We start from the raw sequence: 56,253 nt of genomic DNA, 5'->3' as shown, positions 1-56,253 counted from the left end.
AGCGCCAGCACGTCATCGCGCCAGTCGGCCAGGCCCTGGTCGTCGAACTTGCCGCCGCTGGCGCCGCACCCGGCATAATCGAAGCGCAGCATCGCCAGCCCCTGGCGTTCGGCCCAGCCATCGAGCGCCAGCGCCTTGGTGCCGGTCATGTCGCTGGCATAGCCGGGCAGGAAGACCAGGGTGGGTGTAACCGCGGCTGCCGTGACGGCGCGGCGGTGGTGGTAGACGAGCCGCGGCCGATCGGCGCGGTCGAGGAAGCTGGTGTTGTGGTTCATGGCGAGCGGCTTAGCGGACCGGACGGAGCTAGACCAGAGCGGGCGTCTGGCATTCGCCCGGTCCCCTGCGCAGGCAGGGGCCCATCATCGGACCGTCGCCAGTCCAGCCAAGGGTGCATCAGACGCGCGACCAGAAGATGGGCCCCTGCCTGCGCAGGGGACCGGGCAAGGGCAGTGGGGATCCAAAGACGAATGCTAACACGTCGCCTTTCCCTTGATGCGACTGGGCTATGGAGGCTGAGTCTCTCAATCCCGCAGGAATATCGCCTCGATCGGCAGCTCGAACAGATCGGCGATGCGGAAGGCGAGCGGGAGCGAGGGGTCGTATTTGCCGGTCTCGATCGCGTTGATGCTCTGGCGCGAGATCGCCAGGGCATCGGCCAGATCGCCCTGCGTCCAGTCGCGCTCGGCGCGCAGCACTTTCAGCCGATTCTTCATCAGCACGTGCCCCGGTCACCAAAAGCGAACCGGTTGACCAGTTGGCCCAGCGCCAGGCCGATGCACCAGATCGGGAAGACAAAGAACACCGCCAGCTTCGGCACCTCTGGCGAATAAAGCTCGAGCACCCCCCAGACGCTGGTGATGGCCAGCGTGGCCCCCGTAGCAACCAGGAACTTGCGAACTTCGAGCATCCGCAGATATTCGTCGTCGAGCTCGATCAGCAGCCGCCCCATCGCCCACAACCAACCCAGCGCGGCGATGCCAGGCAGCAGCGCCAGCCCGATGGTCAGCGCGCTCGCAGGAGCATTGTCCGGCACCATCGCGGTGGCAAGCGCAATGGTGGCGATATAGGCAAACGTAATCGGGATGATGCGCTTCGTGTAGCGCCGCATCGCCGGATGGTTGTTGGCGCGCATCGGTCAGGCAGCCCCGCGTCGGGCGCAGCGGCCCTTGGCGCTGATCGAGATCACCGCGAGGATCGGCAGCGTGGTGAACATCGCCTGCGCGGTGCCATCGGAGATGACCTCGAAGACGTTGAGCACCGCCAGTCCCATGATGGCAAGCGCCCAGCACATTGCTTGAAGATAGGTATTCATAGTCAAGCTCCCTTGATTCGGTGTAAAGGAACATTGTCTTTTTGGCGGTCGGATGTCAAGCGTCCTTGATAAAACGTTTGGGGTGCTTGTCGTCCATTCGATCGCACCCATCAGGCAGGATGGCTCGTAACTTTGCCGGTCCCCTGCGCAGGCAGGGGCCCATCACCGGACCGTTGGCAATCGAGCCAAGGGCTCATCAGACGTGCGACCAGAAGATGGGCCCCTGCCTGCGCAGGGGACCGGGCCGGAACTGCGTCGCTCTAAAGATGGGTACGCTGCGCCTTTTCCCTAGCTGCAGGGAGACGCGGGGTCGACGCTTGCCCGCTAGTGACTCCTTCACCATTCATCGCTATATCGCTGGTCATGGCGAGCATCCGCATCACCCTCACGACTAGCACCACTCCGGGCGACCGGGGGCGGACCGTCGCGGCCTGACAGCTGCGACGTGCCAGCTACCCCGGTGCGGGTGGCTCTGGCGTCGGCTTCTCGCATTCCTTCCGTCCCAGACGCTGAAACTTGGCCCCTTTTGGGCTGCGCCGGATTGTGCCATGGCGCGAGCAACGAGCGACAAGAAAGACAGATGATATGTCCCAGCTTTTGAAGATCAGCCTGCCCGATGGTTCGGTGCGCGAAATGCCCGAGGGTTCGACCCCGGCGGATGTCGCTGCGGCGATCGGTCCGGGCCTGGCCAAGGCGGCGATCGCCGCGCGGGTCGATGGCGAATTGCGCGACATCATGCGGCCGTTCGAGGGCGACGCGCAGCTCGCTTTGGTCACCGCGCGCGACGAGGCCGATGCGCTCGAGCTGGCGCGGCATGACTTTGCCCACATCCTCGCCGAAGCGGTGCAGAGCCTGTTTCCGGGAACGCAGATCACCTTCGGCCCTTCCACCGACGATGGCTTCTATTACGACTTCGCGCCAGCAGAGCGCCCGTTCACCGACGAGGACCTGCCCGCGATCGAGGCCGAGATGCGCCGCATCATCGCCGCCGACCTTCCGCTGGTGCGCGAGGTGTGGAGCCGCAGCGACCTGATCGAACGCTGGCAGGCGGCGGGCGAAAGCTTCAAGGCCGAATGGGCCGCCGAGCTTCCCGATGACGAGGAGCTGACGGTCTATTGGTCGGGCGAGCCCGGTCGCCCCGGCGCGTGGATGGACATGTGCCGCGGCCCGCATCTCGCCTCGACCGGCAAGCTCGACCCCAGTGCGTTCAAGCTGACGCGGGTTTCGGGTGCCTATTGGCGCGGCGACCAGCGCAACCCGCAACTGTCGCGGATCTACGGCACCGGCTGGCTCAACAAGAAGCAGCTCGATGCGCATCTGGTGCGGCTCGAGGAAGCGGCCAAGCGCGACCACCGCAAGATCGGCGCGGAGATGGACCTGTTCCACCTCCAGGCCGAAGCGCACGGATCGGTGTTCTGGCACCCGCGCGGCTTCGTGATCTACCGCGCGCTCGAAGCTTACATGCGCCGCCGTCTCGACGCCGCAGGCTATCTCGAGGTCAAGACGCCGCAGGTGATGGACGCGCGCCAGTGGGAGCAGTCGGGCCATTGGGGCAAGTATCGCGAGAACATGTTCGTCATCCCCGATGAGGTGCCGAACACCGAAGACGAGGGGCCGGTGGTGTCGAACGACGCCGCGTGGATGGCGTTGAAGCCGATGAACTGCCCCGCGCACGTGCTGATCTTCCGCCAGGGGATCAAGAGCTATCGCGACCTGCCGCTGCGGCTCGCCGAGATGGGCTGCTGCCACCGCAACGAGCCGCACGGCGCGCTGCACGGGCTGATGCGGGTGCGGCAGTTCACCCAGGACGATGCGCACATCTTCTGCCGCGAGGACCAGCTGGTCGACGAGATCAGCAAGTTCTGCGACCTGCTCGATGTGGTCTACAAGGACCTGGGCTTTGGCGATTATGCCATCAAGCTCGCGCTGCGCCCCGAAAAGCGCTTTGGCACCGACGAAATGTGGGACTGGTCCGAACAGTCGATGCGCGATGCCGTCGCCGCGACGGGCCGCAATACGCCCGAGTGGGGCTGGGAGGAACTGCCGGGCGAAGGCGCGTTCTACGCGCCCAAGCTCGAGTTCCACCTCACCGACGCGATCGGGCGTACCTGGCAGGTCGGTACGATCCAGACCGACACCGTGCTGCCCGAGCGGCTCGATGCGAGCTACATCGCCGAGGACGGCAATCGCCACCGCCCGATCATGCTCCACCGCGCGATCCTGGGGAGCTATGAGCGCTTCATCGGCATCCTGATCGAGCATTATGCGGGCAAGTTCCCGCTGTGGCTCGCGCCGGTGCAGGCGGTGGTCGCGACCATCGTCTCGGACGCCGACGACTATGCGCATGAAGTGGTCGCGGCGCTGCAGGCGGCGGGCATCCGCGTCGAATCCGATACGCGCAACGAGAAGATCAACTACAAGGTGCGCGAGCATTCGGTCGGGCGCGTGCCCAACATCCTGGTGGTCGGCAAGCAGGAGGCCGAAAAGCGCACCGTCGCGCTGCGCCGTCTTGGCGAGCAGCAGCAGCAGTTCCTGTCGCTCGACGAGGCGGTGGCGATGCTGAAGGCCGAGGCGCTGGCACCCGATCTAAAGGGCTGACCGCCCTCATCATCTGGCAGACAAGGCCCCCTGTTCCAGCATCCGAACAGGGGGCTTTTTTGTGGGTGCACCCCCCGGCCAGCGCAAAGAAAAAGGGCGCGATGGTCGAAACCACCGCGCCCCGTTCCTCTCCCCTTGAAGGGAATGCGATCAGAAGGTTACGCGAACCCCGAAGCGAACCGACCACAGCGAACCGCGCAGATCGACGGCTTCGGCAGGCGCCTGGAAGCTCGTTCCGGTGCGGTTGGCGTACTGGTACTGCGCGCAGCTGTTGGTGCCCTGCGCGACGCAGGTCACGTTCACCAGCGTGCCGTAGTAAGGGAAGCCAACCTGACGGATGGTGCCCCAGTCGGAGTCGAGCAGGTTGAGGACGTTTTCGACGTCGGCCAGCAGTTCCACCTTGGTACCCAGCACGAACGGCACTTCCTGACGCAGCGACAGGTCGAGCTTGTTGTAGCGCGGGCTCTTGCCGATGTTCTTCGGTGCGATCCGACCCTGATGCTTGTTCAGCGGAGAATTCTGAACAAAGTTCTGGAAGCCGGCAAAGTCGAAACCAGGCGCATAGCTGACCAGCGGATCGGCCGTCTGCGATGCGACATTGGGGACATACATCGTGTAGCGCTGGTTGTTGCCAGTCACACCGAAGACGTTCGAACGCAGGTTGCCCGATGCCTGGTCGGCAAAGGTGTAGCTGTAACGCTGGCCCGAAAGCGAGTTGAAGAACAGTTCGAACCGGGTGGTGTTCTCACCGAACAGCTGTGCGTCATAGCCCATCACGAGGCGGAAGGCGTCGTCACGCTGATAGTTGGACGTGCCGAACGCCGAGAAGTTGGGATCTTCCGCTGCCGAGTTGGTGTAGTTCGAGAACGCCACCGACGAGGTGCCGGGGTTGAGGTCCTTGGCACGCTGGTAGGTATAGGCACCACCGAGGCGGAAACCGTTTTCCCAGCGCTTGTCAAACCGAGCGACCACGTTCCAGCTGTAACCCTGGTCACGGTTGGTGAGCAGGATATCGGTGTTGGTCGTGGTGCCCTGGCCGGGCAGTGCGCTGTAACGCGGACGGCCATCGGGCAGAACGCCAGTCACCACCGAGCGCAGATCGGTCCATTCGAGTGCATCCTTCACCCTTGAATAGACCACATCGACGCCGAAGTTCCAGTTGTCACCCAGGAAGCCGAGGTCTGCATTGTAGTCGACGGTTCCCGACGCACGCCACTGCGAAGGCACCTTGAAGTTGGGGTCCAATGCGTTGGTCGGTGCCTGCGCGGTACCGGTGCCGCCAACCGCGTCGATCAGCGCCTGCGGAATTCCGGTGCCGCCCGAAACGTTGTTCAGCGTGGCCGCACCGAGTGCCTGAACCTGCGCACTGGTCAGGCCGGTGACGCCCGCGATGGTGAAGGTGTCGGGAGCGCCGCCCACACCGGGGAGACGACGAACCTGGACGCTGCCCAGCGTCGGGCCGGGGTTCGAATAGCTGTTCGAAATCCACACATTCGGGTTGCCGCCGCCGAACAGACCGGCCGAACCGCGAACGGTCAGACGATCGGTCGGCTTCCAGTTCAGGCCGAAGCGCGGCTGGAACAGCTGACGACCGTTGAGGCTCGATGCGTTGGTGAAGCCGTAACGGTTGAAAAAATCGTTGTTCACGAACGGACGGCTGGGCGTGTCGAACAGGTCCCAGCGGAAACCGGCGGTGACCACCAGGGTGTCGGTGACATCGATGGTATCCTGCAGACCGAAGGTCCAGCTGTTGTTCTCGAACTCGGCGGTCACGGTGTCGATACCGCCGCGCAGGGGAACGGCGAAGTTCAGCTCGTTGGCACGGCGCGCCTGAAGATCCGAAACCGAGTCGAAGTACCAGGCGCCCGAAACGCGCTGGGCGAACAGGTTGCGGATATCCTGCTGGCGGCGTTCGGCGATCAGCTTCAGCGTGTGGTTGTTGAGCTGCAGCGTGGCCTGGAACTCGATGTTCAGCGACTGAGCGTCGAGCTCGTTGGCCTGGCGGCTGATGTCCGGGCCGAAGGTAAGCTGGCGGGTATTGGGCGAGCAAGCCAGCGCAGCTTGGGTGGCGTTTTGACCAGCAGCCGGAGCCGTTGCAGCCGGGTCGAGACAGGTGCGGAATTCACCGAACGAAGGTTCACCGAACGGCTGCTGCAGACGGACATAATCGGCATAGGACGCACGGATCTGCGTCGAGAAGCTGTCGGTCCACTGGTTGTTGAACTGGACGATCCCGAAATGGTTGACCGCGCCCTGGTTGTAGTTGTTCGAGCGAAGCGCGAAGTTCGGGTTCGGCGCGGTCAATGCGCCGATACCGGTCTGGCCGGCGGTCACATTGCCTTCGTTATAGATATAGGTGAAGGTTGCGCGGTGGCCGTCGGCGATGTTCCAGTCGACCTTGGCGACAACCTTGTCGTCCTTTTCGGGGATCGAGCTGGCAACACCCTGGGTGTCGAAGTTGTAGGCGCTCTGCGCGATCTGCGAAATCTGGTCGACCTGCGCAGCGGAGATGCCGAGCGCATCGGGCGCGATCGGAGCGGGCACGACGTCGCGCAGCCGCTCATAGGTCAAGGCGAAGAACAGCTTGTCTTCGATGATCGGGCCGGTGACCTGTGCGGTGTAGATCTTCGATTCGAAGGCGCCGGTGCGGGCCACGCCACGGGCCTTGTCGCCGCGCAGGCTGTCATCGGCGTAATAGAAACCGGCGATGCCGCTGAAGCGGTTCGAACCCGACTTCAACTGCGCGTTGATCGCGCCGCCCTGGAAGAAGCCCTGCTGGATGTCGACAGGCGCGATTTCGACCGAGAATTCGCCGATCGCATCGAGCGGAACCGGGCCGCGGGCCGACACCAGGCCGCCGGCTTCCAGACCGAAGGGATCGCCAAACGCGACGCCGTCGACGGTGAAGCGGTTGAAGCGGTTGTTCTGTCCTGCGATCGAGATGGCGCCGCCATTGGTCGGATCGAGGTTCACGCGCGGATCGCGTGCGGCAAGGTTGCGGATGTCGCGGTTGACGTTCGATACGCCTGCGATGTCACGCGCGGTCAGCACGGTGCCAGCGCCCGATTCCAGCGAGGTCGATGCAGCGATCGACGAGGCGGTAACGACGATCACGGCCTGCGACTGCAGTTCGATCGGAACGCGGAACGGCTGGCCGGCCTGCAGGAAGATGTCGGTGACCGAGGACTGCTCAAAGCCCGGAGCGTTCACTTCGATGGTGAACGGGCCGCCGAGGCGCAGGCCGGACGCGCTGAACGTGCCGGTCGAGTCGGTCACGGTCGAGGCCACGGTACCCGACGGGGTGTGGATCACGCGGACTTCTGCGCCAGCGAGCGGGGTGCCGTCACCGGTGACGGAACCACGGACCGACGAAGTCGTTTCCTGTGCGTGAGCAGGGGCCGCCATAACGGTGGCCAGCGATAGCGCCGCAGCGCTCGCTGCGAGATAATACCGAATTTGCATGTGTCTTTTCCCCGTTTCTTGCCGCCCTGTAGACACCGGCGGCGATGAAAGCGCTCTCACAATCAAGAGATGAGCGGCGCACTAGTCGGCGCTAAGGACATAAAAGCGAAAACCATGTGAAAGATATGTGACAGTTTTAAGTCGCAATGTGACAGGCCGCCGGGATCGGCGGTTTTCAGAACGTAAGTGCCTGGAAAATATAAGGTTATCGAGAATGCAGCCCGTCTGTCGGCCTGTGCTGGGCCGACCCTAATCAAGACATTTCGCTGATTTGTTCGCAACTGCGGCATAAATGACACGCCCTGCAACTGTCATATTCAGCGCGCGATGCCGCAGACGGGTCGCTGTCCGACTCGCGCATCAACGAAAAAGGGCGCGGGGGTTAGCCCGCGCCCTCTTTGTAGCGATGGGTATCGATGGAGCCGCTCAGGCGGCGTCGCCTGCGCCCACCTTGTCCTTGGCGGCAAACACCTGGATCGGGTCCTTGCGGCCCTCGACCACGTCCTTGTCGACCACGATCTCGGCGACGCCCTTCATTCCGGGCAGCTCGAACATGGTGTCGAGCAGCATCGCCTCGACGATCGAGCGCAGGCCGCGCGCGCCGGTCTTGCGTTCGATGGCCTTCTTGGCGATCGCCTCGAGCGCGTCCTCGGTGAAGCTCAGCTCGACGTCCTCGAGTTCGAACAGCTTCTGATACTGCTTGATCAGCGCGTTCTTGGGTTCCTTCAGGATCTGCACCAGGGCGCCGATGTCGAGATCCTCGAGAGTCGCGATCACCGGCAGACGGCCGACGAACTCGGGGATCAGGCCGAACTTGAGCAGATCCTCCGGCTCGGTCTTGGTCAGCATCTCGCCGGTCTTGCGCTCCTCGGGCGCGGCGACATGCGCGCCGAAGCCGATCGACTTGCCCTGCAGACGGTCACCGATGATCTTTTCCAGACCCGCAAACGCCCCGCCGCAGATGAACAGGATGTTGGTGGTGTCGACCTGCAGGAACTCCTGCTGCGGATGCTTGCGCCCGCCCTGCGGCGGAACGCTGGCGGTGGTGCCTTCCATCAGCTTGAGCAAAGCCTGCTGCACGCCTTCGCCCGATACATCGCGCGTGATCGACGGGTTTTCGGCCTTGCGGCTGATCTTGTCGATCTCGTCGATATAGACGATGCCGCGCTGCGCCTTCTCGACATTGTAGTCGGAGGCCTGGAGCAGCTTGAGGATGATGTTCTCGACATCCTCGCCGACATAGCCGGCTTCGGTCAGTGTCGTCGCATCGGCCATGGTGAACGGCACGTCGAAGGTCTTGGCGAGAGTCTGCGCGAGCAGCGTCTTGCCGCAGCCGGTGGGGCCGACGAGCAGGATGTTCGACTTGGCGAGTTCGACCTCGCCGCCGCCCTTGCCCGAGTGGTTCAGGCGTTTGTAGTGGTTGTGCACCGCGACCGACAGCACCCGCTTGGCGCGGTTCTGGCCGATGACATAATCGTTCAGCACGTCGCAGATTTCCTGCGGGGTGGGCACGCCGCCATCCTTCTTGCCGGCGAGACCGGCCTTGGATTCCTCACGGATGATGTCGTTGCACAGCTCCACGCATTCATCGCAGATGAACACGGTGGGGCCGGCAATCAGCTTGCGCACTTCATGCTGCGATTTTCCGCAGAAAGAGCAATATAGAGTGCTCTTCGAATCGGAACCGCTCAGCTTGGTCATAGCTCTTCCTTCTGTTCCGGCGCGCCTGTGCCCGGAACGTGACGTTTCAGCCTAGTGCCAAAAACGCAGAATTCAACACGCAACACCCTATCGTCGGGCCGGCTGTAGGCCGGTGTTGCGCCTGAACCTGGCCACGCACAGGCGCATCGTCCCCCTGATATAGGGGGCCAAACCTGTTAATTCCCTGAATCGTCGGACGGGCTGGGCCGCTTTTCCATCACATGGTCGACCAGCCCGAATTCCTTGGCTTCGTGCGCTTCCAGGAAGGTGTCGCGGTCCATCGCCTTTTCGATGGTCGCAAGATCCTTGCCGGTGAACTGCACGTAAAGGTCGTTCATGCGCTTGCGGATTCGCAGAATCTCGCGCGCCTGGATCTCGATGTCGGATGCCATGCCGCGCGCGCCGCCCGAAGGCTGGTGCACCATGATCCGCGCGTTCGACAGCGCGGTGCGCATTCCGGGTTCACCCGCAGCGAGCAGGAAGCTGCCCATCGATGCGGCCTGGCCGATGCACACCGTCGCCACGCGCGGGCGGATGTACTGCATGGTATCGTAGATCGCCATGCCCGCGGTCACCACGCCACCGGGCGAGTTGATGTACATCGAGATATCCTTTTTGGGATTCTCCGATTCGAGGAACAGCAGCTGCGCCACGATCAGCGAGGCCATGTTGTCCTCGACCTCACCGGTGACGAAAACGATACGCTCACGCAGCAGCCGCGAGAAGATGTCAAAGCTGCGCTCTCCGCGGTTCGACTGCTCGATGACAATCGGAACCAAAGCATCGCGGACGGTATCGTACATAAACGGGCCTTCTTTCTGCTCTTGTATATCAGCCGTCTAAATCGGCCTGTTTGTGCAAGAGTTCAAGCCCCGATGGCGGCGCGGTGGAATAATGAGGAGGCGGCGCTGCAATCTCCCCTCCCGCTTGCGGGAGGGGTGGACGCGCCGCAGGCAAGGCCGGGGTGGGCCTGAGCCCGAGGTGGCGCCCTCAGGCCCACCTGCGGTCCGGCAAGCCGGACCTGCCCCTCCCGCAAGCGGGAGGGGAGAGGCGAAAGCGATCAGGCCTTCTTGGCAGCCGCCTTTTTCGGAGCGGCCTTCTTGGCAGCAGGCTTGGCTTCGGCGGTTTCAGCCGCAGGCTCTTCGGTCTTGGCGGCCGCCGCCTTCTTGGCGGGAGCCTTTTTCGCGGGCTTTTCAGCCGCATCGGCTTCCGGAGCCGCTTCGGCGTCCGCGTCCTTCTTCACCGCAGCCTTTTTGGGTGCGGCCTTCTTGGCCTTGGGCTTTTCGTCATGCGCGTGATCGTGGTCATGATCGCAATCGGGACCATGGACATGGCCACCGCTGGCGCCGACGGTGCCGTCTTCTTCGGCTTCGATCGCAGCTTCCAGCTCTTCGCGGGTCACGGTGCGCTCGGTGATCGTCGCCTTGTCGAACAGGAAGTCGACGACCTTGTCCTCATACAGCGGCGCGCGCAGCTGGGCTGCGGCCATCGGGTCCTTCTGGATGTACTCGGCAAACCGCTGGCGGTCTTCCTGGCGATACTGCTGCGCGGCCTGTGCCACCAGCATGTTCATTTCCTGCTGCGAGACTTCCACGCCATTGGCCTGGCCGATTTCGGAGAGCAGCAGGCCCAGACGCACGCGGCGCACCGCGATCGAGCGATATTCTTCGCGATCCTTTTCCATCTCGGCCTTGGCGGCTTCGACGTCTTCTTCCTGCGAAGCTTCCTGCTGAAGCTGCGCCCAGATCTGCTCGAACTCGGCTTCCACCATCGAGGGCGGAACTTCGAAGTCGTGGCTCGCTGCAAGCTGGTCAAGCAGGCGGCGCTTCATGTGCGTGCGCGTCAGGCCACCGAGCTCCTGTTCGAGCTGGCCCTTGATCAGACCGGTGAGCTGCTCGAGGCTTTCGAGGCCCAGCGACTTGGCAAAGTCGTCGTCGAGCTTGGTTTCGCCGGGCTTCTTCACTTCGCCGACGACGATGTCGAAGGTCGCATCCTTGCCGGCGAGGTCCTTGGCGCCGTATTCGGCGGGGAAGGTCACCTTGATGACGGCTTCGTCATTGGCCTTGAGGCCGACAAGCTGGTCTTCGAAGCCGGGGATGAGCTGGCCCGAACCGATGACGACGGCCATGCCTTCGCCCTTGCCGCCTTCGAACGGAACGCCATCGACCTTGCCTTCGAAGTCGATCAGGACCTGATCGCCGTCCTTGGCCTTGTAGCTCTTGGCGGCGGTTTCATAGCTCTTCTGGCCGTCGGCGATGCGCTGCAGCGCTTCGGTCACGGCGGCTTCGCCGGGCTCGACGGTTAGGCGTTCGAGCGTGATCTGGTCGATCGACGGGGCGGGGACCTGCGGCAGCACTTCGAGCGAGAGCTTGATCTCGGCGTCCTTGCCGGCGGCGTAGCCCTCGTCGAGGTCAACCGAAGGCTGGATCGCGGGACGCAGGTTGTTCTCGCGAATCGCCTTGTCGACGCTCTCCTGGATCGTCGAGTTCAGCGCGTCGGCGTGAATCGATTCGCCGTGCATCTTGCGAATCAGATTGGCGGGCACCTTGCCGGGGCGGAAGCCGGGCATGCGCACCTGCGGGGCGATCTTTTTCACTTCTGCGTCCACCCGCGCTTCCAGATCCTTGGCAGCGATGGTGATGGTATAGGCCCGCTTGAGGCCTTCGTTCAGCGTCTCGACAATCTGCATCGGCTTAAACTCTTGTCTTTCCATGTTTAGAAAGGGCGATCTTTCCCTTTCCCGTCCATCGGAACGATGGTGCGGGCGAAGGGACTTGAACCCCCACATCTTTCGATACCAGAACCTAAATCTGGCGCGTCTACCAGTTTCGCCACGCCCGCGTCGCGGTAATCAAGCGCGTGCGTCTAAAGAAGGTTGCTGCAAAGGGCAAGGGGGGCAAAGCTGCCGCATTCAGGCGGGTATGATCACCTTGGCACACCATGGGCCGCAACCGCGTGCCCACACGGGCGTATCTGGCATGAGGAAAGGAACCTTGAACATGGCCACACGTCCTGACGATCCAGCGATCCCCCCACCCGACCGCATCGAACCGCAAACCCCCACGGAGCTTCCGGTCAACGATCCACCGATGGAAGACCCGGTGCGCGAGCCGCCCGAGATGGACCCGGTGCAGCCCGATATCATCGAGCCCAGCCGCGGCCCCGACGAACTGCCAATGCAGCCGTCCTGATCGGGCGCAATCTGCAAACCGGCACTCTGCACACCGATAGACCGCAAAACGCCCCGGCAGGATATCCCGCCGGGGCGTTTTGTCGTCTGGCATGGGCTAGAGCTGGCTTCAGCGTCCTGCAGGTGCGGGGGCCTCCTCGGGCAGCACCACGAACGACCACGCCTTGTCTTTCAGCAGGTACTTGGCGGCCAGCGCCTGCATCCTTTCGGGCGTGGTCACGGTATAGTCGGGCAGGATCGTGCGCAGCGCCGAGATCCGCCGTGGATCGCGGCTCGCGCCCTGCAGCTGATTGAGCCAGAAATTGTTGCCGGTGCTGGCCCGCGAGACCAACTGGCGCAACGGCTCGGTGGCCCGCGACAGCTCGTCGGCACTCACCGGGGTTGCGGCGAGGTCGGCGGCGATCGAATTGGCGATCTCGAAGAACTTGCCGACATTTTCGGGCGCCAGCTGTCCGATCACGCCGACATAGCCGCCCTGGTCGAACGCGATCGGCCAGTTGTTGAGCACCTGCGGAGCATAGCTGGCTCCCGCCTGCGCGCGCAGCTGGTCGAACAGGCGGCTGTTGAAGATCGCGGTGAGGATCTCGAGCTGACGGCTCTCCTGCACATTGGTGATGCCACCGCCGGTGGGCCATCCCATGAACGCAGCGGCCTGGTCCGGCGCGCCCTGGTGCCGCACCACCACCGGTTCGGCGGTGGGCGCGGGGAAGGTCATCGTGCTGGGCCCTGCCACCACGGGCACCGCTTGGCGCGGCGGCAGCGCACCCAGGGTCTTTTCAAGCGCGGCGAGCGCCTCAGCCTTGTCGAAATCGCCGAACAGCAGCACCTCGATCGGTCCCTGCGCGAGCAGGGGCTCCCAGGTCGCGCGGAACGCCTCGGGGGTCAGCGCGGCGGCATCCTCGGGGCTGGGCACCTTCCAGCGCGGATCGCGATTGCGGGTGAGATAGCTCAGGTCGCGTTCGAGCACGGTCTGCGGCGACATCGAAAAGCTGCGATAGGCAAGCTCGGTTCCCGCCCTGGCGCGGCGCACCGGGTTGGGGTCCCAGCGCGGCTCGGCGAGCTTGGCGGCAAACAGCTTGAGCTGGTCGACCAGATCGCTGCGCCGCGTATCGGCCGAGAAGGTGAAAGCGTCGTTTTCGATCTCGAAGCCGAAGCCGATGCGGCGCCCGGTGGTCAGCCGGTCGAGCCCTTCCTGGCCGATCTCGCCAATGCCGCTTGCGACCAAGGCCGCCTGGCCTGCCCAGGCGAGGGATGGCGTGTCTGCCGGGAAGGCCTGATAGCCGTTGCCGAAGCGCACCTTGACCATGATCTTGGAGACCTCGGCGTCGTTGGCGTAAAGGATCGCCTTCACGCCGTTCGACAGTTCGACCATCTCGATGCCCAGAAGCCTCAGATCGGTCACCGAGCTCACCGTTCCCGGGGCGCCCAGATCGGGAAGGTCATCGAAGGTCACGGCCGCAGCGGCCAGCCGTGCGCTGGCATCGGCGGTCACGTCCTTGGTCAATGTGCTGGCAAGCAGGGTTTCGGCGTCGGGCACCGGTTCGGGCGAAACCAGGATCGCACGGGTGGTGACCCCGCCGAACAGCCGCTGCGTCGATTCGAGCAGCCTTGCGGGCGTGTACATGTCCTTCATCCCGCGAAACACGTCGAGCGCGGTCTGCGGCGCGGCAATCGTTTCGCGGATATCGACCGCTCCGATGATGTCGTCGGCCTGTTTGGAGCCTGCCTCGGTGTCGGCACTTTCCACGCGGACGGCGAGCGCGGCATCGAACTCCGCCATCTCGCGGGCGATCTCTTCCTCGGTCGGGGCGGTGGTGGTGGCATCGGCAATCACGCCGCGCACATCGGCAAGCGCCGCCTGCCAGTCATCGCCGATCGGCACGATCGACACGAAGGTGCCGTCGACCGAGCGGCTGACGTCTTCGGCATTGACCTGCGCCTGCAGGAAGCTGCCACCGCCGCGCGCGCGGCCCTCCAGCCGCCGGTTGATGAGCTGGGTCGCGACCAGATCGATCAGCAACTGCTGGTTATAGGTGATGGTGTCGTTGACCGGCTTCCACGGCCGCAGGATGCCCAGGCTCACCAGATAAGGAAACCCCGGTTCGACCATCGCCTTGGCGACCGGCTGTTCGGGATCGGGCGCGCCGAAGCCGGGATAGGGGGCCTGTTTGCCCTTGACCTTCCAGTCGCCATAATAGGTCTTGACCAGCGCCTCGAGCGTTGCCGGTTCGACATCGCCAGCGATGACGATCACGGTGTTCTCGGGCCGGTACCAGCGCTGGTGGAAGGCGCGCACGGCCTCGGATGTCGCCGCGTTCAGGGTATCGACCTTGCCGATCGGCGAGCGTTCGGCGAGCTTCTGCCCGGCGAAGAACAGTTGGCGGGTCGCGTCACCGACGCGCACCTGCGCGCCGGAGCGTTCGCGCAGTTCGGCCATCACCACCGGCACCTCGGCGGTCACCGCCTCTGCCGTCAGCCCGGGCTCGCGGATCATGCCCGACAGGATCTTCATGCTCTCGTCGAGCCCGGCGGGAGTCGCTGCAGGCAGATCGAGCTTGTAGACGGTGTGCGTCGGCGTCGTCTCGGCATTGCTGTCGCTGCCGAAGCTCGCGCCCAGCCGCTGCCAGATGCGGATCGCCTCGCCATCGGGGACATATTTGGAGCCGCGGAAGGTGAGGTGCTCGAGCAAATGGGCAAAGCCCTGTTCGGGGTCGGCTTCCATCATCGATCCGGCATCGATCCGCACCCGGATCGAGACCTGGCCCGGCGGCACGCCGTTGCGGCGCACGGCATAGCGCACGCCATTGCTCAGTTCGCCAAATGTCCAGGCCTTGTCGACCGGAACGTTGCTGCCCTTGTACAGCCAAGGGGTGGGCTCGCCTGCTTCCAGATTGGGCGGGCGCAGCGGCTGGCCGTTTTCGTCCTTGCCGCTGGCCACGGGTTCGCCCGGAAGATGTGCCAGCGTCGGCGCGGTGAGAACCAGGGAGAATGCCGCGAGGGCAGCGGCTACGCCTGCGGGGCGCATCAGGGGAAAGGTCATGGCGCAATCTATAGGCAGCGCAAATCTGACTGGCCAGTGAATATGCGGCAGCCGCTGCGCGCATTCCCGCCGAATGGAGTACCTCTGGCGGCCCGGCTGAAAGAAAAACTGCCTTGCGAAGGCGCCGCCGCCGCCCCAAATACCGGACCATGCTGATAGAAACCGAAACCACGCCGAACCCCGCCACGCTGAAGTTCCTTCCGGGCCGCAAGGTCATGGATATGGGCACGCGCGATTTCGCTTCGCCCGAGGAGGCCGAGGCTTCGCCGCTTGCCGAGGCGCTGTTCGGTCTGGGCGACGTCACCGGCGTGTTCTTCGGGCACAACTTCATTTCGGTCACCGCAGGGCCGGGCACCGACTGGTCGGGCCTCAAACCCGATGTGCTTTCGGTGCTGCTCGATCATTTCTCGGCCGATATGCCGCTGTTCCGCGCGGCGAGCGCTGCCGGCATCGCGGTTCCAGCCGAAGATTCCGACTGGCCGAGCAACCCCGAGGACGAGGACATCGTCGCGCAGATCAAGGAACTGATCGAAACCCGCGTCCGCCCGGCGGTCGCCAATGACGGCGGCGATATCCTCTATCGCGGCTTCGACAAGGGCGTGGTCTATCTGCAGATGCAGGGCGCCTGCTCGGGTTGCCCGTCGTCGAGCGCGACGCTCAAGCACGGCATCGAATCGCTGCTCAAGCATTATGTCCCCGAAGTGACCGAGGTCCGCGCCGCCTGATCGCGCGGCCAACCCCATCTGCTCCCTTCGACAAGGAACCGCTCTTTATATGACCGCACCGCTCGATACTGCCGCGCTCGACCAGCTCTTCCGCACCGCACGAACCTATAACGGCTATACCGACCAGCCCGTCTCGACCCAGCAGCTGCATGCGATCTGGGACCTGATGAAGATGGGGCCGACCTCGGCCAACATGCTGCCCTCGCGGCTGGTGTGGTGCGTGTCGGACGAGGCCAAGCGCAAGCTGGCCGATGGCTGCATGGAAGCCAATGCCAAGAAGATCCTGGCAGCGCCGGTGTCGGTGGTGATCGGCATGGACCTCGAGTTTCACGAGCTGTTGCCCGAGCTGTTTCCGCACACCGATGCGCGCAGCTGGTTCACCGGCGACGACAAGGCCGAGTTCCGCCGGGTGTCGGCGCTGCGCAACTCCTCGCTGCAGGGGGCCTATTTTATCATGGCGGCGCGCGCGCTGGGGCTCGATACCGGACCGATGTCGGGCTTCGACAACGCCGCGGTCGATGCGGCCTTCTTTGCCGACCAGCCCAATGTGCGGTCCAACTTCATCTCGACATTGGGCTATGGCGATCCGGAGACGATTTTCGAGCGCAGCCCTCGCCCCGGTTTTGACCGCTTCAACACAATCAGCTAGCGGTTCGCGGGTATGACGCCCGACCCCGATACCCTGCTCGTGATAGACACCGCCACCGAGGCGTGTTCGGTCGCGCTGTTCGCGGGCACGGTGCTGATCGCCAGCGACCACGCCGTGATGGGCCGCGGCCATGCCGAGCGGCTGGTGCCGATGATCGCGGGCCTGCCCGGCCATGGCCGGGCCGACGCCATATTGGTCAATTGCGGCCCGGGCAGCTTTACCGGCGTGCGCGTCGGGCTGGCGGCCGCGCGCGCGTTGGCCATGGCATGGAACGCCCAGGTCAGCGGCTATTCGACCCATTCCCTGGTCGCGGCGATGGCGTTGGGCGACATCGCCGATCCCGGCGGGGTCGATGTGGTGATGACCGGCGGCCATGGCGAGTATTTCGTGCAGGGGTTCGATCGCCATGGCACCGCGAGCGGAGCGCTGGCTTCGCTCTCCCCCGAGGCCGCCGCCGCTGCCTCGGCGCGCACCCATGTTGCAGGCTCGATGGCCGAGGCGCTGGTCGCCGCGCGCGGTTCTGGTGTGGCGATGCCGTTGCTGCCCGATGCGCGCGCCGCGCTGCTGCTGGCAGCCGATGCCCGCAATTTGCCGGTCGAACCGGTTTATGGCCGCGGCGCCGATGCTACCCCGATGGCGGCCCGTCCGCCCGCAAAAGCCGTTACCCCAGGCTGACTGCTATGACCGGCGCCCGCGATCCTTCCTGCGATCCGCCGGTCATCCGGCTGGTGTCCGGCATGGCCGCCGAGGAGGCGCTCGGCCCGATCATGCAGGTGATGCAGGCGGCGTTCGACCCGGTCTATGGCGAGGCCTGGAACCACAGCCAGGCGCGCTCGATGCTCGCCATGCCACTGACGCACACGATCATCGCCGAAATTCCCGCGATTGCAGAGCGGTCCTTCGGGCGGACGTCGGAGCAGTCAGGCGATCATGCAGGGCCCGGTCAGCCGATCGGTTTTTCTATGTCACGACGCACCGGCGACGAAGAAGAACTGCTCTTGATTGCAGTTACGCCACAATGGCGTCATTTTGGGGCGGGTTCTTCGCTGCTCACCCAAGTCATCGACAATGCGCAAGATGCGGGAGTCGAACGAATTTTTCTGGAAATGCGCAGCAATAATCCAGCCAGTCATCTTTACCACAAATTCGGCTTCCGACAGGTCGGTATCCGCAAGAATTACTACAAGGGCGTCGATTCTCAACTGTATGATGCATTGACATTGGCGCTGACATTATAAGCATTTGCGTGCGCAAATGCCCTGTTGTTATGTTACAATTCCAATTCCGGTACTGCACGTCAGTCATATTGACATTGACGATGGCAGTCTGTTCTTGCATACCGCCCGCGTCCGGGCAAAGTTCCGGATTAAGGGTCGTTAATCAAAAGATAGAAACGGGATCATTCATCATGGCGGACACCGACTTTGAAATGCACGAAACGCTGATCACGCTGACAGCCGATATTGTGGCAGCGCATGTCAGCAACAACAGCGTTGCCGTGGCAGACATTCCCACCCTTATCGAGAACGTCCATCGTGCGCTCAATGGCCTGTCGCCATCTGAAGTGGTGGCCGAAGTCGAGCGTCCCGAACCTGCAGTTTCGGTGCGGGCTTCGATCAAGCCCGACTATATCGTCTGCCTCGAAGACGGCAAAAAGCTCAAGATGCTCAAGCGCCATCTGATGACGCACTACAACATGACACCCGACGACTATCGCGCGCGCTGGAACTTGCCCGCCGATTATCCGATGGTCGCCCCGAATTATGCCGCCACCCGGCGCGAACTGGCCAAGAAGATCGGCCTGGGTCGCAAGCCGGGCAAGCGCCCCGTAAAATAACCGTCACCGCCGGCTGTTCACGGCTGGCGGTTGCAATTGTAGCGATGCACGATAAATTGGCTGGCAGACGCGGGTTCTGTCCGTGTCGGCCAGCCACCGTGCTGCATCCGTGCGCAGCGGGCCTGGCATGAACCAGCAACGGCAATCAAAGGGGCAGCATGCGCCAGAAAATCGACTTGGAGGCGCTGTGCGCCGATCGCGGGCTGCGGATCACGGATCAGCGGCGTGTGATCGCCCGCGTCCTTTCCGAAGCCGATGATCATCCTGATGTCGAGCGGCTGCACGAACGTGCCTCCGCGATCGACCCGCGCATTTCGATCGCCACCGTCTATCGCACGGTGCGGCTGTTCGAAGAGGCCGGAATTCTCGACCGGCATGATTTCGGCGATGGCCGCGCGCGCTACGAAGCCGCGCCCGAGGCGCATCATGACCATCTGATCGATGTCGAGACCGGCAAGGTGATCGAATTCGTCGATCCCGAGCTCGAAGCGCTGCAGAAGCTGATCGCCGAGCGGCTCGGCTACAAGCTGGTGGATCACCGCATGGAGCTTTACGGCGTCTCGATCGACCGCAAAGACTGACCGCGGATGAGCGAGGCTCTCGCGGCGCCAGCGCCTCCGCCGCCGCTTTATCCTGACACGCCCGACATGGCCCATCTGCACTGGTGCGATCCAGGGCTGATCGGCCGTGTTCGCCTGGCGTCGCGGGCGGCGCTGATTGTCCTGGCGCTGATCGTCTGCGTGCCGCTGTATTACACCTGGCGGGTGCTCAGGCTTTCCAATCCCTGGCCCAAATTGTTCCTGCGGCTGGTCGGCCGCGCCTGCGGCGCGCGCGTGAGCATCGTCGGCACACCGCTCAAGCGTAACGTCTTCTACATCTCCAACCACTTGAGCTGGCTGGATATTCCGGTGATCGCCGGGCGCAACGGCAGCGCCTTTGTCGCACAGGACGGGATCAAGAGCTGGCCGGTTGTCGGCTGGCTGTGCAAGCTCAACGACACCGTGTTCGTATCGCGCGGCAACCGCATGGGCATTGCCGGGCAGATCAACGAGCTGCGCGATGCCTTGAGCGAGACCTGGGCGATCACCATCTTTCCCGAAGGCACCACCACCGACGGGACCAGCTTGCTGCCGTTCAAGTCGCCGCTGCTGCAGGTGCTCGATCCGCCACCGCCCGAGGTGATGGTGCAGCCGATGTATCTCGACTACGGCGCGCAGGCCCGCGACATCGCCTGGGTGGGCGAAGAGACGGCCCCCAACAATGCGCTGCGGCTGTTCACCCGCAAGGGCAGCTTCCCGGTGACGCTGCATTTTCTCGAACCGTTCAGCCCGGCGGATTTTCCCGGGCGCAAGGCGATCGCCGCCGAGGCGCGGGTGCGGATCGAGTCGGCGCTTTGTGCTTCCGTAGGGCGCGATCCGGCTGTATAGCCGGTAACATCCATGAACCAATCCACCGATACACTCGCGCCGCTCTCTTCCGCTCCCGAAGCGGAGGACGGGCCCAGCCGCTATTTCGTCACCTCGTTCGGCTGTCAGATGAATGTCTATGACGGCGAGCGGATGGGCGAGATGCTGGCCGCGCAGGGCATGCAGGCCGCAGCCAGCCGCGAGGACGCCGACCTGGTCATCCTCAACACCTGCCACATCCGCGAAAAGGCGGTGGCGCGGGTCTATTCGGACATCGGCCGTCTGAAGCGCGACGACGGATCGAAGCCGATGATCGCGGTCGCCGGCTGCGTTGCGCAGGCCGAGGGCGAGGAAATCGCCCGGCGCGCGCCCAGCGTCGATATCGTGGTCGGGCCCCAGGCCTATCACCGGCTGCCCCAGCTGATCGAGCAGGCGCGCCACAACACCCTTGCGGGATCGAAAAAGGCCGCGATCGATACCGACATGCCCGCGGTCACCAAGTTCGCTGCACTGCCGGTGCGCGCCAAGCAGCCGCGTCCATCCGCCTTCCTCACCGTGCAGGAAGGCTGCGACAAGTTCTGCACCTATTGCGTGGTGCCCTATACCCGCGGCGCCGAGATCAGCCGCCCATTCGCCGATCTGGTCGACGAGGCCAAGGCGCTGGTCGATGGCGGGGTGAAGGAAATCACGCTGCTCGGCCAGAACGTCAACGCGTGGACAGGCACGGATGCCAAGGGCCGTCATCAGGGTCTCGAAGGGCTGATCGAGCAGCTCGCCGAGATGCCCGGGCTCGCGCGCATCCGCTACACCACCAGCCACCCCAACGACATGACCGACGGGCTGATCGCGGCGCACCGCGATATCGCCAAGCTGATGCCGTATCTGCATCTGCCGGTGCAATCGGGCAGCGACCGGATTCTCAAGGCGATGAACCGCAGCCACACGGCGGCGAGCTATCTGGCGATCATCGACAAGGTGCGCCGCAGCCGCCCCGATATCGCGCTGTCGGGTGATTTCATCGTCGGCTTTCCCGGCGAGACCGAGGCGGATTTCGAGGCGACGCTCGATATCGTGCGCGCTGCCAACTACGCGCAGGCCTATAGTTTCAAGTATTCACCGCGCCCCGGCACGCCCGCTGCCGATATGGAGGATCAGATCAGCCCCGAAATCATGGACGAGCGGCTGCAGCGCCTGCAGGACCTGCTCAACACGCAGCAACAGGCCTTCAACCAGACCACCGTCGGCGAGCGCACCCAGGTGCTGCTCGAGCGGCAGGGCCGCAAACCCGGCCAGCTGGTCGGCAAGTCGCCCTGGCTGCAATCGGTGCATGTGATGGCGGATGGTGCCAGGATCGGTGACCTGATCGATGTCGAACTCGTGTCCGCGGGGCCCAACAGCCTCGAGGGCCGCGCGCTCACGCTGGTGAACGCCTGATGGCGCGCAAGCAGGGCGGCGGCAGCAGCAGCGGCGATCGGCGCGGCGGCGATGGCGGCAAGTTTCGCGGCAAGCCCGAGCCGCAGAGCGCCAAGCTGTCCCCGGTCTATGGCACCGACTTTCCGTTCAACCGGCCTGAACCCGCCAACAAGGCGCGGATCGGGGTGGAGTTCGACGAGCCGACATTGCTCGGTCCGCTGTTCGGCCAGTTCGACAAGAACCTGGTCGCAATCGAGAACCGGCTGGGGGTATATATCGCCGCGCGCGGCAACCGCATCCAGATCGAAGGCGAGGCCGAAAGTGCGGCGCGCGCCCGCGACGTGCTGGTCGGGCTGCACAAAAGGATCGAACAGGGTCTGGATATCGATGAAGGCGCGGTCGAGGCGTTGATCAGCATGTCGGCCGAGCCCACGCTCGAAGGCATCGTGCGCAGCGATGTCGCCCAGCCCCCCGGTATCATGATCCGCACGCGCAAGAAGACCATCGTGCCGCGCTCTGCCACGCAGACCGAGTATATGGGCTCGCTGGTCCGCGACGACATCATCTTCGCCTTGGGCCCGGCGGGCACCGGCAAGACCTATCTGGCGGTGGCGCAGGCGGTCAGCCAGCTGATCACCGGCAGCGTCAACCGGCTGATCCTGTCGCGCCCCGCGGTCGAGGCGGGCGAGCGGCTGGGCTTCCTGCCCGGCGACATGAAGGAAAAGGTCGATCCGTATCTGCGCCCGCTTTACGACGCGCTGTACGACACCTTGCCCGCCGAACAGGTCGAGCGCCGCATCGCCAGCGGCGAGATCGAGATTGCCCCGCTCGCCTTCATGCGCGGACGCACCCTGGCCGACAGCTTCATCATCCTGGACGAGGCGCAGAACACCACGCCTGCGCAGATGAAGATGTTCCTGACCCGCTTCGGCATGAACAGCCGGATGGTGATCTGCGGCGACCCCAAGCAGGTCGACCTTCCCGGCGGCGTAGGGGCTTCGGGCCTGGCCGATGCGGTCACCAAGCTCGAGGGTGTGCAGGGCATCGGCACCGTGCGCTTCACCGCCGCCGACGTGGTCCGCCACCCGATCGTCGGCCGGATCGTGGAGGCCTATGAGGGCAAGGATGCGTGAGGCCTTCGCGCCTCACACGTGCAACATTTCCGAGTTCCCGAGCGAAGTCGAGGGACGTATGCGCGACAGTAGCGCGCGCGTCCCTCGACTTCGCTCGGGAATGCGGGAGAGGTTAGATCGAATGCGTGACATGACATGATCGAAACCGAAACCTCCACAGACCCGCTGTGGCCCACGGACACCGACTGGGAATCGCTCGCCAGCCGCGCGGTCGCCGCTGCGCTTGCCGTCAGTCCTTATGGCAGCCTTGCCGATGCCCGCTTCACCGTCTCGGTCAGCGTCCATTTCGGCTCGGACGACGAGGTCCACGCGCTCAACCGTGATTATCGCGGCAAGGACAGGCCCACCAACGTGCTGTCCTTCCCGATGGTCGAGCCCGACATGATCGATGCTCTGGCCAACACCGATGACGGCGAGGTCTTGCTCGGCGACATCATGCTCGCGTTCCAGACCTGCGCTGCCGAGGCTGCGGAGAAGGGGGTTTCGATCGAAGCCCATGCGACCCATCTGGTCGCGCATGGCGCGCTGCATCTGGTCGGCTATGACCATATCGAGGAGGCCGATGCGGTGCACATGGAAGAGCTTGAAGTGAAAGCGCTTGCCAATTTAGGGTTGGACAATCCATATTGACGCGGCGTAATGCACGCGTGAGTTTCCCAAGACAACCAAGAGCGGGGTTAAGATACAGCCAGTCATGGCAGACGCAGACAGTAATGGCGGCGGTAAAGCGTCCGCAAGCGACGAGGGAACGGGACGAATTTGGCGGGGTCTGAAGGCCCTGCTATTCGGAGAACACCACGATCAGTCACTGCGCGCCCAGCTCGAAGAGGCGATCGACGAGCATGAGGACGACGACGATGGCGATGGATCTTCCGCCAAGGGAGACCTCTCGCGCGTCGAGCGCGAGATGCTGCGCAACCTGCTGCACTTCAGCGAGCACGATGTCGACGACGTCGCCGTGCCGCGCAGCGACATCATCGCAATCGACAAGAACGCCAGCTTCGATGCGCTGGTGGAAATCTTCGCCGAACACGGCCACAGCCGCGTTCCGGTGTATGAAGGCTCGCTCGATCACATCGTCGGCATGGTCCACATCAAGGACGTCTTCCCGATCATCGCGACCGACGGTCCGCGCCCCGAGACCTGGGATGCGCTGATCCGCCAGCCGCGCTTTGTGCCCGAAACCATGGGCGTGCTCGATCTGCTCGCCGAAATGCGCCAGACCCGCACGCACCTTGCCATCGTCATCGACGAATATTCGGGCACCGAAGGGCTGGTGACGATCGAGGACCTGGTCGAGGAAATCGTCGGCGATATCGAGGACGAGCACGACGACGAGCCCGAGACTTTGGTGACGCTGAGCGAGGACGGAAGCTGGGACGCCGATGCCCGCGCCGAGCTCGAGGATGTCGCCAAGCTGATCCACGCCTCGCTGGGCGAGATCGACGAGGATGTCGATACGCTGGGCGGGCTGGCCTTCATCCTGGCGGGCGAGGTGCCGGCACCCGGACGGGTGCTGGATCACCCCGGCGGATGGCGGCTTGAGATCGTCGACGGCGACGAACGCCGCGTCACCCGCATCCGCCTGTTGCCACCCGCCGAAGCGATCGCCTTGCAGGCATGACCGGCCTTGCGCGCGCTCTGGCTTTTCGGAACGCGCGCGCCTAAGGCGTCGCGATCATGGATATATCCGACCTTCGCATTGCGCTGTTCAGCGGCAATTACAACTATGTGCGCGACGGTGCCAACCAGGCGCTGAACCGGCTGGTGGGCTGGCTGCTCGAGCATGGCGCGGCGGTGCGGGTCTATTCGCCCACCACCAAGACGCCGGCGTTCGAGCCGGCGGGCGATCTGGTCAGCCTGCCGTCGCTGCCGATCCCCGGGCGCAGCGAATATCGGGTGACCCATATCCTGCCGCCATCGGTGAAGAAGGACCTCAACCGCTTCGCGCCCAACATCGTGCATGTTTCCAGCCCCGACAGCGCGGGGCACAGCGCGGTGCGCTGGGCGCAGAAGCACAACCTGCCGGTGCTGGGATCGGTGCACACCCGGTTCGAGACCTATCCGCGCTATTACAACATGGCGTTTCTGGAGCCGCTGCTCGAGGCGTTCCTGCGCCGGCTGTACCGCAAGTGCGACGCCATCGTCGCGCCGTCCGATTCGATGGCGCAGGTGCTGCGCGAACAGCGGATGAGCTATGATGTCGGCATCTGGTCGCGCGGCGTCGACAAGCACATCTTCAATCCGCAGGTCCGCGACATGGACTGGCGGCGAGGCCTCGGCCTGGCCGACGACGTGCCCGTCATCGGCTTTCTCGGGCGGCTGGTGATGGAAAAGGGGCTCGACGTCTTTTCCGATTCGATCGACCGGCTGATCCGTCGCAACGTCAAGCATCAGGTGCTGGTGGTCGGCGAGGGGCCAGCGCGTGGCTGGTTCGAATCGCGGTTGCCCGGCGCGGTGTTCGCAGGCTTTCAGGGCGGGGCCGACCTCGGCCGCGCGGTCGCCAGCATGGACCTGTTCTTCAACCCGTCGATCACCGAGACCTTCGGCAACGTCACGCTCGAGGCGATGGCGTGCGGGCTGCCGGTGGTCGCCGCGCGCGCGACCGGCAGCGAAAGCCTGGTCGAGCACGGGGTGACCGGACAGCTCGTCCGCCCGGGTGCGACCGTGGAGTTCGCCGATGCGCTGCAGGCTTATTGCGGCGATGCCGCGCTGCGCCAGGCGCATGGCGAGGCGGGTATTCGGCGCAGCGAGAAGTACAGCTGGGACCGGATCAACGGCGGTCTGGCGCAGACCTATATCCGGCTGATCCGCCAGCGTCAGGCGGGCACCGGCGGCGTGCCCTACCGCGCCATCCGCTGAGCGTTATCCGGCCCCCGGACATGCCGAGGGCCGGACCGGATATCACACCGCTTCGAGCGCCTGCTCGAAATCGGCGATCAGATCGTCGGGGTCTTCGACGCCGATCGAGATCCGCACCAGATTGTCGGTGATGCCGAGCGCCGCCTTGCGCGCATCGGGCACCGACAGATGGGTCATCGCCGCCGGGTGGCTGGCGAGCGTCTCGGTGCCGCCCAGGCTGACCGCCAGCTTGGCGATCACCATCGAATCGAGGAAACGGAAGCTTTCGGCCTCGCCGCCCTTGATAAACAGCGAGAAGGTCGATCCCGCGCCGGTGCAGTGGCGATCGTAAATGTCCTTCTGGCGGGCATCCTGGATCATGCCGAGATAGCCCAGACCGTCGACCTTGGGGTGCTGCGCGAGGAATTCGCAGACCTTCGCCGCGTTCTCGCCGGCGCGGTTCATCCGCAGTTCGACCGTCTCGAGGCTGCGCATGAGCATCCAAGCGGTGTTGGGGTCGCAGATCGTGCCGATGGTGTTGCGCAGCGCGCGCACCGGGTCCATCCACTTCTTGGGGCCCGATAGCCCGCCTGCGACCAGATCGCTGTGCCCGCCGACATATTTGGTCAGGCTGTAGACCACGATGTCCGCACCGTGGTGCAGCGGCTGCTGCCACAGCGGACCCAGGAAGGTGTTGTCGATCGCGATCGGGGTCGGGGTCTCACCGCCCAGCACCGCGTCGCGCGAAGCCGCCACCGCCTCGATATCGACCAGCGCATTGGTCGGGTTGGCGGGGCTTTCGAGGTAGATCATCGCGACCCGGCCGCCCTGCTTGGCCGCCATGTCCCTGGCCTGCTCCATAACCATGTCGATCTCGTCGCGGGTCGCGCCGGCGGGAAAATCGAGATAGGTGATGCCGAAGCGCGACAGGATACGCGCGATCATCGTCTCGGTCGCGGCATAAAGCGGGCCCGAATGGACGATGACATCGTTGTTGCTGCAATAAGCGAGCAGCAAGGTCGCGATCGCCGACATGCCGCTGGAAAACACCAAGGAATCCTCGGCATCGTCCCAGATGCTCAGGCGATCTTCGAGGATCTCCTGGTTGGGGCCGTTGAACCGCGAATAGACCAGACCTTCGGCGCCGCCGGGGCGCTTGCCGGTCAGCCCCTCGAAATGGCGCTTGCCCGCTGCAGCGTTCTCGAATGCAAAGGTCGAGGTGAGGAAGATCGGCGCCTTGAGCGATCCTTCGGAGAGCACCGGGTCGAAGCCATGGCCCATCATCAAGGTGGCGGGCTTGAGCTTGCGTCCGCCCAGGGTCGCGACCTTGGGCTTGGGCTTGCGGCGCGGGGTGGGGGTGGTGATCGGCTTGACGGGCGTGTCGGTCATGATTGGGTTCCTGCGGTTGGGGCGGATCTATACCGGCTCCACCCTCCGCTCAGCCTGAGCCTGTCGAAGGCCACGGGAAACCGCCAGCGTGGGCGCGGGACCTTCGACAGGCTCAGGTTGAGCGGGTGTGGGTGCTGGGAATATCCCGGCCCTTGTTATGCGGCCATCTATGCCCGACCGATCAACTGATTACAAAAGAAACCGCCCAGATCGTGCCCACCATGAGGGGAACGCCCGCGATGTCGAGCAGAAGCCCGGCCTTGAGCTGGCGCGGCAACGCTATGTTGCCGCTGGCCCAGGCGATGGCATTGGGGCCGGTGCCCGAGGGCAGCATGAAGCCCCAGCTCGCCGCCATCGCCACCGGCATCGCGAGCAGCACCGGATCGACGCCCAATGTGACGATCAGCGCCGCGACCACGGGCATCACCCCGCTGGCGGTCGCGACGTTGCTGGCAAACTCGGTGACCAGGATGACCAGGCCGGTCAATGTCAGCGCGACGACGATCAGCGGCACGCCCGCCAGCGGTTCGAGCGCGGTGCCGATCCAGCTGTCGAGCCCGGACTCGCCGATTCCCGCCGCCAGCGCCAGACCGCCGCCGAACATCATGATCACATCCCATGGCGCGCGGTTGGCTTCGGGCCAGACCAGCATCGGGCGGCCGGTGCCGTCGGGCAGGATGAACAGCGCGATCCCGGCGATCACCGCGATCGAGCCATCGGTCAGCGCGCCGGCGGGGAGCAGGCCGCTCAGCCAGGGCTGCAAAATCCACGCGCCGACCACCAGCCCGATCACTGGCATCAGCCGCCGTTCGGGGACGCTCCAGGCGCTCTGCCGCGCAATCGCGCTGCGTGCGGCATCGACATCGAACGGAAAGGCGGCGAGCCGCTGCACCCGGGCGAGGATGAACGCCGCGATCGGGATTCCTAGGATCACGATCGGCAGGCCATAGGCCGCCCATTCGGCAAAGCCGATCTGCAGGCCGGTGCTCTTTTCGAGCAGTCCGGCGGCGATCGCATTGGTCGGCGATCCGACCAGCGTGCCAAGGCCGCCGATCGAGGCGGCAAAGGCGATTCCCATCATCAGCGCGCCGGGCAGGCCTTCGGTCTCGCCTGCCTTGAGCCCGCCCGCCAGCAGCACCGCGCTGGCGATCGGCACCATGATCAGCGCGGTCGAGGTGTTCGAGATCAGCATCGAGAGCACCGCGGTGGCGATCATGAAGGCGAGCAGCAGCCGGCTGGTGGTATGGCCCGAGCGGTTGATGATCGCGAGCGCCAGGCGCTTGTGCAGCCCCACCCGCTCGATCGCTAGCGCCAGAAATGCGCCGCCCAGAATCAGGAACAGGATCGGCGAATAATATTCCGATGCGATCGCGTTGGCGCTCATCACCCCGGTCAGCGGCAGCACGATGAACGGCAGCAACGCGGTGACGGTGAGCGGCACGGCCTGCGTCATCCACCACGCCGCCATCCACCACACCAGCCCCGCGGTGCTCCACGCCTCCGGCCCCATGCCGGCGGGCGCGGGCAGGACAAGCGTGAGCGCAAAGCCCAGCACGCCGATGATTAGCCCCCAAATGTTGGTCAATGCGAACCTTTCATATTCTATCTCCCCTACCGCTTGCGGGAGGGGTGGCTGAGGCGCAGCCGAAGCCGGGGTGGGCCTGAACTGCCCCTAGTGCTCCTGGCCAACCCCGGTTCAGCAAGCTGAACCTGCCCCTCCCGCTTGCGGGAGGGGAGACTTATGGCCGCAACCCAATTCCCCCCATCTGCCGTCCGTAATCGGGCTCGCCGCGGTGCGTGGCGCGGCGGAAGCTGTAATAGCCTGCCGCGTCCGAATAGGTATCGACCCCGCTCATATGCACCGTGCCGATGCCGCAGCCGGCAAGCCGGGCGGCGATGAAGCCTTCCAGATCGAACTGGTAGTGATCGGGCCGGCCTTCGCGGAAGAAGCGCTCGTTCTCCGGGTCCGCCTCGCAAAAGCGGACGAAGAAGCCGGCGTCGACCTCATAGCTCTTCTGCTGGATGCACGGCCCGATCGCGGCGACGATCCGGCTGCGGTCGGCGCCCAGCTTCTCCATAGCATCGACGGTCGCCTCGCCGACCCCGGCAAACGCGCCCTTCCAGCCCGAATGCGCGGCGCCCACGATCTGCGCGGCCTCGTCGGCAAACAGGATCGGCGGGCAGTCCGCGCCCAATACGCCGAGCAGCAGCCCGGGCCGGTCGGTGACCATCGCATCGGCCTTGGGGCGCTGGTCGGTAGGTATAGGCTCGGTCACGTGGATGACATCGGCGCTGTGCACCTGATGCAGCGTCACCAGCGCCGCGCCCTGCAGGATCGCCTGCGCTGCCAGTCGCCGGTTTTCCGCCACCGCGACAGGATCATCATCCGCCCCGAGACCGACGTTGAGCCCCGCGAGCAACCCGCTCGAAACCCCGCCGCGCCGTCCGGTGAAACCGTGCGCGATGCCGCCGAGTGCGGGCGAGGTGAGGAGAGGGAGGCTCATGAGCCCCTCCCCTTCAGGGGAGGGGTTGGGGTGGGGAATGGGACGAGAGACGCAGCGGCGCAAATTTCGCCCCCACCCCCGGCCCCTCCCCTGAAGGGGAGGGGAGTGTGCTGTGCTTTACTCAAGGCTCTTCACCACCTGTTCGGTCGTATCCTTCGACAATCCAGGCTGCGCCTTGATCCGCTCGAGGCAGCCGCGCATCAAGCCCGCGCGCGCCTCGTCGAACCGGCGCCAGCGGCCCAGTGGCGCGATGAAGCGCGCGGTGGTCTGCGGATTGATCGGATCGAGCCGCAGCACCAGATCGGTGAGCAGCTCATAGCCGCGTCCGCTGGCATGATGGAATTCGGCCTGGTTGGAGACGAACGGCCAATACAGCGCGCGCACCCGGTTGGGGTTGGTCAGCGTAAAATCCTTATGCCGGATCAGTTCGCGCGTCTGGTCATAGACCTTGGGGTGCGATGATCCGCTCTGCAGCGAGAACCATTTGTCGATGACCAGGGCATTGCCGCAATAGCGGTTGTAGAAGCTGTCGAGCGCGGTTTCGCGCTCGTCGCAGGCCATGCTGGCGAGCACCATCGTCGCGCCCTGCCGGTCGGTCATGTTGTCCGCGCGCGCGAACTGGTCGAACGCGATTTTACCCGCGTCAGGCGCTTCGGCCGAGGCGATATAGCCCAGCGCCAGCGACTTGACCTTGCGCGCGCCTCGCGCCTCGCGGCTCAGTGAATACGGCACCGCGCAGGCACGCTCGTGCACGATCCGCCATGGATCGATCAGCCTGGAGCCGATCGCCCGGCGCAGGTCCCTGCGTGCCGCGTGGATCGCCTCGGGGCGCACGACCAGCATCTGCTCGCCCAGAAACGCCTCGGTCGGCAGGCTCAGAATCTCGGCGCGCATCGAATCGTCGAGCCGCTGGTCGCTGACCAGATCGCCGAACACCGACACGATCTCGTCGAGCGGCGCGGCGCGGTCCATGCTGGCGCCCGATCGGTCGCCGGGTCCGTCCCTGTCGGCGATATCGGCGATCAGCCGGTCGATGACCAGCTGCTGCAGCGCCTCGTAGCGCGCGAACGGATCATCATCATGCCGCACCTGGAACAAAAGATCGCCGCTGCGGCGCGCGATATCGAGCGTCACCGGCGCGGAAAAGCCGCGGTTGATCGACAACACCGGCGGGCGGTCGAAGCCGGTAAAGCTGACGCTCTGCTCGGCTTGCGACAGCATCACCAGTTCCTCGCCGCGATGCGCCTTCATGTCGCGGTCGATCAATGCGGTGCGCAACGGGATCGGCATCAGCGGCTTGTCGCTCTGGCCCGGCGTCGGTGCGAACTGCTGGCGCAGATGCAGCGTGGCGGTGGCGGTGTCGGCGTCATGCTCGAGCCGCGCCTGCACCTGCGGCGTTCCCGCCTGCTCGTACCAGCGGCGGAACTGGGAAAGGTCGAGCCCGGCGCCGTCCTCCATCGCGCGGACAAAATCCTCGCAGGTCGCAGCCTCGCCATCATGCCGCTGGAAATACAGGTCGCACCCGGCGCGAAACCGCTCGGGCCCTGCCATCGTCGCCATCATGCGGATAACCTCGGCGCCCTTGTTGTAGATCGTCGAGGTGTAGAAGTTGCTGATCTCCATATAGCTGTCGGGCCGGATCGGGTGCGCCAAGGGCCCTGCATCCTCGGGAAACTGCGCCGCGCGCAGCATGCGCACATCCTCGATCCGCTTGACCGCCTCGGATCCCATATCGGCGGAGAAGCACTGGTCGCGATAGACGGTGAAGCCTTCCTTGAGGCTCAATTGGAACCAGTCGCGGCAGGTGACGCGGTTGCCCGACCAGTTGTGGAAATATTCGTGCGCGACCACGCCCTCGATCGCGTCGTAATCATAATCGGTCGCGGTGTCGGGGTCGGCGAGGATGTAGCGCGAATTGAAGATGTTGAGGCCCTTGTTCTCCATCGCCCCCATGTTGAAATCGCTGACCGCGACGATGTTGAACACCGGCAGATCGTATTCGAGGCCATAAACCTGCTCGTCCCACGCCATCGAGGCCTTGAGCGCCTGCATCGCGTGCGCGGTGCGGCCCTCGTCGCCGGCGCGGACATAGATGGCGAGGTCGACCGGCGTTCCCGACTTGGTGGTGAAATGATCGCGGGTCGCGACCAGATCGCCTGCCACCAAGGCGAACAGATAGCTCGGCTTGGGGTGCGGATCGTGCCAGCGCGCATAGTGACGACCGTCTTCGAGATCGCCCGCATCGACCAGCGCGCCGTTGGCGAGCAGCACCGGGAAGCGCGTCTTGTCGGCGCGCAGCAGCACTTCGTACACCGCCATGTTGTCGGGCCGGTCGACGAACGGGATGATCCGGCGGAAGCCCTCGGCCTCGCACTGGGTGCACAGCATGCCGTTGGAGGCGAACAGCCCCATCAGCTGGGTGTTGGTATCGGGCGCGATCTGCGTGGTGATGTGCACGGTGGCGTTGGGTGCGGAGACATCGACCGCGATGGTGTCGCCTTCCTGGCGCCAGTTCGCTGCCACGCCATCGATGGTGAGCGTCAGCGGCAGCGCGCCGTCGCAATCGAGCCTGAGCGGCTGGTCATGATCGCCATTGCGCTCGATCTGAAGCGTCGCGGATACCTGCGTGGCGGACAGATCGAGGTCGAACTCGAGCGCGACCGTCCGCACCCACCAGTCGGGCGGCCGGTAATCGGCGCGGCGGATAACCTGGGGTTCTGCTATTGCCGGGGTGGCGGTTGCGGTCTGGATGTCTGCCATGGTGTGACCCTAATGCGGGGGCGGGGATTGCACAATGATGGGAGTGCGCGTCGACACCTATGCGCATGCGTCCCTCGACTTCGCTCGGGAACGCGGAAAAGGTGGCGCAAATCACCCCCACCCGTCATTCCCGCGAACGCGGGAATCCCGCTTTTGTGCGACCGTGGCCAGGAAGCGGGACCCCCGCGTTCGCGGGGGTGACGAGAGAACGGGTTGATTGGAGGCCACGCAAGGGTAGTGTTCCCGCATGAACACCCTCTTCATTTTCGGCATGGGCTACACCGCCTCGCACCTCGCCCGGCGTCTTCGCGCGCAAGGCTGGCAGGTCCACGGCACCGGGCGCGGCGGAGACGCGGACTTTGCCGATGCCGCCGCGGTCCACGCCGCGCTGGCCGCCGCGACCCATATCCTCTCGAGCGTCCCCCCCGACCGCGCGACCGGCGCGGACCCGGTGCTCAGCGCCTATGCCGACGCGATGCGTGCCGCGCCCGCGCGCTGGATCGGCTATCTGTCGTCCACCGGAGTCTATGGCAATGCGCGCGGCGCGTGGGTCGATGAAGGCGCGGTGGTCGGTACCGGGCGGCGCAACGCGCGCACCCAGGCCGATCTCGACTGGCAGGCGCTCGATGACCGAGTCCATGTGCTGCGGCTTCCGGGGATTTACGGTCCCGGCCGCAGCGCGCTCGACCGGGTGCGCGAGGGCAACGCCAAGCGCATCGACCTGCCCGGCCAGGTGTTCAGCCGGGTGCATGTCGAGGATATCGCCGGCGGGGTGATCGCGTCGTTCGCCGGGCCGCCGGGGGTGTACAATCTGGGCGATGATCTGCCCTGCTCGCAGAACCGGGTGATCGAGGCCGCGTGCCGGTTGCTGGCCGTGCCCCCGCCGCCGCTGCAGACGCTCGAACAGGCGAACCTCTCGCCGATGGCGCTGGGCTTCTACGCCGAAAACCGCCGCGTCGCGAACGGCAAGGCGAAAAGGCTGCTGGGCTGGGCGTTGCGCTATCCGGATTACGAGGCCGGGCTGGCGGGGATCTTGGCGGGGGAGTGACCGCTCTCTCCCCTCCCGCTTGCGGGAGGGGTGGCCGCAGGCCGGGGTGGGCGCGAGCCGCAGGCGAGCGGTGCGCGCCATCCTTTACAGGCCCACCCCGCGCGGCAAGCCGCGCTGCCCCTCCCGCAAGCGGGAGGGGAGAGGAATTGCACGTTTCGCCTCTCCCTTGATGGGAGAGGTGCCCCTATTCGCCTCTCCCTTGATGGGAGAGGCAGCGAGACTTGGCAGCTTGCTGCCTAGTCGCAGCGGTGAGGGTGAGGGTTCGGCTGGGTGCAACAGCGCAACGGCGCGCCCCCAGCTCAATCCGGAGAGATCACCCCCACCCAACCCTCCCCCATCGAGGGGGAGGGCTTTGAAGGCTCACTCCGCTGTCAGTGGCCTTGCCAGCAGCGCGGCCACCGCCGCGCCCGCTGCGACCTCGCCCGCGAGCAGCGCGCACACCGTGTCGACGATCGGCATCGCCACGCCGCGGTCGCGCGCCACGCGTTGCAGCACCGGTGCGGTAAACGCGCCTTCGGCGACGGTTGCGCGGTCGGCGAGCACTTCGGAGGCGTTGCGGCCCTCGCCCAGCGCCTTGCCCAGCGAGAAGTTGCGCGAGCTGACCGACGAGCAGGTCAGCACCAGATCGCCCAGCCCCGACAGCCCCGACAGCGTCTCCGCCTGCGCCCCGCAGGCGAGGCCGAAGCGGGTCATCTCGGCAAAGCCGCGCGCGATCAGCGCGGCGCGGGCGTTTTGCCCCAGCCCAAGCCCGTCGACCACGCCGCAGGCGATCGCGAGCACGTTCTTGACCGCGCCGCCGATCTCGGCGCCGGTGATGTCGGTGGTGAAATAGGGGCGGAAGGCCGGGCGCGCGATCTGCGGCGCGATGCGGTCCCATTGCGCTTCGTCCTCGCACGCCAACGTCACCGCAGTGGGCTGGCCGTTGGCGACCTCGTGCGCAAAGGTCGGGCCGGAGAGCACGGCAAGCGGGCGACCGGGCGCTGCGGCGCGCGCGGCATCCACCATCAGATCGCCGGTCGCTTCCTCGATGCCCTTGCAGCACAACGCCAGATCGGCATCGCCCGGGGGCAGTCCCGCCAGCACGCGGCGCATATGCTGCGCGGGCGTCACCACCAGCAGCAGCGGGCAATCGGCCAGAGCGGCAAGATCGCCCGTCGCGCGGATCGCTGGGTTCAGCGCAATGCTGGAAAGATAGGCGCTGTTGCGGTGCCGCGTGTTGATCTCCTCGACCACCGCGGGCTCGAACGCCCAGAGCAGCACGGCGCGGCCGTCGCTCGCCAGCATCTGCGCCAGCGCGGTGCCCCATGCGCCGCCGCCGATCACGCCGATGGTCGGTTTGTCCTCGCTCATGCCTTCACTCCTGCCCCGCGCGCGGTTTCCGCCAGAGGATCGAGCGGCCAGCGCGGCCGCGCGGCGATGTCCAGCGGATCGGTCAGCCCCAGCGCAAACCGCTCCGCGCCCGCCCAGCCGATCATCGCGGCATTGTCGGTGCACAGCCACAAGGGCGGCGCGACAAAACCCATATCGTGCCGCGCGGCGAGCGCCTCGAGCGCCGAACGGATCGCGCCGTTTGCGGCCACCCCGCCTGCGACGACAAGCGTGCGAGGCTTTGTACCCTCTCCGACCGATGCAGACAGCGCCTTCTCCAACCTATCAACCAAGCAGTCCACCACCGCCGCCTGAAAGCTCGCGGCGATATCCTCGGGCCGATAGTTGCCCGATTGCGCCGCGCGCAGCACCGCGCTTTTCAGGCCCGCGAACGAGAAATGCGGCTCGGCGCTCCCCAGCAACGGCCGGGGCAGCGGCACCGCTTTGGCATCGCCGGTCTTGGCCAGCGCCTCGACCTTGGGTCCGCCGGGATAGCCCAGCCCCAGGATCTTGGCGGTCTTGTCGAACGCTTCGCCTGCGGCATCGTCGATCGTTGTCGCCAGCCGGCGATACTGGCCGACGCCGTCGACCCGCAAAATCTGGCAATGCCCGCCCGAAACCAGCAGCAGCAGATAGGGGAACTCGAGGCTCGCATCGGCGAGCCGCGGCGAAAGCGCATGGCCTTCGAGATGGTTGACCGCGATCAGCGGCTTGCCCGCCGCCATCGCCAGCGCCTTGGCGGTAACCAGCCCGACCATCACGCCGCCGATCAGCCCGGGACCCGCCGTGGCGGCGACCGCATCGACATCGTCGAGCGTCATCCCTGCGTCCTTGAGCGCGGCTGCGATCAGCGGGGTGAGTATCTGGACGTGTGCGCGCGCCGCGATCTCGGGCACCACGCCGCCATAAGGCCGGTGCGCGTCTTCCTGCCCCGCCAGCCGGTGCGCCAGGATGCTGCGATCGGAGCCGATCAGTGCGGCCGCGCTTTCATCGCAGCTCGATTCGATGCCGAGGATGATTGCCATGGGGCTTTCCCTTATCGCTATTGGCCGCTAGCACAAGGTGCATGGGAGAGACATTGCACCCCGGCGCCCGCGCCGACCTGCCCGAAGGCATCGCCGAAATCCTCGCCGACCGGCCGATCCGGCTGGGCACCCGTGCATCGCCGCTGGCGATGGCGCAGGCGCACATGACCGCCGCCGCGCTGCGCGCACGCTGGGGTCTGTCGGAGGATCAGGTCGAGCTGTCGCCGGTGGTGGCGAGCGGCGACAAGATCACCGATCGCCCGCTTGCCGATGTCGGCGGCAAGGCACTTTGGACGCGCGAGCTCGACTGGTCGCTGGGCGGCGGCACGATCGATCTGTCGGTGCATTCGATGAAGGATGTCGAGACGATCCGCCCCGAAGCCTTCGTTCTCGCCGCGATGCTGCCGCGCGCCGATGTGCGCGATGTGCTGCTGGGCGCGACCAGCATCGAGGCGCTGCCGCACGGCGCGCGCTTCGGCACCAGCTCGCCGCGCCGCGCCGCGCAGATCCGCCAGATCCGGCCCGATGTCGTGCCGGTGCTGTTCCGCGGCAACGTCGCCACCCGCATCGGCAAACTGCAGAGCGGCGAAGCCGACGCGACCTTGCTCGCTGCCGCCGGGCTCGACCGGCTGGGCGAGACGCTGCCCGGCATCGCCTCGGTGCGGCTCGAGACCGATGTCTGGCTGCCCGCGCCTTCGCAGGGCGCGGTCGGGATAGAGGTGCGCCGCGACGATGACCCGATGCGCGCGCTGATCGGCGGGATCGACGATGCGCCGACATCGGCGTGCGTGATGGCCGAACGCGCGCTGCTCGAGGCGCTGGGCGGCGATTGCCATTCGGCGATCGCGGCGCTGGCGCGGATTGCGGGCACGACGATCCATCTGCGCTCGGTGCTGTATTCGGAGGACGGCGCGCAGCATGTCGCGGGCGAGATAACCTTTGCCGCAGACGATCCCGGCGCGCCGGCACAGCTCGCCGCCGATCTGCTGGCCCGAGCCCCCGAAACCATCACGCGGCTGTTCCGGGCAGGCTGATGACGTTGCCGAGGATCATTGTGCTGCGCCCTCAGCCCGGCGCGACCGCGACCGCGCAAGCCTTGCGCGCCGCCGGGCATGATCCGCTGGTAACGCCGCTGTTCGCCATCGAGCAGGTCGCCTGGACGCCTGCGGATCCATCGGCCTATGACGCGCTGCTGGTCGGCAGCGCCAATGTCTTTCGCCATGGCGGCCCGGCGCTGGCGGATCTCAAGGACATTCCCGTCTATGCCGTCGGCGGCAAGACCGCGCGGATGGCGCTGGACCTGGGTTTCCGGGTGCGCGGCCAGGGGCAGGGCGGGCTTGCCGCCTTGCTGCCGATGCTGGCCGACGACGGACACCTGCACATCCTGCGGCTGGCGGGCGAGGATCGCGTCGACCTGCCCGACAGCCGCCTCGCGATCGATACCCGCATCGTCTACCGCTCGCGCGCGCTGCCGATGCCCGATGCCCTGCGCGATGCGCTGGAGGACCGCTGCGTCGTCCTGCTGCATTCGGCGCGCGCAGCGGCGCATTTCGCGGCGCTGGTCGATGCGGCCGGGCTGGACCGCAGCCGGATCAGCCTTGCGCTGTTCGCGCCGGCATTGGTCGACGCGGCAGGCGAGGGCTGGGCCGCGGTGCGGGTTGCGTCCGCCACCGACGACCGGGCATTGCTGGACGTGGCGGACGCCCTGTGCCAGCATGATCTGCGCAATCACCAACCGGAGACATGATGACCCCCGAGACCCACCGCCCGGGCCAATCCTCGTCAGGGGCCAGCGGCCGGACCTTGCTGCTGCTGCTGGCGCTTGCCTTTGTCGGCGGCGCGATCCTGTCGGGTTGGCTGATCACCCGATCGGGCTGGTTCGGCGATGCTCCGGCGGCGCCCGTGCAGACCGCGCTAGACCCGAATGTGATCATGGCCGATCCGGCCAATCCCGGGGTCGGCGATCCGCCGCCGATGATGCCGGGCGGAATGCTCGGCGGTCCGCCGCCCTCGCGCGCGCTCGACGTTCGCGTCGCGGAACTCGAGAACCGCCTGTCGCTGATCAACGTGCAGGCGCAGGAGGCTTCGGGCAATGCCGGGCGTGCCGAAGGGCTGTTGATCGCGTTCGCTGCGCGGCGCGCGCTCGATCGCGCGTCGGCCTTGGGATATCTCGAAGGGCAGTTGCAGCTCCGCTTCGGCGCGGCCCAGCCCAATGCGGTCGCCACCATCGTGCGCGCCGCGCGCAATCCTGTCACGATGGACCAGTTGCGCACCCAGCTCGAGGAGATCGGACCCTCGATCGTCTCGGGCCGTGCTGACGATGAAGGCTTCTGGGATGCGCTGCAGCGCGAGGCCAGCGAGCTGTTCGTGGTCGAGCAGCAGGGCAGCCAATCGCAGACGCCCTCGCAGCGGCTGCAGCGCGCCAAACGCTATCTCGAGGCCGGACGCGTCGAGGCGGCGTTGGGCGAGATCGAGCGGCTGCCCGGGCGCAACAAGGCTGCCGACTGGCTGGCCAAGGCGCGAGTCTATGCCGAAGCGCGCCGTGCGCTCGATATCATCGAGAGCGCCGCCATTCTTGAGCCGCGCGGGCTGCGCGATGCCGCTGGCCAGCCGATCGAGCAGGCCTCGCCGCTGGCACCCAAACCGCCTGCGAATTAGGCCATGACCGCCATCGCGATGCCCGTTGCCGTGGTGCTGGCTGGCGGCCGGTCGCGCCGCATGCAGGGCCCCGACAAGGCGCTCGCGATGATTGCAGGCGAGCGGATGATCGATCGGGTGCTGCGCCGCATGCGCCCGCAGGTGGCCGAGCTGCTGCTGTCCGCGCCGCAGGATTATGGCACCGGATGCACCGCGATTCCGGATCTTTCCGATGGCCCCGCAGGACCCATGGGCGCGATACGAGCGGTAGCCCATGCGCTGTGCGTGCGCGGGATAGAGGCGTTCGTGACCGTGCCGGTCGATGCGCCGTTCGTCCCGCTCGATCTGGTCGACCGGCTGACCGCATCCGGGCCGATGGCGATGGCGCGCACCCAGGATGGCTGGCAGCCCGTTTTCGCGCTGTGGCAGGGCCCTGCGGTGCTGGCCGCGCTGACGCCCGCACGGTGCAGCGAGAAATGGTCGTTGCGCCGGTTGGCCCAAGAGCTTGGTGCTGCGGCAGTCGACTTTGACGGGGGGCAGGCGCTGATGAACGTCAACACGCCCGAAGACCTCGCGCTGGCGCAGCAGATCGCCGCTCGCGATGCCTGTCCGGAACAGCAGCCGTGACCCCGGGGCGAAACGCCTTGGCGCATCGGGCGGGACACGATATTCAGCAACGCGAAAGCCGGATGCTGCAAAACGCGGCGCTTTGCTGCTGCGCGGCTAGACACGGCGTGGCGGGGATGAGCGTGACGGGATGATGGGGGCCGATTGCACATGGCGGTGAAGAACAAGGGTGGCAGGGCCCAGCCCGCAAGCGGCCCGCGCCTGTGGTTCTGGCGGACTGTCAAGATAGGGTCGGCTGTCGCGCTGGTCGGGCTGATCGGTTTGATCGTCGCGGTGATGACCGTGATGGGATCGCTGCCCAGCTTTCAGGACATGAAGTCCTCGCCCAACGGCCAGATGATCCTGGTCAAGGCCGCCGACGGCACCGAGATCATGCAGCTTGGCCCCAGTTTCGGCGAGTGGCTGGATATCGAGGACATTCCCGATGTGATGAAGGACGCTATGGTCTCGGTCGAGGACCGCCGCTACGCCTATCACCCCGGCGTCGACCCGATCGGCATCGGCCGCGCGATCTACAACTCGGTCGCAGGCGGCGGCCGGGTGCGCGCGACATCGACGATCACCCAGCAGCTGGCGCGCAACGTGTTCCTCAGCAACAGCCGCTCGTACACTCGCAAGATCCGCGAAGGCGTGCTGGCGCTGGCGCTGGAGCGCAAGTTCAGCAAGGACCAGATCCTCGAGCTTTACCTCAACAAGGTCTATTTCGGCGGTGGCGCCTATGGCGTCGATTCGGCCGCGCGCAAGTTCTTCAACCATGACGGCACCGACCTGTCGCTGGCCGAGGCCGCGATCATCGCCGGGCTGGTCAAGGCGCCGTCGCGCTATTCGCCCACCGCCGATACCGAGGCGGCACTGGGCCGCGCCGGCGTCGTGCTCGCGGTGATGCAGGACGTCGGCACGATCACGCCGGCGCAGGCCGCAGGCGCCGACCTGCAGGGCGTGGAATTCGCCGCCGAGAAGGGGCAGAACTCGGTGCGCTATTTCACCGACTGGGCGCTGCCGCAGCTCGACACGCTGATCGACGACAATGGCGAGCCGATCGTGGTGTGGACCACGCTCGATCTCGCCATGCAGCGCGCGGGCACCGAGGCGATCCAGGCCAATGTGCCGCGCGGAACCCAGGGCGCCTTGGTCTCGCTCGACCGCGATGGCGCGGTGCGCGCGATGGTCGGCGGCACCGATTACGTCACCTCCAACTACAACCGCGCCACCAGCGCGCTCCGCCAGCCGGGATCGGCCTGGAAGCTGTTCGTCTATCTCGCGGCGCTCGAATCGGGCTACACCCCCGAGGATATCGTCACCGATGCACCCGTGACTATCGGCGGCTGGAGCCCCCGCAACAGCGGCGGCAGCTATGCCGGCGACATCACGCTGCGCACCGCGTTCGCCTATTCGAAGAACACCGTTGCCGCACGGATCGGCGAGGATGTCGGCACCAGCACGATCGCCAACATGGCGCGCCGCTTCGGCATCACCACGCCGATCACGACCCTGCCCTCGATGGTGCTGGGATCGTCCGAGGTGCGCGTGATCGACATGGTGCGCGCCTTTGCCGGTGTCAGCTCGGGCGGGGTCGCGATTGCGCCTTATGGCATCACCAAGGTCACCACCAGCGACGGCGAGGTGCTCTACCAGCACGAAGCGGACATGAGCCAGGTGCTCGTGCCGCCGCACGTCACCGCAGGCATGACCGACCTGTTGCAGACCGCGGTCAACGTCGGCACCGGCCGCGCCGCGCAGATCGGACGCCCGGTGGCGGGCAAGACCGGTACCACCAACAGCAACAAGGACGGCTGGTTCCTCGGCTTTTCCAGCGGCATCACCACCGGCGTGTGGATGGGCCGCGACGATGCACGGGCGGTCGGCGGACTGCAGGGCGGCACCGCGCCCGCGCGGGCGTTCGCGCAGTACATGCGGGTCGCGGTGGCCAAGCGCAAGGTCGAGCCGTTCGATACCGAGCTGGTGCTGCCGGAGTGGCAGCTCGAGCCCGATGACGAGGCCTATTTCGGCTCGCCCGACGACGTGATCTTCATCGACGAGAACGGCAACCCGATCGAGCAGGGCCGTGGCCCCGACGTGCCCGACCCGTTCGCGCCGCCGCCTCTGCAGCAGCCCGAGCAGCTCGACGACAACTTCATCGACCGGGCTTTGGGTCGCGATTCCGCCCCGCAGCGCCCGCAGACCCGCCAGGCCGAACCCCGCCCGCCGGTGCGCAGGCCACCGCCTGCACCCAATCCGCAGGACCAGCGCGTCGCGCCGGTGCTGCGCGATGACGAGGGTCAGTGAGGTTTCGCGCCGAGCGCCTGAGTCCGAAGAGCGATGGTGAGCGCCGCCAGCGGCTGAAACAGAGTGGATCGCGGACACTGACCCGCGTCGCCAGCCCGGACCTGATCCGGGCCCCAGTGGCCTATTGGGCAGCGTTGTGCGGGAACCCCTGGGTCCCGCGTCAAGCCCGGGATGACGGAAAAGGCAACGGCGGCGCTGTGATCGTTGGCTGACAGTCAGCCTTTTCCCGGCAGGGCTGATCCGATGGGCCGCAGAAGTTGCCCGAGGGGAGAGCCGCTTGCCTGCGCAGGCAGGCACCCACCCGCTACCCTCGCACCTTGCACCGCGGTCAGGAGATGGGCCCCTTGCCTGCGCAGGGGACCGGGTGTCTTTCGCTGTCCAGGCGGAGTTGGATGAGGGTGGGGCAGTGTCAGAGCAGCGCTGGCGTTGCTGCCCCCTCTCCCAGCTACGACTAGGCAGCAGGCTGCCAAGTCTGCGCAACCCTCTCCCTTGGAGGGGAGAGGGGTTCTTGGCGCGCGTCCACCCCCAAACGCAATCCGGCCCGGAAGCTTTCACTTCCGGGCCGGATCGGTTGTCTGCGGTGAGGAGGCGAAGCTTAGTGCTTCACGCCCGCCCACACGTTGCGATAGGCCATATAGCCAAGGCCGGTCGCGATGATCAGGAAGATCAGTACGGCCCAGCCGGTCTGGTGGCGCTTTTCCAGCGTGGGCTCTGCGGTCCACACCAGGAACGCCGAAACGTCCTTGGCCATCTGGTCGCGGGTGGCTTCGGTGCCATCCGAGTAGGTGACGATGCCGTCGCCGCCCAGCGGGTTGGCCATCGCGATGTTCAGGTTCGCGAAGTACGGGTTATAGTTGAGGCCCGGTCCCGGCATCGAATCGGGGAAGCGCTGGGCGAGTTCCGCCGGCGGCTCCTGATAGCCGGTGAGCAGCGAGTAGATATACGCCGCTCCGCCATGACGCGCCTTGGTGATCAGCGAAAGATCCGGCGGCAGGGCGTTGTTGTTGGCCGCGCGCGCGGCGGTTTCGTTGGCATGCGGCGCAGGCAGCATGTCGGCGGGCAGCGACGCGCGGGTCGTGGCTTCACCGGTTGCCGGATCGATCGACGGGGTCTGGATCGGCCAGTTGGCGGCGATCGCCTTGACCTCGTCCTCGGTATAGCCAAGCTCACCCAGGTTGCGGAAGGCCACCAGACGCATCGAGTGGCAGGCCGCGCACACTTCCTTGTAGACCTGGAAGCCGCGCTGCAGCTGCTGACGGTCGAACTTGCCCATCGGGCCATCGCTGCTCAGCGAGAGCTTTTTGGGGTGAAGGTGAAAGGCATGCTCTGCGGTTTCCTGCGGCGGCTCGCTGATATAGGCGGCGGCGCCCACACCGAACGAGACGATGAGCCAGCCGCTGAAGAACAGCCCCACCAAAAATGCACCAATACGAATCATGTCGAACGACTTTCCTTCTAGCGTCTGGCTTTATTCGGCGGGCTGCAGCGCGGGGCCGCCAGCGGTGCCGATGCTGTCCTTGCCGAGCACCGAATCGGTGATCGAGAAGGGCAGCGGCTTGGGCTTTTCGATCTTCGAGATGATCGGCAGGATGATCAGGAAGTGGGCGAAGTAGTAAGCCGAAGCCAGCTGGCTCATCATCACGAACGGCTCTTCAGCCGGCGCACCGCCCAGATAGCCGAGCAGCAGCACGTCCAGCACCAGGATCGCGAAGAAGATCTTGAACAGCGGACGATAGTTGCCCGAACGCACCGGCGAACGGTCCAGCCAGGGCAGGAAGAACAGCAGCAGGATCGAGGCGAACATCGCCAGCACACCCAGCAGCTTGGCAGGCACGATGAAGAAGTCGAAGGTGAAGGCGCGCAGGATCGCGTAGAACGGCCAGAAATACCATTCGGGAACGATATGTGCGGGCGTCGAGAGCGGGTTGGCGGGGATGTAGTTGTCCGCATGGCCCAGATAGTTCGGCGCGAAGAACAGCACCGAGCAGAACAGGATCAGGAACACGCCGAGGCCGAAGCCGTCCTTTGCGGTGTAATAGGGGTGGAACGGCACGGTGTCCGATTCGGTCTTCACTTCCACGCCGGTGGGGTTGGAAGATCCCGGAATGTGCAGCGCCCAGATGTGCAGGATAACGACACCGGCAATCACGAACGGCAGCAGATAGTGCAGCGAGAAGAAGCGGTTGAGCGCGGCGTTGTCCGGCGCAAAGCCGCCCAGCAGCCAGGTCTGGATCGGCTCGCCGACCAGGGGGATCGCGCCGAACAGGCCGGTGATCACCTTGGCACCCCAGAAGCTCATCTGGCCCCAGGGAAGCACATAGCCCATGAACGCGGTCGCCATCATCAGCAGGAAGATGACCAGGCCGAGCAGCCAGATCATTTCGCGCGGCGCCTTGTACGAGCTGAAATACAGCCCGCGGAAGATATGGATGTACACGACAATGAAGAAGAAGCTGGCGCCGTTGGCATGCGCGTAGCGCAGCATCCAGCCCCAGTTGACATTGCGCATGATGTGTTCGGTGGAATCAAACGCGACCAAGGCGTTGGGCGCATAGTGCATCGCCATGATGATGCCGGTGACGATCTGCATCACCAATGCGATCCCGGCGAGCACGCCGAAGTTCCAGAAGTAGTTCAGGTTGCGCGGAACCGGATAGCCGGCGCCGATGGCGCCATACACCAGCCGCGGCAGCGGCAGGCGTTGATCCAGCCATTTGGTCAGATCGGTCTTCGGTTCGTAATGCTTGGCCCAGGAAAAGCTCATAATTTATGCTCCTCAACCGATCTTGATGACTGTGTCAGACAGGAACGAAAACTCGGGCACCAACAGGTTGGTCGGCGCCGGGCCTTTGCGAATGCGTCCTGCGGTATCGTAATGCGAACCGTGGCAAGGGCAGAAATAGCCGCCGAACTCGCCCTTCACTTCGCCCTGTGCCGCGCCCAGCGGCACGCAGCCCAGATGGGTGCATACGCCCAGCGTCACCAGCCAGTTGGTCTTGCCATCGACCGTGCGGTCGGCCAGCGACTGCGGGTCGCGCAGCGCGTCGACCGAAACACCCTCGGCGTCGGTGATTTCGGCCGGCGTCAGGTTGCGGATGAACACCGGTTGCTTGCGCCACACGGTCTTGATCGTCTGTCCCGGCGCGATGGCCGAGATGTCGACCTCGGTAGAGGCCTGCGCCAGAACGTCCTTGCTGGGCGCCATCTGCGTGATCAGCGGGATAAGTACCGTGGCTGCGCCAACACCCGCAAAGCTGACCGCTGCGATGTTGATGAAGTCGCGGCGGCGAACCCCGTCGGACTCGACGGCTGCGCTGCCGTCTTGATTGATCGTGACTTGTTCTGCCATGTCGCTAACCTGACCCTCAAGCTATTGAAAAAAGTTGATTAATTTCCGATGCTGGAAGCGGCATGGCACGGCTTCGCCCCTGGCCCGTCCGCATGATTGCGGGCCTGATAGACGCAAAACCGTCATTTTGCCAACAACGAAATTGGCGCGCCGCAGCATAGTTTATCTGAATGATGGCTGATGCGGCGGGCAAATTTGCTCTTCCGGTCGATCGCCCGCGTGACTTGGCCGCGCGGGTTGCTAAAGCGGCACGATGCGTATCGCCCTTTTCCAACCCGACATTGCCGGAAACGTCGGCGCCATCCTGCGGCTGGGCGCCTGCATGGCGGTCCCGGTCGAGATCATCGAGCCATGCGGTTTCGTGTTCGACGACAAAAGGCTCAAACGCGCGGCGATGGATTACGGCCCGCTCGCCGAAATGCGCCGCCATGCCGATTGGGAAGCGTTCCAGGCGTTCCGCAAGGACCTGGGGGCGCGGCTGGTGCTGATGAGCGCGCATGCGCCTGCCAGCATCTATCGTACCGAGTTTGGCGAAAACGACATCCTGCTGATGGGGTCCGAAGGCGCCGGGGTTCCGGCGCATGTGCGCGATGCCTGCGAGCTTGCCACCACCATTCCGATGGCGCCGGGACTGCGCTCGCTCAACATATCGGTCGCAACCGGGATTGCGCTTGGCGAGGCGCTGCGGCAGACACGGCATCTGGGCGGAGCATGAACGCAGCCGCCCGTACAGGGGAGCGCGATGACCGATTGGACCGAACAAAGACTGGCAGCGCGGGGCTGGTTTGAAAGCCTGCGCGATGCGATCTGCGCCGAATTCACCGCGATCGAGCGCGAAGCGGGCTCGGACGCCGAGTTCGATTATGCCGCCTGGGACCGCACCGAGCCCGATGGCTCGCATGGCGGCGGCGGGGTGCGCGGGCTGATCAAGGGCAAGGTGTTCGAAAAGGCAGGCGTCAACGTCTCGACCGTCGAGGGCCGGTTCAGCGAGGAGTTCGCCAAATCGATCAACGGCGCGGGCGAGGACCCGCGGTTCTTCGCCACCGGAATCAGCCTGGTCGCGCATATGTCCAATCCGCACGTGCCCGCGGTGCATATGAACACCCGTTTCCTTGTCACCACCAAGGCATGGTTCGGCGGTGGAGCCGATCTCAACCCGCCGCTGCCTTACGACCAAGATACGGACGATTTCCACGCGCGGATGCAGGCGGCGTGCGATGCGCACGATCCGGCCTATCACGCCAAGTTCAAGGCCTGGGCCGACGACTATTTCTTCATCCCGCACCGCGGTGTTCATCGCGGCGTCGGCGGCATCTTCTACGATCATCTCGAATGCACCGATGATGCGACGTTCGATGCGAACTTCGCGTTCACCCAGGATGTCGGGCGCGCCTTCCTCGATATCTTCCCCGCACTCGTGCGGCGGCGGATGGAGCAGGAATTCACCCCGGCCGAAAAACACCAGCAGCTCGTCTGGCGCGGGCGCTATGCCGAATTCAACCTGATTCACGATCGCGGCACATTGTTCGGGCTCAAGACCGGGGGCAACATCGATGCGATTCTGATGAGCCTGCCACCCGAAGCCGTGTGGGATTGATCCTGTGACGGTGGAGCGGCTCGATCATGTCAACATCATCGCGCAGGACCTGGCCGCGACCGCGCGCTTTTATGCCGAATTGCTCGACCTCGAGATCCGCGACGCGCCGCCGCCGCTGACCCCGGACACTGCGCAATGGGCGTATGACCGCAGCGGCCAGGCGGTGGTGCACATCAACAGCGTCGACTGCCCGCGTACCTTCCCGCGCGATGTCGCGCCGGGGCCGACCGGATCGATCCACCACATCGCCTTTCGCTGCGAGGGGTTCGAGGCGATGGAGCAGCGGCTGCAGGCGCGCGGCGCGGAGTATTCGATCAACGCGGTGACCGCGATCGGCCTCCAGCAGATCTTCACGCTCGACCCCAATGGCGTGCTGCTCGAGCTCAACTTCTTCGCTGGGTAACGATATCGGAGACGATGCCATGACCGCATATCCGCTTGACGTCCGACCGGTCCATCTGGGTCTGGGGGCCAAGGCCATCGTCCAGCCCGAGATGACCGGCGACATGGCATGGTATGCCGAATACGAGCGCCGCGCGGCCGCCGATGGCATCGAGGGCCGACTGGTCACCCAGTTCAGCTTCGATGCACCCTGGACGATGTGGGAAATGCACCCGGCAGGCGACGAGATGGTGCTGTGCACCGCGGGGCGGATGACGCTGCACCAGGAGCAGGCGGACGGCACGGTAACGACGCTGGAGCTCGGCCCCGGCGATTATGCGATCAACCCGCCGGGGGTATGGCACACCGCGGATGTCGAAGGCACCGCGACGGCGGTGTTCATCACCGCGGGTGCGGGTACGCAGCACAGGGCGCGGTGAATTCCAAATCCTCCCACAGCTCGCTGGGGGAGGGGGACCGTTCGCGCAGCGAATGGTGGAGGGGAAGCGAGATTGTGCTTCCCTTCCAGATTTGCACGCAGACGCTTCCCCTCCACCACTTCGTGGTCCCCCTCCCCGAGCAAGCTCGGGGAGGATTTAGGAGGCCCCATTGACAGCCGCACGGCTTGCCGCCAATCCGACCGGCCATGGCCAGCGCATCCGTCTCTCATTCTGACGCCCGTTTCGGGCTGGACCGCCGGGTGACGCTGCTCGGGCCGCTGCGGCTCGATTGCGGTGCGGCGCTGGCGCCGGTCGAGATCGCGTACGAAACCTATGGCAGCCTGAACGCCGCCAAGAGCAACGCGGTGCTGATCTGCCATGCTCTCACCGGCGACCAATATGTCGCCTCGACCCACCCGGTCACCGGCAAGCCCGGCTGGTGGATGCGTCTGGTCGGGCCAGAAAAACCGGTCGATCCGGCGCGCGACTTCATCATCTGTGCCAATGTCATCGGCAGCTGCATGGGCTCGTCGGGTCCGGCGACCGTTGATCCCGCGACCGGCACGCCCTGGGGCATGGATTTTCCGGTGCTGTCGATCGCCGACATGGTGCGCGCGCAGGCCTTGCTGCTCGATTATCTGGGTATAGACACACTTGCTGCGGTGATCGGCGGATCGATGGGCGGCATGCAGGCGCTGAGCTGGCCGGTGCTGTACCCCGACCGGGTCCGCGCTGCGTTGGTCATCGCCTCGACCGCGCGGCATTCGGCGCAGAACATCGCGTTCCACGAGGTCGGCCGTCAGGCGATCATGGCCGATCCGCGCTGGCGCAAGGGGTCGTATTACGCTGACGGCGATGTCCCGGCATCGGGGCTCGCGGTCGCGCGGATGGCGGCGCACATCACGTACCTGTCCGAAGCGGGCCTCACCGAAAAGTTCGGGCGCAGGTTGCAGGACAAGACCGGGGCAGATTGCGACGGCAGCAGCTTCGGCTTCGATGCCGATTTCCAGATCCAGAGCTATCTACGCCACCAGGGGATCAGCTTCGTCGACCGGTTCGATGCCAACAGCTATCTGTATATCACCCGCGCGATGGACTATTTCGATCTCGCTCTGCCCTTTGACGGCGTGCTGGCGAGCGCGTTCATGGGGACGAAGACGCGCTTTTGCCTGATCAGCTTCGACACCGACTGGCTCTACCCGACCGCCGAATCGCGCCGCATCGTCCATGCGCTCAACGCGGCCGGCGCGGAAGCCAGCTTCGTCGAACTGTCCTCGCCGTTCGGGCACGACGCGTTTCTGCTCGAATGCCCCGAGATGAACCGCATCGTCGATGGCTTCCTGCGCGCAGGAGCGACCAAGTGACCGGATTGCGCCCGGATCTGCGCATCATCGCCGACAACATCGCCGCGGGATCGCGGGTGCTCGATGTCGGCTGCGGCGACGGCGCGCTGATGGCGGCGCTGCGCGACAGCCGCCAGGTGCGCGCGCGCGGGCTCGAGCTCGATCCCGCCAATGTAAGCGCAGCGGTCACCCGTGGACTCTCGGTGATCCAGGGCGATGCCGACACCGATCTGGTCGATTACCCATCGGACAGCGTCGATTATGCGATCCTCAGCCAGACGCTGCAGACCGCGCGCGCGCCGCACAAGGTGCTCGAGGAGCTGCTGCGGATCGGACGCCAGGCGTTCGTCAGCTTTCCCAATTTCGCGCACTGGCGCATCCGGATGTCGCTGCTGACCCATGGCCGGATGCCGGTGACCCGGCTGATCCCCGAAGCCTGGTACGAAACCCCCAACATCCACCACGTCACCATCGACGATTTTCGCGAGCTGATCGCGCTGCGCGGCTGGACCTGCGATGGCGAATGGTTTTTGTCGGGTGACCAGCAGACCTCGCGCGGCATGGCCAATCTGCTCGCCGAGCACGCCGTGTTCCTGCTGCGGAGATAATCTACATGAAGATCGCGATCATCGGTGCCGGGCTGGCCGGGTTGTCTGCCGCGGCCGCGTTGCAGCGGGCAGGGCATGACATCGTCCTGTTCGACAAGGCGCGTGGACCCGGCGGACGCATGTCGACGCGCCGGGTCGAAACCGCGCAGGACATGGCGTTTTTCGATCATGGCGCGCAATATTTCACCGCGCGCGATGCGGACTTCGCCGCCGAGGTCGCGCGCTGGGAAGCGGCCGGCACTGCCGCGCGCTGGCCGGCAGCGGGCGACGATGCATGGGTCGGCACGCCGGGGATGAACGGAATCATCAAGGCGCTCGCGGCGGGTCACGATGTTCGCTGGAACTGCCGGATCGAGACCATCGCGCGCGATGGCACGCTTTGGCAGCTTGCGCATGCCGACGGCGTGGAGACCGCCGATGCGGTGATCGTCGCGGTTCCGGCGGAACAGGTCGGAGATCTTGTGGCCGCGCATCAGGCCGAATGGGCGGGACTTGCGCAGGCGACCAGGTCGCAGCCGTGCTGGACGGTCATGGCGGCGTTCGATGCGCGTGTGGAGTTTGCTGCCGACAGCCTGCGCAACTGCGGTGCGATCGGCTGGGCGGCGCGCAACAGCGCCAAGCCGGGTCGGTCGGGGCCCGAAAGCTGGGTGGTGCAAGGGTCGCCCGACTGGTCGGCGGAGCATCTTGAAGACGATGGCGACGCAGTGATCGCTCGGCTGCTGGCGGAACTCGCCGAAGCGGTCGGCGAAGGACTGCCCGGGATACTCGCGGTACAGGCGCACCGCTGGCGTTATGCGATGTCGGGCGCTGCGGGAAAGACGGCGTTGTGGGATGGATCGTTGCGGCTGGGGCTGTGCGGCGACTGGCTTATCGGCCCCCGGATCGAAAACGCCTGGGTCTCTGGCCGGGCGCTCGCGGGTCTTGCGGACCCGGATCGAACAGGCGCCTGATCAAACGATTGCGGCAGGCGCCAGGCTTGCGGCGATGAACATCGACGAGGTCACAATCGCCACCACAGCGGCGAACACCTGACCCTGGATGCTTTCAAAACCGGCGATAAACATTTGAACTTCCTTGAGATGGAACGGGGTTGAACAGGCGGGCGATCAGACGATCGTTCCGGGAGCGACGCTGGCTGCGATCAGGATGAACGAGGAGACCGAAGCGAGCAGGGTGGCGATGAGGTTCATGATAGTGGTCCTTGTCAGAAGAGTGGGTTTGAAGAAGGGTCAGACGATCATGCCGGGGAGAACGCTGGTGGCGATCAGGACGGCCGAGCAGATCGTGGCGAGAGCGGTTGCGAGAATGTTCATGATGGTGGTCCTTGTGTTTGAAGTCTGGGTTGGTCGGGGTGATCAGACGATCGCGCCGGGAACGACGCTGACGGCGATGAAGAAGCTGGAGCAGACGACAGCCAGGGCGGCGGCGAAGAGCTGGCTCTGAGCGGTGGTGAAGATGGTCATGGGAGAGGTCCTTTCTGGGTGTTTCTGGTGGTTCCGACCGGGTTGGCCGGAGATGCCAGAAGCATTGCACAGGGCGTGCCAGTTTGAAAAATGACGGTTTTACAGGCGCTTGGCCTCAGCGCTGTCGAGCAGCGAGATGAACAGATGCTGACAGTTGGGGAAATTTCCCATTAATCGGGATCGCTAGTGCGCGCAGCGTGCGGCGCCGGTCAGTCCGCTGCCTGGACCAGTCCCGAGCGCTCGGCTTCCGCCACCATCCGGCGGGTGAAGAACGGCGAAATGGCGAAGCGACTCAGGATGTCGGACGCTGGCGCGCCGGGGGAGACGCCCACCACCTTCTCGAGCGCTGCCCAGCTCGCGCGCGCCTGATCCATCCGCCCATTGGCGGCCAGCGCCAGCGCCTTGGCCAGCAGGAAATTGGGTTGGTCGGCCATGGCGGAGGAGTCCGCGCGCAGGGCCAGGTCCAGCGCCGCCTCGCTCTTGCCGTTGATCAGCCGGGCGGTGATCAGCGACGCGGTCTGGTACCCGCCGGGCTCGCTGTTCATCGCCATTGCGCGTTCGAGCACCTGCTCGGCCCCGCGCATATCGCCGCACGACAAGAGGAAGGTCCCGGCCAGTCCCAGCGTATCGGGCTCGAGCGGATTGCTCTCCACCGCGCGCCGGGCAAAGGCGATCGCCCGGGGGCAGTTGCCCCGCGCCAGCGCCGAGCGCGCGACCGCGATCTGCGCCAGCGACGAGCGGCCATCGAACTGCAAAGCCGCCTCCGCCATCGCGCGCCCGCGCTCCGAGGGCAGCAAAGGCGTCTGCCGGCCGGGCTGCGGGCTGGACAGCGCCATATAGGACAGGGCTTGCAGGAACAAAGGTTCGTCGGGATAGGCTTCGAGCGACCGGGTGAGGCAAGCTTCGAGCGCAACGCGCAGGGCCGGATCGCGCCGCTGGCGGAAGGCATCGTACTGGATCAGGCAAGGATAGCCCGGGCTCATGTCGTTGCCGAGCAGCTTGCGCTGGTGCTGCGCGATCAGGCCCCCCGACCGGGCGATGGCGGATATGCCGGCACCGATCGCCTGCTCGAAATCGGGTGCGCTCAGCGGACTGCCGATGCGGGGCAGTTCATAGGACCACAAGGTCGTGCCGGTAGCGACATGGCGCAGCGTGAGAAACAGCATCTGTGGCAGCGCGCCTTCCTGCCGTCCGCCACCGCGCAGCAGCAATTCATACTCGCGCGCGGTCTCGCGCGTGTCCCGTCCATCGTCATGCGCGCCCATGCTCACCGCCAGCATCTCGAAGCGCTGCAGGTGCATCTCGGCAATCTGCGCGGCGGTGACGAGGTCGTCATTGTAGGTTTCAGGCTGCGTGGTGATGGTAACATGCGCGATGTGCTGGCGCATGTCGCGCAGCGCGCCATCGCGCTCGTCCGCGCCGGTTCGGGCGACCAGCCAGACGGCATATAGCAGCGCCAGCAGCAGCAACGCCGGAACCGCCCAGATCAGCCAGCTTCGGTCGCTTGAGCGCGGCTGCACCGGGACAGCAGGGGGCATCGTCGCCGGCGTGCCGGTTGCAGGGGCGCTCGGCAGGGTCGGGCTCTCTGGCGCTGTTGCGCTATCGGCGACGGCAACCGGCTGCGAGTCTGCAGGCGCGGCAATGGTCTCGTCAGGCGGCAGCACGATCGGCTGCAGCTCGACATTGTAATGCCCCACCGGAATCGAAATGCGCAGCCGGCCGCCGGCCTGTTCGGGTGTCAGCGCCGCGTAATACAGGTCGAGCATCTTGCGCAGCCGGCCGACCTGGACCCGAGGATAGCTGTCGCTTTGCGGATCGAAACTGTCGTCCCGGCCCAATCCCTCGACGGCAATCTGATACGCCTTGAGCCGACCGCCATGCCCTTCCAGTGTCTGCCCCACCAGATATTCCAGCAGCCTGCGCAGCACCGGAGAGCGCAAGAACTCGGGTGATTGCAGGACCACCGCCAGCTCGCCGAGCAGCGCCGTTCTGTCGGGTTGTGCGCTCACCTGATTGCAGTCCCTTCGGGGTTGCCTGGTCACTCGTTGCGGATGAAGCGCCCTGGGACTTTTATCCTATCCGCTCGTGTCTGACCCCAAAGATATCCAGTCGCATGTAACTTTGCAAATGAAGGTGACATCAAAAAGGTCACTTTCCCCAAAAACTTCGCTTTCACGGTTACACAGGTTTCATTCGGCGATCCGCGAGTTTTTCTGTCAGAGGGCTTGGAACCTTGGGAGATCGACCCTATCGAGGCTGAACAATGCAATCCTTCCATACCGCGTCGCCCGCCCCGAGCGGAAAGCAGCCCGCCATGCGGCAGACGCTGGCGCGCTTTTTGCCCTATCTGTGGCCCGACGGCAGACCCGATCTCAAGCTGCGCATCTGCGGCGCGATGCTGATGGTGCTGCTGGGCAAGGCGGCGGTGCTGTCGATGCCTTTTGCCTACAAGGCCGCGATCGACAGCATGACGATCGATGGGACCACCATGGCCACCGCCGCGATCGTCGCGGTGCTGGCTTATGGCGCAGCGCGGCTGGGATCGGTGCTGTTCGACAATTTGCGCAACGTGGTGTTCGAACGCGTCGGGCAGGAGGCGACCCGGACGCTGGCGGAAAACGTGTTCGTCCAGCTGCACCGGCTGTCGCTGCGCTTCCATCTGGCACGGCGCACCGGCGAAGTGACCAAGGTCATCGAGCGCGGCACCAAGAGCATCGATGTGATGCTGTATTTCCTGCTGTTCAACATCGCGCCGACGGTGCTCGAACTGATCGCGGTGCTGGTGATCTTCTGGATCAATTTCGGCATCGGGCTGGTGCTGGCGACGGTCGGCATGGTCGCGCTGTATATCGGGTTCACGCGCATGGTCACGGACTGGCGCAACCATCTGCGCGAGACGATGAACACGCTCGACGGCCGCCAGCTTGGCCGCGCGGTCGATTCGCTGCTCAATTACGAGACGGTCAAATACTTCACCGCCGAAGAGCGCGAGGCCAAGCGCTATGGCGATGCCGCGCGGACCTACGCCAATGCCGCAGTCAAATCCGAAAACTCGCTGGCGCTGCTCAATGTCGGCCAGTCGCTGATCACCAACCTGATGATGGCCGGCGCGATGGCCTATACCATCTGGGGCTGGAGCGTCGGCCAGTTCACGGTCGGCGATCTGGTGCTGGTCAACACACTGCTGATGCAGCTGTTCCGCCCGCTCGATCTGCTCGGCATGGTCTATCGCACCATCCGCCAGGGGCTGGTCGACATGGCCGCGATGTTCGACCTGATCGACACGCCCGCCGAGATCGTCGACGTGCCCGGCGCGCCCGCGCTGAACAGCGCGCTGCCCTCGGTTGAGTTCGACAATGTCGATTTCGGTTATGATTCGGACCGCCAGATTCTGCACAAGCTCAGCTTCAAGGTGGAGCCGGGGCAGACGCTGGCGATCGTCGGGCCCTCGGGCGCGGGCAAGTCGACCATCGCGCGGCTCTTGTTCCGCTTCTACGACCCGCAGGGTGGGCGCGTGCTGATCGGCGGGCAGGACATCGCCAGGGTGACGCAGGCCTCGCTGCGCGCCGCTCTGGGTATCGTCCCGCAGGATACCGTGCTGTTCAACGACACCATCGGCTACAACATCGGCTATGGCCGCGAAGGCGCCAGCCAGGACGAGATCGTGCGCGCGGCGCACGGCGCGGCGATCGGGCATTTCATCGAGTCGCTGCCCAAGGGCTATGATACCGAGGTCGGCGAGCGCGGCTTGAAGCTGTCGGGGGGCGAGAAGCAGCGCGTCGCGATTGCCCGGACGCTGCTCAAGAACCCGCCGCTCACCATTTTCGACGAGGCGACATCGGCGCTCGACAGCGCGACCGAGGCCGAGATCCTGGGTACGCTGGGGTCGCTCGCGCAGGGCCGCACGACCTTGGTGATCGCGCACCGCTTGTCGACGGTCACCCATGCAGATACCATCATCGTGCTGGACAAGGGCCGCGTTGCCGAGCAGGGTTCGCACCGCGACCTGCTGCGCAAGGGCGGGCTGTATGCCGCGATGTGGCAACGCCAGGCACTCGAGCGCGAGAAGGAAGGGGCGCAGACGGTATGAACAGGTCGCTTGCCATTTCGCTCTCATCGTCGCTGGCGCTGGTCGCCACCCTAGCGCTTTCCGGGTGCAAGGATCGCAACCAGAGCGAGCGCTCACCGGTCCAGATGCCGCCGATCCTCGCGTCGCTGTCAGCTGCGCCCTCAGCCTCCGCCCCGATAGCCATGAAAGACCAGAGCATGTTCACGCCGTTGACCGACACCATCCAGGTTTCTCCGCAGATTTCGCTCGATCAGGTCGCCGCAGCGAAGGCGCAAGGGGTGACCATGATCATCAACAACCGTCCCGATGGCGAAGATCCCTCCGCGCCGCAGGGCGACGAGATTGCGGCGGCAGCCGCCGCTGCGGGGATTGATTATGTCGCGATTCCCATCACCCATGCCGGGTTTTCCGCGCCGCAGGTCGATGCGATGATCGCGGCGCTCGGCAAGGCAGAGGGCGATGGCGGCAAGGTGCTGGCCTATTGTCGTTCGGGAACGCGCTCGACATTGTTGTGGTCGCTCGCCCGCGCCAAGCAGGGCGCCAGCCCGGCCGAACTCAGCGACGTCGCGTCCAGCGCCGGCTACGACCTCACCCCGATCCGCCCGATGCTCGACGCGCTGTCGGGACGGACGGAGTAACCGCAAAAATCCTCCCCTGACAGGGGAGGGGGACCGCGCTGCGCAGCAGCGTGGTGGAGGGGCAGCGAGGCCAAGCCGCCCCAACAGCCATTTCACAATCCCGCTTCCCCTCCACCACCGACCTGCGGTCGGTGGTCCCCCTCCCCGAGACAAGCTCGGGGAGGATTGAAATGTCATGGTTAACCCTATCCTAACCCTGTTGTGACCATGTTTGCCCATTCCGCTGCGGCACATCCGCGCGCGGACACGGCAAGGAGAATGGGGCATGGCGAGCCATCCCGGCGCAGCATCCGGCAATTCCTCAGCGGCTTTGACGCTGGCGGAACTGCGCGAGTTCGCAAGTTTCGCACCCGGCGCGCAGCGTTACATCAAGCGCGCGCTCGATATCGGGCTGGCGCGCGAGGATGCGTTCAAGCGCTGGGCGCGCAATGCCGAGGAAACCGCCTCGATCCGCATGCATTATCTGGTCTATCAGGATCTCAAGCTGCTCCGCGGCAATGTCCCCGACGCGCCCAACGAAGACGGCTTCGAGCATTTCATGGCGCTGCTGGTCAGGCTGGCGGCGTTCGATCTGGCGCAGGGGCGGATCGAGAGCTTCTCGTCGTTCCGGTTCCTGTATGAGCGGCTGCTCGGCGCGGATGTCCGGCCCTGGCTGCCCTCGGCCTATTGCGCTGCGGCAGCCTTGCCGCAGATCCAGCCCGACCGGCGCAAGGTGCTGCTCCAGTCGATCAGCGAGGCCGCGGCCACCGCGCCCGGCTGGTCGCTGCGCGCGCCGGTGTTCTTCCCCGAATGGGTCGAATGGGTGAGCGGCGACGCCGCGCATTGAGGGTGCGGCTTAGTCGCCAAGGCTGCGCGCACGTCCCTCGACTTCGCTCGGGACAGACGGAGGAGGGGATACCCTCACCACAGTCCGTTGTCCCGAGCGAAGTCGAGGGACGTCGCGCCAACCGCAGTCAACTCGTCCCTACCAAAGCCCCCAGCACCACGCGCCGGTAGATCCGCGCGAGGGTGTCGAGATCTTCCACCGCCACCGCCTCATCCAGCTTGTGCATCGTCGCGTTGCACAGGCCGAACTCCACGACCGGGCAGATCCGCGACAGGAAGCGCGCGTCCGATGTGCCGCCGGTGGTGGAAAGCTCCGCCTCCAGCCCGGTTTCGGCGCGGATGGCGTCGGCGATCATCCCCGAAAGCTCGCCCGGCGGGGTGAGGAACGCCTCGCCCGATATCTTCGCCTCGACGCTGCCGCCCAACGCTTGCGCCACGCCGGTGATCAGCTCGGTCAACGACGCTCCGCTGTGCAGGTCGTTGAAGCGGATCGAAATCCGCGCCTCGGCGCCTGCGGGGATGACGTTGTGCGCCGGGTTGCCCACCGCCAGATCGGTGATCTCGATGTTGCTCGGCTGGAACCAGTCTG

51 protein-coding genes and 1 tRNA gene (1 of these 52 only partly in view) are annotated in these 56,253 nt (G+C 65.5%); 31 read left to right on the top strand and 21 right to left on the bottom strand.

Annotated elements, in window-relative coordinates; all coding sequences use genetic code 11:
- The 4 genes from QUV11_RS12995 to QUV11_RS12980 form a co-directional block, all read right to left on the bottom strand.
- Positions 1-275, bottom strand: the beginning of a protein-coding gene (locus tag QUV11_RS12995) for an alpha/beta hydrolase (RefSeq protein ID WP_300883320.1). Its footprint begins 490 nt before the window's first position; only the first 275 of its 765 coding nucleotides appear in the window; the start codon lies at positions 273-275; the stop codon falls past the left edge of the window.
- Positions 276-521: 246 nt separating this feature from the next.
- Positions 522-713 (bottom strand): helix-turn-helix transcriptional regulator, encoded by a 192-nt coding sequence (locus QUV11_RS12990; RefSeq protein WP_054135703.1) that lies wholly within the window; start codon positions 711-713, stop codon positions 522-524.
- Positions 713-1,132 carry a hypothetical protein gene (locus QUV11_RS12985; RefSeq protein ID WP_300883319.1) on the bottom strand — a complete coding sequence of 140 codons (420 nt, stop codon included), beginning with the start codon at positions 1,130-1,132 and terminating at the stop codon, positions 713-715. Before QUV11_RS12985 ends, QUV11_RS12990 begins: the two co-directional genes overlap by 1 nt.
- Positions 1,133-1,135: 3 nt before the next feature.
- Positions 1,136-1,312: a hypothetical protein gene (locus QUV11_RS12980; protein WP_300883318.1), complete on the bottom strand. Its 177-nt coding sequence runs from the start codon at positions 1,310-1,312 to the stop codon at positions 1,136-1,138.
- Between the two features lie 585 nt (positions 1,313-1,897).
- Here QUV11_RS12980 and thrS point away from each other — a divergent pair.
- Positions 1,898-3,910, top strand: a complete 2,013-nt coding sequence (gene thrS / locus QUV11_RS12975; protein WP_300883317.1) for a threonine--tRNA ligase — start codon at positions 1,898-1,900, stop codon at positions 3,908-3,910.
- 150 nt (positions 3,911-4,060) lie between these two features.
- Here the strand turns inward: thrS and QUV11_RS12970 are convergent, their stop codons facing one another.
- From QUV11_RS12970 to QUV11_RS12950, 5 genes are all read right to left on the bottom strand, one after another.
- Entirely contained in the window at positions 4,061-7,372 is a 3,312-nt protein-coding gene (locus QUV11_RS12970; protein ID WP_300883316.1) for a TonB-dependent receptor, read from the bottom strand.
- Positions 7,373-7,798: 426 nt separating this feature from the next.
- Positions 7,799-9,073, bottom strand: a complete 1,275-nt coding sequence (gene clpX / locus QUV11_RS12965) for an ATP-dependent Clp protease ATP-binding subunit ClpX (RefSeq protein ID WP_289618820.1) — start codon at positions 9,071-9,073, stop codon at positions 7,799-7,801.
- Positions 9,074-9,249: 176 nt separating this feature from the next.
- The gene (gene clpP / locus QUV11_RS12960; protein ID WP_289618819.1) at positions 9,250-9,876 is read right to left on the bottom strand and encodes an ATP-dependent Clp endopeptidase proteolytic subunit ClpP; all 627 of its coding nucleotides are present in this window, start codon (positions 9,874-9,876) and stop codon (positions 9,250-9,252) included.
- A 257-nt stretch (positions 9,877-10,133) separates the two neighbouring features.
- Positions 10,134-11,762: a trigger factor gene (tig, locus tag QUV11_RS12955; protein WP_300883315.1), complete on the bottom strand. Its 1,629-nt coding sequence runs from the start codon at positions 11,760-11,762 to the stop codon at positions 10,134-10,136.
- 67 nt (positions 11,763-11,829) lie between these two features.
- Positions 11,830-11,914, bottom strand: a tRNA-Leu gene (locus tag QUV11_RS12950).
- A 158-nt stretch (positions 11,915-12,072) separates the two neighbouring features.
- Here QUV11_RS12950 and QUV11_RS12945 point away from each other — a divergent pair.
- A complete protein-coding gene (locus tag QUV11_RS12945; protein ID WP_300883314.1) occupies positions 12,073-12,264 on the top strand; it encodes a hypothetical protein in 192 nt (63 codons plus the stop codon).
- A gap of 108 nt (positions 12,265-12,372) precedes the next feature.
- Here QUV11_RS12945 and QUV11_RS12940 read toward each other — a convergent pair whose 3' ends face one another.
- On the bottom strand, positions 12,373-15,303 hold the full coding sequence (locus QUV11_RS12940; RefSeq protein ID WP_300883313.1) for a pitrilysin family protein: 2,931 nt from the start codon (positions 15,301-15,303) through the stop codon (positions 12,373-12,375).
- Positions 15,304-15,452: 149 nt separating this feature from the next.
- On the opposite strand from QUV11_RS12940, the gene QUV11_RS12935 reads away from it, so the two are divergent.
- From QUV11_RS12935 to QUV11_RS12880, 12 genes are all read left to right on the top strand, one after another.
- A complete protein-coding gene (locus QUV11_RS12935) occupies positions 15,453-16,028 on the top strand; it encodes a NifU family protein (RefSeq protein ID WP_300883333.1) in 576 nt (191 codons plus the stop codon).
- 49 nt (positions 16,029-16,077) lie between these two features.
- Entirely contained in the window at positions 16,078-16,677 is a 600-nt protein-coding gene (locus QUV11_RS12930) for a malonic semialdehyde reductase (protein ID WP_300883312.1), read from the top strand.
- A 12-nt stretch (positions 16,678-16,689) separates the two neighbouring features.
- Positions 16,690-17,352, top strand: coding sequence for a tRNA (adenosine(37)-N6)-threonylcarbamoyltransferase complex dimerization subunit type 1 TsaB (gene tsaB, locus QUV11_RS12925; RefSeq protein ID WP_300883311.1), 663 nt, complete (start codon positions 16,690-16,692; stop codon positions 17,350-17,352).
- Between the two features lie 5 nt (positions 17,353-17,357).
- Positions 17,358-17,915, top strand: coding sequence for a GNAT family N-acetyltransferase (locus tag QUV11_RS12920; RefSeq protein ID WP_300883310.1), 558 nt, complete (start codon positions 17,358-17,360; stop codon positions 17,913-17,915).
- A gap of 170 nt (positions 17,916-18,085) precedes the next feature.
- Positions 18,086-18,514, top strand: a complete 429-nt coding sequence (locus QUV11_RS12915; protein WP_300883309.1) for a MucR family transcriptional regulator — start codon at positions 18,086-18,088, stop codon at positions 18,512-18,514.
- Positions 18,515-18,672: 158 nt separating this feature from the next.
- A complete protein-coding gene (locus QUV11_RS12910) occupies positions 18,673-19,095 on the top strand; it encodes a Fur family transcriptional regulator (protein ID WP_300883308.1) in 423 nt (140 codons plus the stop codon).
- A gap of 6 nt (positions 19,096-19,101) precedes the next feature.
- The gene (locus QUV11_RS12905) at positions 19,102-19,941 is read left to right on the top strand and encodes a 1-acyl-sn-glycerol-3-phosphate acyltransferase (protein ID WP_300883307.1); all 840 of its coding nucleotides are present in this window, start codon (positions 19,102-19,104) and stop codon (positions 19,939-19,941) included.
- 12 nt (positions 19,942-19,953) lie between these two features.
- Positions 19,954-21,354: a tRNA (N6-isopentenyl adenosine(37)-C2)-methylthiotransferase MiaB gene (gene miaB, locus QUV11_RS12900; RefSeq protein ID WP_300883306.1), complete on the top strand. Its 1,401-nt coding sequence runs from the start codon at positions 19,954-19,956 to the stop codon at positions 21,352-21,354.
- Positions 21,354-22,466 carry a PhoH family protein gene (locus tag QUV11_RS12895; RefSeq protein ID WP_300883305.1) on the top strand — a complete coding sequence of 371 codons (1,113 nt, stop codon included), beginning with the start codon at positions 21,354-21,356 and terminating at the stop codon, positions 22,464-22,466. The genes miaB and QUV11_RS12895 overlap by 1 nt, the downstream gene beginning before the upstream one ends.
- A gap of 135 nt (positions 22,467-22,601) precedes the next feature.
- Complete coding sequence (ybeY, locus tag QUV11_RS12890; RefSeq protein WP_300883304.1) at positions 22,602-23,096, top strand: rRNA maturation RNase YbeY; 495 nt, start codon at positions 22,602-22,604, stop codon at positions 23,094-23,096.
- A gap of 64 nt (positions 23,097-23,160) precedes the next feature.
- Positions 23,161-24,090, top strand: coding sequence for a hemolysin family protein (locus QUV11_RS12885; protein ID WP_300883303.1), 930 nt, complete (start codon positions 23,161-23,163; stop codon positions 24,088-24,090).
- Positions 24,091-24,146: 56 nt separating this feature from the next.
- Positions 24,147-25,328 (top strand): glycosyltransferase family 1 protein, encoded by a 1,182-nt coding sequence (locus QUV11_RS12880; protein WP_300883302.1) that lies wholly within the window; start codon positions 24,147-24,149, stop codon positions 25,326-25,328.
- A 42-nt stretch (positions 25,329-25,370) separates the two neighbouring features.
- On the opposite strand, the gene QUV11_RS12875 is transcribed toward QUV11_RS12880, so the two are convergent.
- The 4 genes from QUV11_RS12875 to pepN form a co-directional block, all read right to left on the bottom strand.
- Positions 25,371-26,696, bottom strand: a complete 1,326-nt coding sequence (locus QUV11_RS12875) for a cystathionine gamma-synthase family protein (RefSeq protein WP_300883301.1) — start codon at positions 26,694-26,696, stop codon at positions 25,371-25,373.
- A gap of 181 nt (positions 26,697-26,877) precedes the next feature.
- Positions 26,878-28,281, bottom strand: coding sequence for a DASS family sodium-coupled anion symporter (locus tag QUV11_RS12870; protein ID WP_300883300.1), 1,404 nt, complete (start codon positions 28,279-28,281; stop codon positions 26,878-26,880).
- Positions 28,282-28,435: 154 nt separating this feature from the next.
- Complete coding sequence (pgeF, locus tag QUV11_RS12865) at positions 28,436-29,200, bottom strand: peptidoglycan editing factor PgeF (RefSeq protein ID WP_300883299.1); 765 nt, start codon at positions 29,198-29,200, stop codon at positions 28,436-28,438.
- Between the two features lie 117 nt (positions 29,201-29,317).
- Positions 29,318-31,960: an aminopeptidase N gene (gene pepN / locus QUV11_RS12860; protein WP_300883298.1), complete on the bottom strand. Its 2,643-nt coding sequence runs from the start codon at positions 31,958-31,960 to the stop codon at positions 29,318-29,320.
- Between the two features lie 247 nt (positions 31,961-32,207).
- On the opposite strand from pepN, the gene QUV11_RS12855 reads away from it, so the two are divergent.
- Positions 32,208-33,008 (top strand): SDR family NAD(P)-dependent oxidoreductase, encoded by an 801-nt coding sequence (locus QUV11_RS12855; protein WP_300883297.1) that lies wholly within the window; start codon positions 32,208-32,210, stop codon positions 33,006-33,008.
- 360 nt (positions 33,009-33,368) lie between these two features.
- Here the strand turns inward: QUV11_RS12855 and QUV11_RS12850 are convergent, their stop codons facing one another.
- Positions 33,369-34,358, bottom strand: coding sequence for an NAD(P)H-dependent glycerol-3-phosphate dehydrogenase (locus tag QUV11_RS12850; protein ID WP_300883296.1), 990 nt, complete (start codon positions 34,356-34,358; stop codon positions 33,369-33,371).
- Positions 34,355-35,401 (bottom strand): tRNA (adenosine(37)-N6)-threonylcarbamoyltransferase complex transferase subunit TsaD, encoded by a 1,047-nt coding sequence (gene tsaD / locus QUV11_RS12845; RefSeq protein ID WP_300883295.1) that lies wholly within the window; start codon positions 35,399-35,401, stop codon positions 34,355-34,357. The genes QUV11_RS12850 and tsaD overlap by 4 nt, the downstream gene beginning before the upstream one ends.
- Before the next feature lie 41 nt (positions 35,402-35,442).
- Here tsaD and hemC point away from each other — a divergent pair, with 41 nt between their 5' ends.
- From hemC to QUV11_RS12820, 5 genes are all read left to right on the top strand, one after another.
- Complete coding sequence (gene hemC, locus QUV11_RS12840; RefSeq protein ID WP_300883294.1) at positions 35,443-36,435, top strand: hydroxymethylbilane synthase; 993 nt, start codon at positions 35,443-35,445, stop codon at positions 36,433-36,435.
- Positions 36,435-37,148 carry a uroporphyrinogen-III synthase gene (locus QUV11_RS12835; RefSeq protein ID WP_300883293.1) on the top strand — a complete coding sequence of 238 codons (714 nt, stop codon included), beginning with the start codon at positions 36,435-36,437 and terminating at the stop codon, positions 37,146-37,148. The genes hemC and QUV11_RS12835 overlap by 1 nt, the downstream gene beginning before the upstream one ends.
- Entirely contained in the window at positions 37,148-38,059 is a 912-nt protein-coding gene (locus QUV11_RS12830; RefSeq protein WP_300883292.1) for a hypothetical protein, read from the top strand. Before QUV11_RS12835 ends, QUV11_RS12830 begins: the two co-directional genes overlap by 1 nt.
- A 3-nt stretch (positions 38,060-38,062) precedes the next feature.
- Positions 38,063-38,665 (top strand): NTP transferase domain-containing protein, encoded by a 603-nt coding sequence (locus tag QUV11_RS12825; protein WP_300883291.1) that lies wholly within the window; start codon positions 38,063-38,065, stop codon positions 38,663-38,665.
- Between the two features lie 150 nt (positions 38,666-38,815).
- Positions 38,816-40,951: a transglycosylase domain-containing protein gene (locus tag QUV11_RS12820; RefSeq protein ID WP_300883290.1), complete on the top strand. Its 2,136-nt coding sequence runs from the start codon at positions 38,816-38,818 to the stop codon at positions 40,949-40,951.
- Positions 40,952-41,546: 595 nt separating this feature from the next.
- On the opposite strand, the gene QUV11_RS12815 is transcribed toward QUV11_RS12820, so the two are convergent.
- From QUV11_RS12815 to petA, 3 genes are read right to left on the bottom strand one after another with little or no spacing between them, the layout of a single operon-like run.
- Entirely contained in the window at positions 41,547-42,389 is an 843-nt protein-coding gene (locus QUV11_RS12815; protein WP_300883289.1) for a cytochrome c1, read from the bottom strand.
- Positions 42,390-42,419: 30 nt separating this feature from the next.
- Positions 42,420-43,715, bottom strand: a complete 1,296-nt coding sequence (locus QUV11_RS12810; RefSeq protein WP_300883288.1) for a cytochrome b/b6 — start codon at positions 43,713-43,715, stop codon at positions 42,420-42,422.
- 12 nt (positions 43,716-43,727) lie between these two features.
- Complete coding sequence (gene petA / locus QUV11_RS12805; protein WP_300883287.1) at positions 43,728-44,300, bottom strand: ubiquinol-cytochrome c reductase iron-sulfur subunit; 573 nt, start codon at positions 44,298-44,300, stop codon at positions 43,728-43,730.
- 253 nt (positions 44,301-44,553) lie between these two features.
- Between petA and QUV11_RS12800 the strand changes: the two genes are divergently transcribed.
- From QUV11_RS12800 to QUV11_RS12765, 8 genes are all read left to right on the top strand, one after another.
- Positions 44,554-45,015, top strand: coding sequence for a tRNA (cytidine(34)-2'-O)-methyltransferase (locus QUV11_RS12800; RefSeq protein ID WP_300883286.1), 462 nt, complete (start codon positions 44,554-44,556; stop codon positions 45,013-45,015).
- A gap of 27 nt (positions 45,016-45,042) precedes the next feature.
- Positions 45,043-45,897, top strand: coding sequence for an oxygen-dependent coproporphyrinogen oxidase (gene hemF, locus QUV11_RS12795; protein WP_300883284.1), 855 nt, complete (start codon positions 45,043-45,045; stop codon positions 45,895-45,897).
- Positions 45,898-45,901: 4 nt separating this feature from the next.
- Positions 45,902-46,300, top strand: a complete 399-nt coding sequence (locus QUV11_RS12790; protein ID WP_300883283.1) for a VOC family protein — start codon at positions 45,902-45,904, stop codon at positions 46,298-46,300.
- Positions 46,301-46,319: 19 nt separating this feature from the next.
- Positions 46,320-46,718, top strand: a complete 399-nt coding sequence (locus QUV11_RS12785; protein ID WP_300883282.1) for a cupin domain-containing protein — start codon at positions 46,320-46,322, stop codon at positions 46,716-46,718.
- 206 nt (positions 46,719-46,924) lie between these two features.
- A complete protein-coding gene (locus QUV11_RS12780) occupies positions 46,925-48,082 on the top strand; it encodes a homoserine O-acetyltransferase (protein WP_300883281.1) in 1,158 nt (385 codons plus the stop codon).
- Entirely contained in the window at positions 48,079-48,669 is a 591-nt protein-coding gene (metW, locus tag QUV11_RS12775; RefSeq protein ID WP_300883280.1) for a methionine biosynthesis protein MetW, read from the top strand. Before QUV11_RS12780 ends, metW begins: the two co-directional genes overlap by 4 nt.
- Before the next feature lie 5 nt (positions 48,670-48,674).
- Positions 48,675-49,619, top strand: a complete 945-nt coding sequence (locus QUV11_RS12770) for an NAD(P)/FAD-dependent oxidoreductase (RefSeq protein ID WP_300883278.1) — start codon at positions 48,675-48,677, stop codon at positions 49,617-49,619.
- 196 nt (positions 49,620-49,815) lie between these two features.
- Positions 49,816-50,112, top strand: a complete 297-nt coding sequence (locus QUV11_RS12765) for a hypothetical protein (protein WP_300883277.1) — start codon at positions 49,816-49,818, stop codon at positions 50,110-50,112.
- Between the two features lie 229 nt (positions 50,113-50,341).
- Here QUV11_RS12765 and QUV11_RS12760 read toward each other — a convergent pair whose 3' ends face one another.
- On the bottom strand, positions 50,342-52,141 hold the full coding sequence (locus tag QUV11_RS12760; protein WP_300883276.1) for a hypothetical protein: 1,800 nt from the start codon (positions 52,139-52,141) through the stop codon (positions 50,342-50,344).
- Between the two features lie 305 nt (positions 52,142-52,446).
- Between QUV11_RS12760 and QUV11_RS12755 the strand changes: the two genes are divergently transcribed.
- From QUV11_RS12755 to QUV11_RS12745, 3 genes are all read left to right on the top strand, one after another.
- Positions 52,447-54,222 carry an ABC transporter ATP-binding protein/permease gene (locus QUV11_RS12755; RefSeq protein ID WP_300883275.1) on the top strand — a complete coding sequence of 592 codons (1,776 nt, stop codon included), beginning with the start codon at positions 52,447-52,449 and terminating at the stop codon, positions 54,220-54,222.
- A 176-nt stretch (positions 54,223-54,398) separates the two neighbouring features.
- Entirely contained in the window at positions 54,399-54,839 is a 441-nt protein-coding gene (locus QUV11_RS12750) for a TIGR01244 family sulfur transferase (RefSeq protein WP_300883332.1), read from the top strand.
- 265 nt (positions 54,840-55,104) lie between these two features.
- Positions 55,105-55,665 (top strand): hypothetical protein, encoded by a 561-nt coding sequence (locus tag QUV11_RS12745; RefSeq protein ID WP_300883274.1) that lies wholly within the window; start codon positions 55,105-55,107, stop codon positions 55,663-55,665.
- A gap of 127 nt (positions 55,666-55,792) precedes the next feature.
- Here QUV11_RS12745 and QUV11_RS12740 read toward each other — a convergent pair.
- Positions 55,793-56,253 (bottom strand): M20/M25/M40 family metallo-hydrolase (locus QUV11_RS12740; protein WP_300883273.1); only part of this gene is annotated, 461 nt, incomplete at its 5' end.

This window comes from Blastomonas sp., assembly GCF_030373265.1.
Lineage (GTDB): Bacteria > Pseudomonadota > Alphaproteobacteria > Sphingomonadales > Sphingomonadaceae > Blastomonas.
The sequence above is the reverse complement of the archived record's forward strand: the minus strand, read 5'-3'. Positions and strand labels throughout refer to the sequence as shown.

What these genes read in the sequence shown, in the direction of transcription:
- QUV11_RS12810 (WP_300883288.1), bottom strand. Translation starts at nt 43,715, where the DNA reads ATGAGCTTTTCCTGGGCCAAGCATTACGAACCGAAGACCGATCTGACC.
- QUV11_RS12940 (WP_300883313.1), bottom strand. Translation starts at nt 15,303, where the DNA reads ATGACCTTTCCCCTGATGCGCCCCGCAGGCGTAGCCGCTGCCCTCGCG.
- QUV11_RS12830 (WP_300883292.1), top strand. Translation starts at nt 37,148, where the DNA reads ATGACCCCCGAGACCCACCGCCCGGGCCAATCCTCGTCAGGGGCCAGC.
- thrS (WP_300883317.1), top strand. Translation starts at nt 1,898, where the DNA reads ATGTCCCAGCTTTTGAAGATCAGCCTGCCCGATGGTTCGGTGCGCGAA.
- QUV11_RS12750 (WP_300883332.1), top strand. Translation starts at nt 54,399, where the DNA reads ATGTTCACGCCGTTGACCGACACCATCCAGGTTTCTCCGCAGATTTCG.
- ybeY (WP_300883304.1), top strand. Translation starts at nt 22,602, where the DNA reads ATGATCGAAACCGAAACCTCCACAGACCCGCTGTGGCCCACGGACACC.
- QUV11_RS12755 (WP_300883275.1), top strand. Translation starts at nt 52,447, where the DNA reads ATGCGGCAGACGCTGGCGCGCTTTTTGCCCTATCTGTGGCCCGACGGC.
- tig (WP_300883315.1), bottom strand. Translation starts at nt 11,762, where the DNA reads ATGCAGATTGTCGAGACGCTGAACGAAGGCCTCAAGCGGGCCTATACC.
- QUV11_RS12875 (WP_300883301.1), bottom strand. Translation starts at nt 26,696, where the DNA reads ATGACCGACACGCCCGTCAAGCCGATCACCACCCCCACCCCGCGCCGC.
- QUV11_RS12970 (WP_300883316.1), bottom strand. Translation starts at nt 7,372, where the DNA reads ATGCAAATTCGGTATTATCTCGCAGCGAGCGCTGCGGCGCTATCGCTG.
- hemF (WP_300883284.1), top strand. Translation starts at nt 45,043, where the DNA reads ATGACCGATTGGACCGAACAAAGACTGGCAGCGCGGGGCTGGTTTGAA.
- QUV11_RS12905 (WP_300883307.1), top strand. Translation starts at nt 19,102, where the DNA reads ATGAGCGAGGCTCTCGCGGCGCCAGCGCCTCCGCCGCCGCTTTATCCT.
- miaB (WP_300883306.1), top strand. Translation starts at nt 19,954, where the DNA reads ATGAACCAATCCACCGATACACTCGCGCCGCTCTCTTCCGCTCCCGAA.
- QUV11_RS12850 (WP_300883296.1), bottom strand. Translation starts at nt 34,358, where the DNA reads ATGAGCGAGGACAAACCGACCATCGGCGTGATCGGCGGCGGCGCATGG.
- QUV11_RS12825 (WP_300883291.1), top strand. Translation starts at nt 38,063, where the DNA reads ATGACCGCCATCGCGATGCCCGTTGCCGTGGTGCTGGCTGGCGGCCGG.
- QUV11_RS12765 (WP_300883277.1), top strand. Translation starts at nt 49,816, where the DNA reads ATGAACGAGGAGACCGAAGCGAGCAGGGTGGCGATGAGGTTCATGATA.
- QUV11_RS12835 (WP_300883293.1), top strand. Translation starts at nt 36,435, where the DNA reads ATGACGTTGCCGAGGATCATTGTGCTGCGCCCTCAGCCCGGCGCGACC.
- hemC (WP_300883294.1), top strand. Translation starts at nt 35,443, where the DNA reads ATGGGAGAGACATTGCACCCCGGCGCCCGCGCCGACCTGCCCGAAGGC.
- QUV11_RS12855 (WP_300883297.1), top strand. Translation starts at nt 32,208, where the DNA reads ATGAACACCCTCTTCATTTTCGGCATGGGCTACACCGCCTCGCACCTC.
- QUV11_RS12885 (WP_300883303.1), top strand. Translation starts at nt 23,161, where the DNA reads ATGGCAGACGCAGACAGTAATGGCGGCGGTAAAGCGTCCGCAAGCGAC.
- clpX (WP_289618820.1), bottom strand. Translation starts at nt 9,073, where the DNA reads ATGACCAAGCTGAGCGGTTCCGATTCGAAGAGCACTCTATATTGCTCT.
- QUV11_RS12895 (WP_300883305.1), top strand. Translation starts at nt 21,354, where the DNA reads ATGGCGCGCAAGCAGGGCGGCGGCAGCAGCAGCGGCGATCGGCGCGGC.
- QUV11_RS12945 (WP_300883314.1), top strand. Translation starts at nt 12,073, where the DNA reads ATGGCCACACGTCCTGACGATCCAGCGATCCCCCCACCCGACCGCATC.
- QUV11_RS12815 (WP_300883289.1), bottom strand. Translation starts at nt 42,389, where the DNA reads ATGATTCGTATTGGTGCATTTTTGGTGGGGCTGTTCTTCAGCGGCTGG.
- QUV11_RS12910 (WP_300883308.1), top strand. Translation starts at nt 18,673, where the DNA reads ATGCGCCAGAAAATCGACTTGGAGGCGCTGTGCGCCGATCGCGGGCTG.
- QUV11_RS12930 (WP_300883312.1), top strand. Translation starts at nt 16,078, where the DNA reads ATGACCGCACCGCTCGATACTGCCGCGCTCGACCAGCTCTTCCGCACC.
- QUV11_RS12780 (WP_300883281.1), top strand. Translation starts at nt 46,925, where the DNA reads ATGGCCAGCGCATCCGTCTCTCATTCTGACGCCCGTTTCGGGCTGGAC.
- clpP (WP_289618819.1), bottom strand. Translation starts at nt 9,876, where the DNA reads ATGTACGATACCGTCCGCGATGCTTTGGTTCCGATTGTCATCGAGCAG.
- pgeF (WP_300883299.1), bottom strand. Translation starts at nt 29,200, where the DNA reads ATGAGCCTCCCTCTCCTCACCTCGCCCGCACTCGGCGGCATCGCGCAC.
- QUV11_RS12785 (WP_300883282.1), top strand. Translation starts at nt 46,320, where the DNA reads ATGACCGCATATCCGCTTGACGTCCGACCGGTCCATCTGGGTCTGGGG.
- petA (WP_300883287.1), bottom strand. Translation starts at nt 44,300, where the DNA reads ATGGCAGAACAAGTCACGATCAATCAAGACGGCAGCGCAGCCGTCGAG.
- QUV11_RS12745 (WP_300883274.1), top strand. Translation starts at nt 55,105, where the DNA reads ATGGCGAGCCATCCCGGCGCAGCATCCGGCAATTCCTCAGCGGCTTTG.
- pepN (WP_300883298.1), bottom strand. Translation starts at nt 31,960, where the DNA reads ATGGCAGACATCCAGACCGCAACCGCCACCCCGGCAATAGCAGAACCC.
- QUV11_RS12880 (WP_300883302.1), top strand. Translation starts at nt 24,147, where the DNA reads ATGGATATATCCGACCTTCGCATTGCGCTGTTCAGCGGCAATTACAAC.
- tsaD (WP_300883295.1), bottom strand. Translation starts at nt 35,401, where the DNA reads ATGGCAATCATCCTCGGCATCGAATCGAGCTGCGATGAAAGCGCGGCC.
- tsaB (WP_300883311.1), top strand. Translation starts at nt 16,690, where the DNA reads ATGACGCCCGACCCCGATACCCTGCTCGTGATAGACACCGCCACCGAG.
- QUV11_RS12770 (WP_300883278.1), top strand. Translation starts at nt 48,675, where the DNA reads ATGAAGATCGCGATCATCGGTGCCGGGCTGGCCGGGTTGTCTGCCGCG.
- QUV11_RS12985 (WP_300883319.1), bottom strand. Translation starts at nt 1,132, where the DNA reads ATGCGCGCCAACAACCATCCGGCGATGCGGCGCTACACGAAGCGCATC.
- QUV11_RS12990 (WP_054135703.1), bottom strand. Translation starts at nt 713, where the DNA reads ATGAAGAATCGGCTGAAAGTGCTGCGCGCCGAGCGCGACTGGACGCAG.
- QUV11_RS12920 (WP_300883310.1), top strand. Translation starts at nt 17,358, where the DNA reads ATGACCGGCGCCCGCGATCCTTCCTGCGATCCGCCGGTCATCCGGCTG.
- QUV11_RS12915 (WP_300883309.1), top strand. Translation starts at nt 18,086, where the DNA reads ATGGCGGACACCGACTTTGAAATGCACGAAACGCTGATCACGCTGACA.
- QUV11_RS12800 (WP_300883286.1), top strand. Translation starts at nt 44,554, where the DNA reads ATGCGTATCGCCCTTTTCCAACCCGACATTGCCGGAAACGTCGGCGCC.
- QUV11_RS12980 (WP_300883318.1), bottom strand. Translation starts at nt 1,312, where the DNA reads ATGAATACCTATCTTCAAGCAATGTGCTGGGCGCTTGCCATCATGGGA.
- QUV11_RS12935 (WP_300883333.1), top strand. Translation starts at nt 15,453, where the DNA reads ATGCTGATAGAAACCGAAACCACGCCGAACCCCGCCACGCTGAAGTTC.
- QUV11_RS12820 (WP_300883290.1), top strand. Translation starts at nt 38,816, where the DNA reads ATGGCGGTGAAGAACAAGGGTGGCAGGGCCCAGCCCGCAAGCGGCCCG.